This is a genomic window from Leisingera sp. ABD4_442 (genome assembly GCF_056160905.1).
The window spans coordinates 1-55663 of the sequence record NZ_JBSWYB010000030.1 but is presented as its reverse complement, the minus strand read 5'-3'; the positions used below and the strand labels follow the sequence as shown (position 1 = coordinate 55663).

Annotated in this window: 54 protein-coding genes and 1 pseudogene (1 of these 55 cut by a window edge); 25 read left to right on the top strand and 30 right to left on the bottom strand. The window is 62.5% G+C overall.

Annotated features, from left to right (window positions below):
* Positions 1-653 (top strand): annotated as a pseudogene (locus ACXAHG_RS18160) (hypothetical protein); its annotated part reaches 1221 nt to the left of the window's first position; the annotation flags it as partial.
* 336 nt (positions 654-989) lie between these two features.
* On the opposite strand, the gene ACXAHG_RS18155 reads toward ACXAHG_RS18160, so the two are convergent.
* The 7 genes from ACXAHG_RS18155 to ACXAHG_RS18125 form a co-directional block, all read right to left on the bottom strand.
* On the bottom strand, positions 990-1679 hold the full coding sequence (locus ACXAHG_RS18155) for a hypothetical protein (RefSeq protein ID WP_475059555.1): 690 nt from the start codon (positions 1677-1679) through the stop codon (positions 990-992).
* A 5-nt stretch (positions 1680-1684) separates the two neighbouring features.
* Entirely contained in the window at positions 1685-2692 is a 1008-nt protein-coding gene (locus tag ACXAHG_RS18150) for a TRAP transporter substrate-binding protein (RefSeq protein WP_475059553.1), read from the bottom strand.
* A 754-nt stretch (positions 2693-3446) separates the two neighbouring features.
* Complete coding sequence (locus ACXAHG_RS18145) at positions 3447-4310, bottom strand: hypothetical protein (RefSeq protein WP_475059551.1); 864 nt, start codon at positions 4308-4310, stop codon at positions 3447-3449.
* Between the two features lie 169 nt (positions 4311-4479).
* The gene (locus ACXAHG_RS18140) at positions 4480-5502 is read right to left on the bottom strand and encodes a hypothetical protein (protein ID WP_475059549.1); all 1023 of its coding nucleotides are present in this window, start codon (positions 5500-5502) and stop codon (positions 4480-4482) included.
* Positions 5503-6508: 1006 nt separating this feature from the next.
* Complete coding sequence (locus ACXAHG_RS18135; RefSeq protein ID WP_475059546.1) at positions 6509-6904, bottom strand: hypothetical protein; 396 nt, start codon at positions 6902-6904, stop codon at positions 6509-6511.
* On the bottom strand, positions 6888-8012 hold the full coding sequence (locus ACXAHG_RS18130) for a hypothetical protein (protein WP_475059544.1): 1125 nt from the start codon (positions 8010-8012) through the stop codon (positions 6888-6890). The genes ACXAHG_RS18135 and ACXAHG_RS18130 overlap by 17 nt, the downstream gene beginning before the upstream one ends.
* A 316-nt stretch (positions 8013-8328) precedes the next feature.
* Positions 8329-8793 carry a DUF1203 domain-containing protein gene (locus tag ACXAHG_RS18125; RefSeq protein ID WP_475059542.1) on the bottom strand — a complete coding sequence of 155 codons (465 nt, stop codon included), beginning with the start codon at positions 8791-8793 and terminating at the stop codon, positions 8329-8331.
* Between the two features lie 228 nt (positions 8794-9021).
* Here ACXAHG_RS18125 and ACXAHG_RS18120 point away from each other — a divergent pair, with 228 nt between their 5' ends.
* From ACXAHG_RS18120 to ACXAHG_RS18080, 9 genes are all read left to right on the top strand, one after another.
* The gene (locus ACXAHG_RS18120) at positions 9022-11949 is read left to right on the top strand and encodes an error-prone DNA polymerase (RefSeq protein WP_475059540.1); all 2928 of its coding nucleotides are present in this window, start codon (positions 9022-9024) and stop codon (positions 11947-11949) included.
* 104 nt (positions 11950-12053) lie between these two features.
* Complete coding sequence (locus ACXAHG_RS18115; RefSeq protein WP_475039813.1) at positions 12054-12302, top strand: hypothetical protein; 249 nt, start codon at positions 12054-12056, stop codon at positions 12300-12302.
* Entirely contained in the window at positions 12299-12757 is a 459-nt protein-coding gene (locus tag ACXAHG_RS18110; protein WP_475039812.1) for a hypothetical protein, read from the top strand. Before ACXAHG_RS18115 ends, ACXAHG_RS18110 begins: the two co-directional genes overlap by 4 nt.
* Positions 12758-12857: 100 nt before the next feature.
* Complete coding sequence (gpmI, locus tag ACXAHG_RS18105; RefSeq protein WP_475059538.1) at positions 12858-14375, top strand: 2,3-bisphosphoglycerate-independent phosphoglycerate mutase; 1518 nt, start codon at positions 12858-12860, stop codon at positions 14373-14375.
* Entirely contained in the window at positions 14372-15502 is a 1131-nt protein-coding gene (locus ACXAHG_RS18100) for a murein hydrolase activator EnvC family protein (protein ID WP_475059536.1), read from the top strand. The genes gpmI and ACXAHG_RS18100 overlap by 4 nt, the downstream gene beginning before the upstream one ends.
* A gap of 7 nt (positions 15503-15509) precedes the next feature.
* Positions 15510-16841 carry a S41 family peptidase gene (locus ACXAHG_RS18095; protein ID WP_475059534.1) on the top strand — a complete coding sequence of 444 codons (1332 nt, stop codon included), beginning with the start codon at positions 15510-15512 and terminating at the stop codon, positions 16839-16841.
* 593 nt (positions 16842-17434) lie between these two features.
* Positions 17435-18076 (top strand): LysE family translocator, encoded by a 642-nt coding sequence (locus ACXAHG_RS18090; RefSeq protein ID WP_475039807.1) that lies wholly within the window; start codon positions 17435-17437, stop codon positions 18074-18076.
* Between the two features lie 82 nt (positions 18077-18158).
* Positions 18159-19223, top strand: a complete 1065-nt coding sequence (locus ACXAHG_RS18085; RefSeq protein ID WP_475059532.1) for a bifunctional transcriptional activator/DNA repair enzyme AdaA — start codon at positions 18159-18161, stop codon at positions 19221-19223.
* Entirely contained in the window at positions 19220-19963 is a 744-nt protein-coding gene (locus ACXAHG_RS18080) for an isocitrate lyase/PEP mutase family protein (protein ID WP_475059530.1), read from the top strand. The genes ACXAHG_RS18085 and ACXAHG_RS18080 overlap by 4 nt, the downstream gene beginning before the upstream one ends.
* A 51-nt stretch (positions 19964-20014) precedes the next feature.
* Here ACXAHG_RS18080 and ACXAHG_RS18075 read toward each other — a convergent pair whose 3' ends face one another.
* The 3 genes from ACXAHG_RS18075 to ACXAHG_RS18065 all read right to left on the bottom strand — a co-directional run bounded on the left by ACXAHG_RS18075 (position 20015) and on the right by ACXAHG_RS18065 (position 22049).
* On the bottom strand, positions 20015-20392 hold the full coding sequence (locus ACXAHG_RS18075; RefSeq protein ID WP_475039802.1) for a hypothetical protein: 378 nt from the start codon (positions 20390-20392) through the stop codon (positions 20015-20017).
* An 11-nt stretch (positions 20393-20403) separates the two neighbouring features.
* Positions 20404-21165, bottom strand: coding sequence for a DUF6478 family protein (locus tag ACXAHG_RS18070; RefSeq protein WP_475059527.1), 762 nt, complete (start codon positions 21163-21165; stop codon positions 20404-20406).
* Positions 21166-21251: 86 nt separating this feature from the next.
* Positions 21252-22049: a hypothetical protein gene (locus ACXAHG_RS18065; protein ID WP_475059525.1), complete on the bottom strand. Its 798-nt coding sequence runs from the start codon at positions 22047-22049 to the stop codon at positions 21252-21254.
* A 180-nt stretch (positions 22050-22229) separates the two neighbouring features.
* On the opposite strand from ACXAHG_RS18065, the gene ACXAHG_RS18060 reads away from it, so the two are divergent.
* The 3 genes from ACXAHG_RS18060 (at position 22230) to ACXAHG_RS18050 (ending at position 25515) form a co-directional block, all read left to right on the top strand.
* On the top strand, positions 22230-23120 hold the full coding sequence (locus ACXAHG_RS18060; RefSeq protein WP_475059523.1) for a lysostaphin resistance A-like protein: 891 nt from the start codon (positions 22230-22232) through the stop codon (positions 23118-23120).
* Positions 23121-23183: 63 nt separating this feature from the next.
* A complete protein-coding gene (gene accD, locus ACXAHG_RS18055) occupies positions 23184-24134 on the top strand; it encodes an acetyl-CoA carboxylase, carboxyltransferase subunit beta (RefSeq protein WP_475039794.1) in 951 nt (316 codons plus the stop codon).
* A 112-nt stretch (positions 24135-24246) separates the two neighbouring features.
* Entirely contained in the window at positions 24247-25515 is a 1269-nt protein-coding gene (locus ACXAHG_RS18050; protein WP_475059521.1) for a bifunctional folylpolyglutamate synthase/dihydrofolate synthase, read from the top strand.
* A gap of 166 nt (positions 25516-25681) precedes the next feature.
* Here the strand turns inward: ACXAHG_RS18050 and ACXAHG_RS18045 are convergent, their stop codons facing one another.
* From ACXAHG_RS18045 to ACXAHG_RS18035, 3 genes are all read right to left on the bottom strand, one after another.
* The gene (locus ACXAHG_RS18045; RefSeq protein ID WP_475059519.1) at positions 25682-26587 is read right to left on the bottom strand and encodes a bestrophin family protein; all 906 of its coding nucleotides are present in this window, start codon (positions 26585-26587) and stop codon (positions 25682-25684) included.
* Positions 26584-27660 (bottom strand): cell division protein ZapE, encoded by a 1077-nt coding sequence (gene zapE / locus ACXAHG_RS18040; protein WP_475059516.1) that lies wholly within the window; start codon positions 27658-27660, stop codon positions 26584-26586. The genes ACXAHG_RS18045 and zapE overlap by 4 nt, the downstream gene beginning before the upstream one ends.
* A gap of 148 nt (positions 27661-27808) precedes the next feature.
* Positions 27809-28372, bottom strand: coding sequence for a carboxymuconolactone decarboxylase family protein (locus ACXAHG_RS18035; protein WP_475059514.1), 564 nt, complete (start codon positions 28370-28372; stop codon positions 27809-27811).
* A 158-nt stretch (positions 28373-28530) separates the two neighbouring features.
* Between ACXAHG_RS18035 and ACXAHG_RS18030 the strand changes: the two genes are divergently transcribed.
* Complete coding sequence (locus ACXAHG_RS18030) at positions 28531-29133, top strand: TetR/AcrR family transcriptional regulator (protein WP_475059512.1); 603 nt, start codon at positions 28531-28533, stop codon at positions 29131-29133.
* A gap of 129 nt (positions 29134-29262) precedes the next feature.
* Positions 29263-30510, top strand: a complete 1248-nt coding sequence (locus ACXAHG_RS18025; RefSeq protein ID WP_475059510.1) for an MFS transporter — start codon at positions 29263-29265, stop codon at positions 30508-30510.
* Between the two features lie 102 nt (positions 30511-30612).
* On the opposite strand, the gene ACXAHG_RS18020 is transcribed toward ACXAHG_RS18025, so the two are convergent.
* The 8 genes from ACXAHG_RS18020 to fghA form a co-directional block, all read right to left on the bottom strand.
* The gene (locus ACXAHG_RS18020) at positions 30613-31542 is read right to left on the bottom strand and encodes an alpha/beta fold hydrolase (protein ID WP_475039782.1); all 930 of its coding nucleotides are present in this window, start codon (positions 31540-31542) and stop codon (positions 30613-30615) included.
* The gene (locus tag ACXAHG_RS18015; protein WP_475039781.1) at positions 31539-32456 is read right to left on the bottom strand and encodes an ornithine cyclodeaminase family protein; all 918 of its coding nucleotides are present in this window, start codon (positions 32454-32456) and stop codon (positions 31539-31541) included. The genes ACXAHG_RS18020 and ACXAHG_RS18015 overlap by 4 nt, the downstream gene beginning before the upstream one ends.
* Positions 32457-32486: 30 nt before the next feature.
* Positions 32487-33107 (bottom strand): HAD family hydrolase, encoded by a 621-nt coding sequence (locus tag ACXAHG_RS18010; protein ID WP_475059508.1) that lies wholly within the window; start codon positions 33105-33107, stop codon positions 32487-32489.
* A 5-nt stretch (positions 33108-33112) separates the two neighbouring features.
* Positions 33113-34075, bottom strand: a complete 963-nt coding sequence (locus tag ACXAHG_RS18005; RefSeq protein WP_475039777.1) for a DMT family transporter — start codon at positions 34073-34075, stop codon at positions 33113-33115.
* A 306-nt stretch (positions 34076-34381) separates the two neighbouring features.
* Positions 34382-35425: a calcium-binding protein gene (locus tag ACXAHG_RS18000; RefSeq protein WP_475059506.1), complete on the bottom strand. Its 1044-nt coding sequence runs from the start codon at positions 35423-35425 to the stop codon at positions 34382-34384.
* A 125-nt stretch (positions 35426-35550) separates the two neighbouring features.
* Positions 35551-36012 (bottom strand): YaiI/YqxD family protein, encoded by a 462-nt coding sequence (locus ACXAHG_RS17995; RefSeq protein ID WP_475039774.1) that lies wholly within the window; start codon positions 36010-36012, stop codon positions 35551-35553.
* Complete coding sequence (gene sthA, locus ACXAHG_RS17990; RefSeq protein ID WP_475059503.1) at positions 36009-37505, bottom strand: Si-specific NAD(P)(+) transhydrogenase; 1497 nt, start codon at positions 37503-37505, stop codon at positions 36009-36011. Before sthA ends, ACXAHG_RS17995 begins: the two co-directional genes overlap by 4 nt.
* Before the next feature lie 20 nt (positions 37506-37525).
* Positions 37526-38359 carry an S-formylglutathione hydrolase gene (fghA, locus tag ACXAHG_RS17985; RefSeq protein ID WP_475059501.1) on the bottom strand — a complete coding sequence of 278 codons (834 nt, stop codon included), beginning with the start codon at positions 38357-38359 and terminating at the stop codon, positions 37526-37528.
* A gap of 228 nt (positions 38360-38587) precedes the next feature.
* Between fghA and ACXAHG_RS17980 the strand changes: the two genes are divergently transcribed.
* Positions 38588-38929, top strand: a complete 342-nt coding sequence (locus ACXAHG_RS17980; protein WP_475059499.1) for a cupin domain-containing protein — start codon at positions 38588-38590, stop codon at positions 38927-38929.
* A 9-nt stretch (positions 38930-38938) separates the two neighbouring features.
* Here ACXAHG_RS17980 and ACXAHG_RS17975 read toward each other — a convergent pair whose 3' ends face one another.
* The 4 genes from ACXAHG_RS17975 to mbfA form a co-directional block, all read right to left on the bottom strand.
* Positions 38939-39874: an AEC family transporter gene (locus ACXAHG_RS17975; protein WP_475059496.1), complete on the bottom strand. Its 936-nt coding sequence runs from the start codon at positions 39872-39874 to the stop codon at positions 38939-38941.
* 136 nt (positions 39875-40010) lie between these two features.
* The gene (locus ACXAHG_RS17970; RefSeq protein WP_475039766.1) at positions 40011-40154 is read right to left on the bottom strand and encodes a hypothetical protein; all 144 of its coding nucleotides are present in this window, start codon (positions 40152-40154) and stop codon (positions 40011-40013) included.
* Positions 40155-40198: 44 nt separating this feature from the next.
* A complete protein-coding gene (locus tag ACXAHG_RS17965) occupies positions 40199-40714 on the bottom strand; it encodes a hypothetical protein (RefSeq protein ID WP_475039765.1) in 516 nt (171 codons plus the stop codon).
* A gap of 108 nt (positions 40715-40822) precedes the next feature.
* Positions 40823-41797 carry an iron exporter MbfA gene (gene mbfA, locus ACXAHG_RS17960; RefSeq protein ID WP_475039764.1) on the bottom strand — a complete coding sequence of 325 codons (975 nt, stop codon included), beginning with the start codon at positions 41795-41797 and terminating at the stop codon, positions 40823-40825.
* A gap of 137 nt (positions 41798-41934) precedes the next feature.
* Between mbfA and ACXAHG_RS17955 the strand changes: the two genes are divergently transcribed.
* Positions 41935-42552 carry a TetR/AcrR family transcriptional regulator gene (locus ACXAHG_RS17955; RefSeq protein WP_475039763.1) on the top strand — a complete coding sequence of 206 codons (618 nt, stop codon included), beginning with the start codon at positions 41935-41937 and terminating at the stop codon, positions 42550-42552.
* 69 nt (positions 42553-42621) lie between these two features.
* On the opposite strand, the gene ACXAHG_RS17950 is transcribed toward ACXAHG_RS17955, so the two are convergent.
* Positions 42622-43098, bottom strand: coding sequence for a c-type cytochrome (locus tag ACXAHG_RS17950; protein ID WP_475039761.1), 477 nt, complete (start codon positions 43096-43098; stop codon positions 42622-42624).
* A gap of 112 nt (positions 43099-43210) precedes the next feature.
* On the opposite strand from ACXAHG_RS17950, the gene ACXAHG_RS17945 reads away from it, so the two are divergent.
* The 3 genes from ACXAHG_RS17945 (at position 43211) to ACXAHG_RS17935 (ending at position 46132) form a co-directional block, all read left to right on the top strand.
* Entirely contained in the window at positions 43211-44905 is a 1695-nt protein-coding gene (locus tag ACXAHG_RS17945; protein WP_475039760.1) for a Y-family DNA polymerase, read from the top strand.
* A 77-nt stretch (positions 44906-44982) separates the two neighbouring features.
* The gene (locus tag ACXAHG_RS17940) at positions 44983-45672 is read left to right on the top strand and encodes an ArsR/SmtB family transcription factor (protein ID WP_475059494.1); all 690 of its coding nucleotides are present in this window, start codon (positions 44983-44985) and stop codon (positions 45670-45672) included.
* Positions 45673-45787: 115 nt separating this feature from the next.
* Entirely contained in the window at positions 45788-46132 is a 345-nt protein-coding gene (locus tag ACXAHG_RS17935) for a DUF2794 domain-containing protein (protein ID WP_039185371.1), read from the top strand.
* A 96-nt stretch (positions 46133-46228) separates the two neighbouring features.
* Here the strand turns inward: ACXAHG_RS17935 and ACXAHG_RS17930 are convergent, their stop codons facing one another.
* From ACXAHG_RS17930 to ACXAHG_RS17920, 3 genes are all read right to left on the bottom strand, one after another.
* The gene (locus ACXAHG_RS17930; protein WP_475059492.1) at positions 46229-47053 is read right to left on the bottom strand and encodes a C40 family peptidase; all 825 of its coding nucleotides are present in this window, start codon (positions 47051-47053) and stop codon (positions 46229-46231) included.
* Positions 47054-47057: 4 nt separating this feature from the next.
* Positions 47058-48440: a leucyl aminopeptidase family protein gene (locus ACXAHG_RS17925; protein ID WP_475059490.1), complete on the bottom strand. Its 1383-nt coding sequence runs from the start codon at positions 48438-48440 to the stop codon at positions 47058-47060.
* Between the two features lie 85 nt (positions 48441-48525).
* On the bottom strand, positions 48526-48885 hold the full coding sequence (locus ACXAHG_RS17920) for a hypothetical protein (protein WP_475045166.1): 360 nt from the start codon (positions 48883-48885) through the stop codon (positions 48526-48528).
* 176 nt (positions 48886-49061) lie between these two features.
* Between ACXAHG_RS17920 and ACXAHG_RS17915 the strand changes: the two genes are divergently transcribed.
* On the top strand, positions 49062-49712 hold the full coding sequence (locus ACXAHG_RS17915; RefSeq protein WP_475045165.1) for a carbonic anhydrase: 651 nt from the start codon (positions 49062-49064) through the stop codon (positions 49710-49712).
* A 2-nt stretch (positions 49713-49714) separates the two neighbouring features.
* Here ACXAHG_RS17915 and ACXAHG_RS17910 read toward each other — a convergent pair whose 3' ends face one another.
* A complete protein-coding gene (locus tag ACXAHG_RS17910; protein WP_475059487.1) occupies positions 49715-50878 on the bottom strand; it encodes a DUF3095 domain-containing protein in 1164 nt (387 codons plus the stop codon).
* Between the two features lie 112 nt (positions 50879-50990).
* Here ACXAHG_RS17910 and ACXAHG_RS17905 point away from each other — a divergent pair, with 112 nt between their 5' ends.
* From ACXAHG_RS17905 to ACXAHG_RS17890, 4 genes are all read left to right on the top strand, one after another.
* On the top strand, positions 50991-52163 hold the full coding sequence (locus ACXAHG_RS17905; RefSeq protein WP_475059484.1) for an MFS transporter: 1173 nt from the start codon (positions 50991-50993) through the stop codon (positions 52161-52163).
* Between the two features lie 82 nt (positions 52164-52245).
* The gene (locus tag ACXAHG_RS17900) at positions 52246-53268 is read left to right on the top strand and encodes an aspartate-semialdehyde dehydrogenase (RefSeq protein WP_039185381.1); all 1023 of its coding nucleotides are present in this window, start codon (positions 52246-52248) and stop codon (positions 53266-53268) included.
* A gap of 135 nt (positions 53269-53403) precedes the next feature.
* Positions 53404-53793, top strand: coding sequence for a hypothetical protein (locus ACXAHG_RS17895; RefSeq protein WP_475039751.1), 390 nt, complete (start codon positions 53404-53406; stop codon positions 53791-53793).
* Positions 53794-53881: 88 nt separating this feature from the next.
* Positions 53882-55531 carry a DUF4139 domain-containing protein gene (locus ACXAHG_RS17890; protein ID WP_475059482.1) on the top strand — a complete coding sequence of 550 codons (1650 nt, stop codon included), beginning with the start codon at positions 53882-53884 and terminating at the stop codon, positions 55529-55531.
* The last annotated feature ends 132 nt before the right edge of the window (positions 55532-55663 follow it).

The following is a 55663-nucleotide window of genomic DNA, read 5'->3' as shown; positions in this document are numbered from 1 at the left end:
CAGAATGGCAGGCAATTGCACTTTCCAGTGGAGGGGTCGCAGTAGCCTGGCACAAGAGGAACGGCGATCTTTATGTGCAGTCGTTTGACGAGGCTGGCAATGCGCTGACAGACGTTGTGACTATAGAAACATCAAATGGTGCGAACTTCATTTCCGATCTTGATCAGCTATCAAGCGGCCATTTGGTTGTGACTTGGGAAGAAAGTAAAGGAATTTACTCTCAAGTCCTCCTGTCTCCGCCAACGGTCCAAGACACTGTCCTCAGCACCGGGGATGATCTATTCATGGGTAGCGCGGCAGGGGAAACCATATTGGGGCTTGAAGGCGCTGACACCATTTATGGCGGAGGCGGTGACGACAGGCTCGACGGTGGCAACGGAGATGACATCCTCACCGGCGGCAGCGGGGAGGACACATTTGTGTTCGGCGCTTCGACCGGCACAGACACAGTCAATGGCTTTGAAGCCGGTGTGGACCTGATTGAAATCAGCTCTGCCGGACTGCCGGAGGGTACTAATTTCACGGATCTTGCACTTGCAGATACCGGTAATGACCTGCAAATCAGCTTCACAGACCCATCAGTTGCGACAGTCATTATGCTAACCGGCTTGAGCAGCATGGATGTAGCAGAAACAGACATCATCTTCATCTGACAAAGCTGTAACGGCTCCAGTAAATCCCTCCCGGCACTTGCCGGGAGAGGGTGTCTTGTTTGACGGACGGATTGGGGTCGCTACATCTGGCTCGTCTTGACCAGGAAGTTAAAGGGTGCCGGTTAGCGGCCCATCTCCTCCTGCCGAGTGCTGAACGTCGGCTTGGCGTGGTCTGCGTCGTACTGCACATGCGAAGAGCTGACGGGCAACCAAGGACTGCAATGGGCTCAACGGGCCGTCAGTGCTCGTAACGGCAGATGGCAGGAGGGAGCCCAAACTTATAGAGTTGTTATGGCTTGGCCAGCGAAGCACCCAAGATTGAAGAGCATCAAGATGCTAGTCACACGCAAACTCAAACCACACTCCGTTTGGGTCGGAAAAAAATCTGTCATCGTCTTCGACCGAAAAAACACACGTAGCCATCTCTTTGAGACCCTCATTCAAGAACTCAGCATAGATTGATGCTGTTACCCTTTTGTTTTCCTTAACCAAATCAGAAAAATTGGACCACTTTAGGCTTGAGCCGCTGTCATCACAGTTTTCTGACGCGTTGTTGGAAGCTTCCACATTTAGGGGGTGATAATGCGTGTCGTGTGCGACTACTTCGCCGCTTTTTACTTCTCGCGGGAGATTGGCCTCGCCTTTCGTGTCTTTGAAGGAAAAACTCCGCTCATCGCCTGCCCAAACACCAGTCTCCTTCCACTCCAAAATAATGGTGCATCCGCCAACCTTTATGTCGACATTTTCCCATACAAGCGCATCGGACTTGTTACCCCTGTTTAGGTTCAAATATCCATTTGATTTTGCGGCCTTTACCACCACATCTCCAGAGTCAAACTTGTGTTTAACTAGAACCAACCATCTATTGTCTATGTATTTGGTCTCGGGATTGGAGAAAAAGGCAAGAAAAACGCCGCCAACAGCTAAAACCGACAGAAAAAGAGACGGGAAAGTAAACAGATCAATTTCACGCTTTAGCTTCCAACCATTTTTTTTTGCCTCAACCCCTTCATCATCTGGTGTCATCTGACTTACTTCTTGCACTTAGGTTTTGGTCGAGGTGCAGTTCCAGAGCATTCGGGGCAAAAGGCAACGGCGGCTGCTAAGATGTCGGTATCGATGAACTGACCCCATTTCCGCGAAGCGTGCTCTTGGATTTTTTGATAGTCTCTATCTGCGAGTGTCGCTATTGCTAGACCATTGGCCTCGGCAATTTCCATACTAGAACTTTTTTTCGTGCAACCTCTCTTCTTGCGGTCGCTCCCACTAAGTGCTCCGGCATCGAGCACAATCTCTCGTGTCGCCTCATCCAAAGCATACAAAACATTTCTATTCATCAAGAGAAAATTGGCGTCATAGGAATGGTTGGTTGCGGTTACAGATAACTCAGAACCAGCCAAACCGTATACCCTGTCCGGCGCAAGGGTTGTCTCAAACGTTGAAAAATCTCCTTTGCTAAGCTCTTCTGAAAATGCGCTCCAAGCGGCTCTGGACACTGAAAAATCCATACTGTCCGCCATACCTTCAAGACCGCTAGCACCCATAACCCTGACGGTTGCACCAGCTAGGTCTTCCATTCGTTGAATTGGTTTTTCCGAGTAGAGTTGTGCGGCGTTTGCTGACCAGAAGGTAAGCGGAACCAGACCGTTGTCCAAAATAGGCTGCATAATTATAGAGCTTGACGAATCCATCATGAATTCGTGCACTGTATCGGGATCATTAAATAAGAAGGGGGCTTGAAATATTTTCATACCCCGACTGATCTTGGCCAGACGGTTTGCCGGAACAATTGAAATATCCAGCTGTCCCTGCTGTAGGGCAGCCAAGGCATGCGTCGATGAATACAGTGTCGATGCCGGAAAAAGTTGAACGCAAGTTGCTCCTCCTGTTCTTTCTTCTACGACACTCTTAAACATTTCTGCGCTTGCAATATCATCGGGATCATTTGTCGGTATGTTCAAATTTAAGTTGTTTTGGCAAGCCGCCGCCGAAAGTGAGCTGGCAAAAATCATGTAGAGAGAGCATGCGAAAATATTCATTTAATCCTCCTGCGCAGCACTAGACAACGCGGTAATTGCGAGCCTCCTCAAGTGTCTTACGTCACCGGAAGGCAACCTAAGTTTAGGTAGATCAGCGTTTCGGTCAAGGCAATTAACCTCAATGTCTCCTAGGTTTCCAGTTGGCTAAAGCACTAAGAATGCTCAAGAGCATTGCGCTTTAAAAATGGCTTAACTTCTTTACCCACCCTCCCTTGCTTGAACACGCTCACAAGATGGTCTTCTATACGTCTGCCTGGATAGAACGCAAAGACGGCGCATGGCTGCAAACATCCAACGGCCTTAGGCCTCATGCGCCAACGACAGTCGCGCAGATGTGGAAGCCGTAGCGTGGGGAGAACCGAACGGGTTTTCGGTAGAGGGGAAATTCTACCTCTAGTCGGCTATCGGAGGCGCGTCAGCGGCGGGCGCCTGGAACTCCCTCAGACCTTCTAAAATCGCCGCCGCTGGCGCTTCATCTGACGCGACGATAGCATCGATCAGACGTTGCGACTGTACTACCCAGCCCACGCAACCGGTCTTGCAATCCAGACGTGCCAACGCGGGTGCACTCGTAGCCCTGGTAAGGCTGAAGCCCTATTCTTTACAAAGGCATTACCAATCTTTTGTTCATATCGATATCTCTCCAACAAGCCTTCTACTTGGGAGTTGACGCCTCGAAAAACTCAGTGCGGCTCAGGGTCAGATCGCAATGAGTTGGAATGCTTCACTTGGCCGATTTAGATGCTAAGGCAATTTAATCAACGTATATTGCATCCTCTCCAGGAGGGGAAAAGATGGGTATTAAATTCAATTCCAGAAGGACGGATCTTGATAAAATTGACAAGATGGAGAGAGCAAGTAGGGATATGCCAATGGAGCGAATTGGGGTTTTGTCGATGGGTAATATGTATGTTGCAATCGAGTGAAGGTGATTTAGGCGATTTGCAAGTTTTGCTGTTAGGGATCCTAAGAATGCCCCCCAAACCATAGCTGAGTAGATCAGCGATGAGAACCAAGTGGCTACTACAGGTAGCCAGTATGCCGATGTTACGTCAAATAAAAAGCTGGTCGCGTGTGTGTGCCCGAAAATAAGTCCTATAGGAAGCAAGGCGCTTGCCTTTATCAGAGAAGGCAAGGCATTGAGGTAAGTGTGAAACCCAACGAGTAACAGTGGTAGAGTTGCGAGAAGTGTTGCAACAAAATAGTCAACAACTAGAATTCCGAAAATACAAACTGAACTTTTGAGTTGTGAGGCTAGTTTCATCGCCATACGCGTCCAAACTTGGGAGCAGTATCCGCACGCAATTATTATGGGTAGATGGGTTGACAGTAGATGCATATGGAACCTGCTGCCGGTCAACCACGCTACAGCCCAAGCGGAAAAAAAAGTTGTTAGTGCAGCGGATGCCATCAGTGACCTGAGCGAGATTAATTTAGAGCCAAAAATTTTGTTGAAAATTCCAAGGGAGATCTGTACCGCGAAGTTGTTTTTTGGGGCGCGGATATTTAAGAGCCAATCCTTCACATCGTCTCTAAAGGTTTCGGAGAAAAAATCATCTCCCTTCCACAGCGGGAACAAAACAATCGCTAAGGCTGATCCAATGCCTAGCTTGGTCAATAGTTCTTCAAAGGGCATCTCGACAACTCGATAGTCACGGAGCTAAAGGAAATGCAGACTAAAACGGGTATCTCGTCTGCACATTTTTGCAGGAAATCCTTGTTGCTTCCTGCAGTTAGGCTGTTGACCGCATGATATTCTGACAACCGAACTCAACCTATAATGGATCTCAAGAACTGGAAGTGGAGAGTGTTCTAAGTATTTTTCTGAATGTGTGCCACAAGAGGAGGATGCTGAACCCAATAAAGGTCAAAGCCGCAATGGTCAAAAGCATATCTTTCCATTTTACTTCGCTTTCAAGGAATTGTGTAACTTTGGGGGGGAGTATTTTGGAGAGCTTAGTTGCATTCGAGGTGGATTTTTCGTCAACCTCACTCATCTCAAATTGAAGTTCTTCGAGCCTCTGGTTTGCAAGGGTAGCAAATGAAACGACCTCTTTATTTGCGATTTCCAACTTTTCTTGTATTTCACCTTTGCTGGACACCACAAGGCTTTCCAATCCCTCCAACTCTGCTTGTATTGATTGGAGGTTGGCACGCGCAGCGTGTATTTCCTGCGCAAAAGAGTGATCTTGATCGCCTACCTTTTCCCGTACCGCCCTTAAGATCTCTTGAATTCTCAATGTGGCTAAGTTGGCTTCGTTCGTTGCGCTTCGCAGGGATTCTTCAAGAAGGTCTGCAAACTCTTTTTCCTGCGTCTTAATGGTGTTATCGAATCTCTCCAATTGTTGCGTGATTTCTTCGCGGCCATTTTTGACATCGATGGAGGTCAACAAAGATCCTCCGAATGTCACGACTGCAGCGATTATTGTAATTAAAAACATGGCCCGAAGCGGCCAGCTATCGATAAATTGCTCATGAAAGGTGCTCCGAACAATACGATCAAGCTGTTGCCCGCTTACCTGATCAGTGTTGAGTTTTAGGCGCATTTGAGCGATGTCAATTAGGTCTGATACCTGAGAAGTAATCTTGATTAGCCAAGGAGAGTCCTCGCTGAATGAAACTTGTGGGCCCTCTTTGTTTACCTCATCTCTAATGTCACTTAGTCGTAGCAAAAGCTTGGATTCGCTTGGCAAGGTGAGACGTAAAATGTCTTCTACCTCATCAATCCAAATGTCGAGATTTTTCCCGCGAGGATACCTGACTGTGTCAAGCGTGTACGAGATTTCCATTGCTCTTAGTAGATCAACCATTTCTGAACTCAGACTCCTAACACACATCGAGTCTCATTAAAGTACACTGTGTTCGTTCAACTCGAGATCAGATTAAAGTTTTCTGGCGAGCCAACCTCGGTCGACACAACCAAGACTACCACAAAATGTAACCTTAAAATAGTGCAGCTTTATTGACTTTTCACGGGGGAGGAATTTGACGACCCGTAATCAGATTGCGGAATGCTTCAGGCAAACTGCTTGTGTGAAGTTGACCTCAGTCTGCTTGTCTCTCGCGCGTCAAATGGGTTCGAAACAGAGTTTTCACTCTAAACGACCGAGCGAGTAGGGTTCATGCACCAAAGGATCCTTGACTTTTGATGTAGTTCAAACTGTGAAAATGGTAGTATCGGTGCGGCAAGGATAAGGGTGAAGATCGCAGCCTTGAGTTGCATGGTCGAAAGCCATCCAGAAAAGGAGCGCAACCCCTGGGGACACTTAAACCCCTAACTGGTTAATTCACGGGTTGCAACTCCATGTTACCATGAAGTTTATTCTAGGTAGCTCTGATGAAGAACTGATCAACTCGGGGCGGCTGACTTCAGCAAAGGAGACCTGCGGGCGCTTGCGGCGTGCGCCCGCAGGGATCATCGCCTAGATGATAAGGGGAGCGGGGTTTTTCTCACTCCCTTAATAGGTGAGTTTAATTGAGGTAGTGGTTATGCACCGTCAATAATCCACAAAAGGAGGGCTTTGGATCCTTCCGAAGAGCGGACATTCAATGACAACCTTTTCTTTCACAACAGGGCGGGCTTTGTAGCCGCTACCCAAGGTCCGCATAGGGCTCTAGAGGGCCGTCGGTGCTCACCGCAACGGGCGGCCGGATCGAGCCCAGTTTGACCGATGCTGCGCGCTGCACTGAGGTCTGCAATGCACCGAAAGCCCCATTTGGCGCTGTCCAAAAGGTAACCAGAATTACATTTGAATGACCCCGGTTACAAAGGTGCGGGTGAGCGCGCCATCGCCCGGAAACGACGAAGAAACGAAGTCACTCGGGATTAGTTAGTTTCTCCAAGATATCGTCGACCCATATCTGGACCTTATCCGCAGGGTAGTTCATGCCTGCCTGCCTTAAACGCAGGACAACCTTCTCGGCAATGGCAAGCTTCGCGTTGTGATCGAGAGCCAAGTTCGATACCTTGTCGGCGAACGTCACCATGCTCCAAACTGCCTTCGCGGTCACGAGAATTGCAACTAGAGATGAGTATAAGTCGTACCCGGAATAGGGGGCTACATCCGGCATATGTGAGGAATTATCGGCAACATAGGCCCGAAGGTCGCCATCAGCCTCGACGGCCCGGACGGCATCGTCAAGGACCGGTTGGGGTATCCATTCGTCGAGTTCTGCATCGACGGCCCGTAATATGTCACGATATGTCGTCATCTTCCTTCACCTCCTTAAGCCTCGACTGGATATACGCATCCAAGCGTATTTGCTTCACCGTGTAGAACGTCCCGACCATCATAAGAAGCAATAATCCAGTTCCGACGAGCCAACTTAGCGCCGCTGTTTGTTCTGGGGACGGCGCGCTGCTCCAAAACAGTATAAGAGACAGGGAAACTACCGCCAGAAGGAAATGGAAGGGCAAGCGCAGCGGCCAAGCTATCCTGTCGGGATCAATTGTTGTCTTTCCGTCCCGCCAATCCTGGATCGTCCTGACGAGATGATCCATAGCTTTTCGCCTCTCAATGGCGAGGTGCCGGTCCATCCGCCTCATTCTCGCGTTGCTTTCAAGAAAGGCGTCCCAGCGACGGATTTTCATTTGACCAATCCGAATGGCCTGCTCCGGATCTTCCCGGCATATCCAGCGCAAGGCCAGTCGGTCTGCAACCTGTTCGGAGGTCGTATTTCGGTAGACCCGCGTTGCATGGTACATGACAAAAAACGCGAGAACAGCGACAGGTGCCAAGAGGAACGAAGACACATCTTGGTGCAAGAAGACAACTAGAAGCCCCAGCGTTATTGGAACAAAAAGAAGCTCCGCGCGCTGCGCAACCCAGTATTCGGCGCCCAAAAAGGACGAGTGGGCAAGCTCATGATAGATCATGAATTTTTGTGCAGCAGGAAGAGTTTCAAAATCAACATCGGCATTTACCGTCTCTACATAAACATTCGATAGAGTGCTTATGTAACAATAGTGATTCATATCCACCGACCCCACCTTTTTAATTAGAAATAAGCTCCCGTTTCCATTGAAAGGAACGCTATATTGGGTGAATCCAAATTTATTGATGAGGTCGCCCCGAGAATAAGGCTTGATCTTTAGCCAAGGAGTGGGAGCACTTTCACGCATTCGCTGTGCAAGCACTTCCAGTGAGCCGACCGCACTAGATAGGTGAACGACCCGGAAAATCGTCGGCAATACCAAGAATATCATCACAAGCGCTAGGGCATAGAAAGCCACCTGATCAGACATAATAGCCAGCGCCAAAAAGGCCCACCTCGTATGGGCTGCGGAAGGCTCCAACAAAAACCCAAAAAGTTGCTTCACCAAGCTTAACCTCTGCGCTAGCCTTTCGTAGTGTCCATTCTTAACAATTAACCGCCCTATTTGTCAGTATCCACCTGTTCTGCACTCGTGGTGGAGCCAGTCCGCTTTGACCTGGGACCGATCATTGCTCGCCCCTCCGAACGGCAGCTCCGTCAGGCTCGGCTGACCTTCCCTGATAGAGCTTTCAATGGCCGCTTAGCACCGTTCGCGGACCAAAGCACACGCGAAGGTAGGCCTGGTGGTCAATGACTGCTGTGGGCTCAGTGCTGCCATTGGCTGACGGAGTGAGACGCCGCCGCCGCCCTCCGCTCTTTGGTCACCCCCGGTCAATCCGCGCCTGATAGCAGTTGTTGCGCGACGACCGTATATGGACGTAGGCAACCCGCTCATCCTCCAGGATCTTTCCGGCCTGCGCCATCATTTCCGGCTGCGGGATCACAATGCCGGTGCCATAGACGATGCGGTCCTCCGCGCAGTAGCCCTTGATCAGGTAGTCGGGCGAGCCGGTCAGCATCTCCGGCAATTCCCTCCCTTCATGCCGATCGCAATGGCTGGCGCACAGGAAGACCGGCCCGGTCTCGGCATAGGGCTGTGCCTCGGGGAAGGGGCGGTGGGCGAGGATCAGCATCTCTGCGCCTTCGGGGATGTATTTCAGGCAATGGCGGCAGGGGTTGCCGCCGCCGTCCGAGACGGCGCGCTCCGGGGGGCGGCCATAGGCGTCGGTGCCGCCGTCTTGCAGGGCGCGGACAACATCGGTGGGCAGGGCTGTGATCTTGGTCATGCTGAAACTCCTTTGCTGTCAGCACCCTGCCGGTCTGCGCGGCGGTAATCGACCCGGATCTTGCGCATCCCGCATTGGAGCGGGGGGCTCCCGCCCGCCGTGCAGGCATTGAAAATGCCTTTCGGCGGTTGGGCGTGGCGCCGCGCAGGCGCGCGGCGCGGGCGGCGTTTGCCGCAGGCCGTCCAGCAGGACTCCACATGAGAACAAAACGGGAATATCATGCGGGGCATGTTTGCCGAATTCGCCTGCCTTTCGAACTTTACCTTCCTCACCGGGGCCTCCCATCCGGAGGAATATGCGGCGCGCGCGCTGGAGCTGGGGCTTGGCGCTTTTGCCATCGCGGACGAAAACTCGGTCGCGGGCATCGTGCGTGCCCATGCCGAATGCCGCGATATCGCGCGGCGGGTGCGGGAGCGGCAGGCCTGGGACCGCACACACACCCCCATCGGCCCGCCGCGCCCCGCAGATATTCCGCAACCCGCCTCCTTCCCGGTTTATGAAACCGTGCGGCTGATCCCGGCCGCAAAGCTGATCTTCACCGATGCGCCGCAGGTGATCGTGCTGCCCGTCAACCGCACCGGCTGGGGCAGCCTGACCCGGCTGCTCTCAACCGGGCGGCTGAGGGCGGAAAAGGGCAGCTGCACCTTGCATCTCTCCGACCTCCTGGAGTTTGCGGAAGGTCTCCACCTGCTGCTGCTGCCGCAGGCGCAGCATTTGCCCGGCGGCGCGGATGGATGGGGGCCGCATATGGACGCGCTGACGCGCCGCTTTGGCGCCCGCATGCACCTGTTGATGGCCCCCGCCTATGACGGCGGCGACCGGCTGCGCTTTGCGCAGCTGGCAGAGCTTGCCACCTATCTGAACCTGCCACCGCTGGCCAGCGCCGCGCCCAGGATGCACCACGGCAGCCGCCGCCGTCTGGGCGATGTGCTGAGTGCCATCCGCCTGCGCTGCAAGGTGGAGGAGCTGGGCCGCGCCGCCATGGCCAACGCGGAGCAGCGCCTGCGCTCAGGGGCCGAAATGCACCGCCTGTTCCGCGGCCACGAGGCGGCGGTGGCCAATGCCGCCCGTCTGGCGGAGCAGCTGACCTTCTCTCTGGATGAACTGCGCTATGACTACCCGGACGAGGGGCGCGAGAGCGAAACCCCGCCGCAGCGGCTGCGGCGGCTGGCCGAGGAGGGCCTCAGCTGGCGCTACCCGGGCGGCGCGCCGGATAAGGTGCGCCAGCTGCTGGAGCATGAGCTGGCCCTGATCGCCAAGCTGAAATACGACCCCTATTTCCTCACCGTGCGCGACATCGTCGCCTTTGCCCGCTCCCGCGGGATCCTCTGCCAGGGCCGCGGCTCGGCGGCAAACTCGGTGGTCTGCTACTGCCTGGGCGTGACCTCCGTCAGCCCGGAACTGGGCACCATGGTGTTCGAACGTTTCGTCAGTGAAGCCCGCGACGAGCCGCCCGATATCGATGTCGATTTTGAACACGAGCGGCGCGAGGAGGTGATCCAGTGGATCTATGAACGCTACGGCCGCCACCGCGCGGGCCTCTGTGCCACGGTGATCCACTACCGCGGCAAGCGCGCCATCCGCGAGGTGGGCCGCGCCATGGGGCTGACAGAGGACACGATCTCGGCCATGTCCTCGCAGCTCTGGGGCTTCTTCAGCAGCAAGGGGGTGGAGGCGGAGCGGATGCGCGAGATCGGGCTGGACCCGGACAGCCGCCGCCTGCAGCTGACCCTGCAGCTGGTGGAGCAGATCATCGGCTTCCCGCGCCACCTCAGCCAGCATGTGGGCGGCTTCATCATCACCCAAGGGCGGCTCGATGAGCTGGTGCCCATTGAAAACGCCACCATGGAGGGGCGCACGGTGATCTGCTGGGACAAGGATGACATCGACACGCTGGGCATCCTCAAGGTCGATGTGCTGTCTCTGGGGATGCTCACCTGCATCCGCAAGGCGTTTGATCTGATGCAGCAGCACCACCAGCTGGACTACAGCCTGGCCACCCTGCCGCCGGAGGACCCGGCAGTCTACAACATGCTGTGCCGGGCCGACAGTGTGGGTGTGTTTCAGGTCGAAAGCCGGGCGCAGATGAACTTCTTGCCCCGGATGCGGCCGCGCAATTTCTATGACCTGGTGATCGAGGTCGCCATCGTCCGCCCCGGCCCGATCCAGGGCGACATGGTGCATCCCTATATCCGCCGCCGCAATGGCGAGGAGCCGGTGCATTTCCCCTCCGACGCGCTGGGCGAGGTGCTGGGCAAGACCCTTGGCGTGCCGCTGTTTCAGGAGCAGGCGATGCAGATCGCCATCGTCGGAGCGGGCTTCACGCCGGAGCAGGCCGACCGGCTGCGCCGGTCGCTCGCGACCTTCAAGAAACACGGCAACGTCAGCGAATTCCGCAGCCTGTTCCTGCGCGGCATGGCGAAGAACGGCTATGACGCGGAGTTCTCCGAACGCTGCTTTTCCCAGATCGAGGGCTTCGGCTCCTACGGCTTCCCCGAAAGCCATGCCGCCAGTTTCGCGCTGCTGGTCTATGCCTCGGCCTGGATCAAATGCCACCACCCGGGGATCTTTGCCTGCGCGCTCTTGAATGCGCAGCCGATGGGGTTCTACGCGCCTGCCCAGATCGTGCGTGATGCCCGCGAGCACGGGGTGGAGGTGCGCCCGGTCTGCATCAACAACTCCTACTGGGACAACGTGATGGAGCCGGACGGCCACGGCGGCCTGGCGCTGCGGCTGGGGTTCCGGCAGGTGAAGGGCCTGCGGGATGAGGACGCCGTCTGGCTGACTGCCGCCCGCGGCAACGGCTATCACGAGGTGGAGGACGTCTGGCGCAAGGCCGGCATCGCGCCGCCGGTGATCGAGCGGCTGGCCGAAGCCGATGCCTTTGCCGTCCTTGGCCTCAACCGGCGCGAGGCCTTGTGGGCCGCCAAGGCAATCACCGCCCGCAAACCGCTGCCGCTGTTTGCCCGCGAGCTGGACGGTGAGGCGATCCATGAGCCGGAGGCGGACCTGCCGCAGATGGGGCTGGGCGAGGAGGTGGTGGAGGATTACGTCGCCATGCGCCTGTCCCTGCGGGCGCATCCGGTGGCGCTGATCCGGCATCTGCTGACGCCGCAGAACATGGGCGGCGGCGTGCAGGGCGGGCCGGGGAATTGAGTATTTGGGGAAAGATGAAAGGGGCAGGGCGTGGCCATTTTTACCTTGGTACCTTGATACCAAAGTTGAAGCACTTTATATCAACCCTCTGAAAGGAGGGCGTGATGAAACCTGTGACCCGTGTTCAAACCGGCCTGCGCCTGGAGGTGCGGCTGCTGAAGACCATGAAAGCGCTGGCGGAGTACCTGGATATCCCGGTAGCGGAGCTGGTCGAGGGCATGGCGCTGCACGCCTTTGAGGGCAAGGCGCCGTTCTCGGAAGAAACCCTGAGCAAGATCGAAGCGCTGCGGGCGGTTTACGGGCTGGACCTGACCGCTGCCGACAGTCACAGCCTGACGGAGGATCCGCAATGAGCGAACGCACAGACTATGCCGTGATGGCCGCGGAACTGGCTGCGGGCACGCTGCAGCCGCAGGGCTTCAGCCACCGGGCGCATCTGGGGGTGGCCTATGAAATCCTCTGCCGCCACGAAGTGTTCGAGGGCATGGCCATCTATGCCCGCGGCCTGCGCCGGCTGACAGAGGCTGCCGGGGTGCCGGAGAAATTCAATGCCACGGTGACGCTGGCTTTCCTGAGCCTGGCGGCGGAGCGGATGGCAACGGGGGACTATACGGACACGGATGCCTTTCTGGATGGCAATGCCGATCTGCTGCAACCCGGAATTCTGGGGCGGTACTATCCGGCTGAGGCACTTGGCAGTGATCTGGCACGGCGGGTACCTGTGCTGATGCCCAGGCCGCCGGGGCGCCGGCCCGAAACTGAGTATTTGGGGAAAGATGAAGGAGCGTTGCCGGGTGCGCGCGCCTGATAACGCCAACTGTGGCAGGAATGCTGGTTCACCCCGGCGCGGCAAGGCGCTAGAAGGCTTGCGAACCTTGCCCAACCTGCCCAGCCCCGGAGCCCGACCCATGACCGCACCCAAACCCGTTGTCCTGTGCATTCTCGATGGCTGGGGCAGCGGCGAGCCGGGCGCCGCAAATGCGCCGTATCTGGCGCAGACGCCCACCCTGGATCAGATCGCAAAGACCTGCCCGATGGCCAAGCTGATCACCCATGGCCCGGATGTGGGCCTGCCGACCGGGCAGATGGGCAACTCTGAGGTGGGCCACACCAATATCGGCGCGGGCCGGGTGGTGGCGATGGACCTGGGGCAGATCGACCTGGCGATTGAGGACGGCAGCTTCTTTGAAAACGCGGCGCTGCAGGACTTCATTGCCCGCCTCAAGGAAACCGGCGGCGCAGCGCATCTCATGGGGCTGGTCTCGGATGGCGGTGTGCATGGCCATATCAGCCACATCCTGGCGGCGGTCAGGGCGATCACGGATGTCGGCGTGCCGGTCTGGCTGCATGCGATCACCGACGGTCGCGACGTGGCGCCGAAATCGGCCTTCCGCCACTTCCGCAGGCTGCAGGAAAAACTGCCCGAAGCCGCGCGCATCGCCACCGTCACCGGGCGCTATTTCGCGATGGACCGCGACAACCGCTGGGAGCGGGTCAGCGAGGCCTATGATGCGATGATCCATGCCAAGGGGCGTCCCGGCCAGACAGCCCATGGTGCGGTGGACCATGCCTATAACCAGTCTGAGACGGATGAGTTCATCGCCGCCACCGTGCTGGCGGGATATGAGGGCGTGCAGGATGGCGACGGTTTCTTCTGCCTCAATTTCCGCGCCGACCGTGCCCGCGAGATCCTGCGCGCCATCGGCGAGCCGGGCTTTGCAGAGTTCGATACCGGCGCACGCCCCCGGCTGGCGGGGCTTTTGGGCATGGTGGAATATTCCGGCAGCCACACGGAATACATGACCACTTGCTACCCCAAGGCCGAAATCGTCAATACGCTGGGCGCCTGGGTCGCCAAGCAGGGCAAGCGCCAGTTCCGCCTGGCCGAGACCGAGAAATACCCGCATGTGACCTTCTTCCTCAACGGCGGCAAGGAGGAGCCGGAGGAGGGCGAGGACCGCTACATGCCGAAGTCGCCCAATGTGGCGACCTATGATCTGCAGCCGGAGATGTCGGCGCCGGAGGTGACGGCGAAATTCGTCGAGGCGATTGAAGCGGGCTATGACCTGATTGTCACCAACTATGCCAACCCCGATATGGTCGGCCACACCGGCGATCTGCAGGCTGCGATCCGCGCCTGCGAGGCGGTGGACCAGGGGCTGGCCCAGGTGGTTCAGGCGCTGGAGAAGGCGGGCGGCGCGATGATCGTCACAGCCGACCACGGCAATTGCGAGGTGATGGTTGATCCGGAAACCGGCGGCGCCCACACGGCGCATACGCTCAACCTGGTGCCTGTGGCGCTGGTCGGCGGGCCGCAGGACGCGCAACTGCGGGACGGGCGGCTGGCCGATCTGGCGCCGACAATTCTGGAACTGATGGGTTTGGAAAAACCGGCTGAGATGACCGGGGAGAGCCTGTTGTCATGATCCGGTGCGCGGGCCTGATCCTGCTGGCGCTGCTGGCCGCGCCGCTGCAGGCGGCAGATCCGGCGGGGGCCGCGCGCGAGGCGGCCGCGCAGCTGGAGATGGCCTCTGTCAAGCTGCAGGAGGCCGGCAGCTCCCGCGACCGGGTGAAGGCGCTGACCGCCACCGTGCAGGCCTTTGAGGCAGGGCTGGCGGCGATGCGTGACGGCTTGCGCCGGGTGGCGCGGCGCGAAACGCAGCTGAGTGCGCAATTGGCGGCCCGGCAGGAGGAAGTCTCGGGCCTGCTGGGCATCATCCAGACCATTGAAACCTCGCCGCCGCCGGTTCTGATGGTGCATCCCTCCGGGCCTTTGGGCGCGGCGCGCTCGGCCATGATGCTGGCGGAGGTGACGCCGGCGCTGCAGGCCCGGGCGCAGACGCTGAAGGCGGATCTGGAAGAGGTGCAGTCCCTGCGGATGCTGCAGCAGAACGCGGCCCGGACGCTGGAAGAGGGGCTGGCCGGGGTGCAGGCCGCGCGGGTGCAGCTGTCCACCGCCATTGCCGACCGCACCACCCTGCCGAAACGCTTTACTGCCGATCCGGTGCGCACCGCGATCCTGATCTCCTCGACCGAGACACTGTCGGGTTTTGCCGATGGGCTGGCGGAGATTGCCGGCGGCGAGATTGCCGAGACCAGCGCCGACATCAGCGATCTGCGCGGCAGCCTGCCGCTGCCGGTCGAGGGGCTGGTGCTGCGCGGCTATGGCGAGCGCGATGCCGCAGGCATTGCCCGCCCCGGCCTGCTGATCGCCGCCCGTCCCCGGGCCTTGGTCACCGCGCCCGCTGCCGCCACCATCCGCTACCGCGGGCCGCTTTTGGATCTGGGCAATGTGGTGATTCTGGAGCCGCAGCCGGAAACCCTGTTTGTGCTGTCGGGCCTGGCCGAGGTGTTCGGCGAGGCGGGGCAGGTGATCCCCGAGGGTACCCCCGTTGGCCTGATGAGCGGAGAAAATCCGGAACCGGACGCAATTCTGTCACTTAGCGGTGAAGGGGGTGGAACTGACCGGACAGAAACGCTCTATATAGAAGTGAGAATGGACAACAGCCCGGTGGACCCGGAAACATGGTTCCGCACTGGAAAAGGTGGATGAAGGCTTGATGAAAAAATTTGCGATGGCCGCCCTGGGCGGCACGCTGGCAGGGATCGTTGCAACAACCTATGTGGCAGGCCCCTTGCTGGCCCAGGAAGGCACGCGCGAGGCAAACGTCTATGAGCAGCTGGACCTGTTCGGCGATATCTTCGAGCGCATCCGCGCGCAATATGTCGAGGAGGTCGACGAGAAGGAGCTGATCGAGGCGGCCATCGGCGGCATGCTGACTTCGCTGGACCCGCATTCCAGCTATCTGTCGCCCGATGACGCCAGCCGGATGCGGGTGCAGACCCGCGGCGAGTTCGGCGGCCTGGGGATCGAGGTCACCCAGGAAGAAGGTTTTGTCAAAGTTGTCTCCCCCATCGACGGCACCCCGGCGGATGAGGCCGGCATGGAAGCCGGCGATTTCATCACCCATGTGGACGGCGAAAGCGTGCTGGGCTTGTCGCTGGACGAGGCAGTCAACCTCATGCGCGGGCCGGTGGGCTCGGAAATCGTGATCACCGTGGTGCGCGAGGGCGAGGATGAGCCGTTTGACGTGTCGATCATCCGCGACACCATCAAGCTGACCGCGGTGCGCGGCCGCACCGAGGGCGACACCGTGGTGATGCGGATCACCACCTTCAACGACCAGACTACGCCGAACCTGGAATCCGGTCTGAAGAAACAGATCGAGGAAGCCGGCGGCATGGACAACGTCAACGGCATCGTGCTGGACCTGCGTAACAATCCGGGCGGGCTTTTGACCCAGGCGATCAAGGTGGCCGACAGCTTCCTGGAGTCGGGGGAGATCGTCTCGACCCGCGGCCGCAACCCGGAAGACGGCGAACGTTTCAATGCCACCCCGGGCGATCTGGCCGACGGCAAGCCGATTGTGGTGCTGATCAACGGCGGCTCGGCTTCGGCCTCCGAGATTGTGGCCGGTGCGCTGCAGGACCACCGCCGCGCCATCGTGGTGGGCACCAAGTCGTTCGGCAAGGGTTCGGTCCAGACTGTGATGCCGCTGAAGGGCGAGGGCGCCATGCGCCTGACCACCGCGCGCTATTACACGCCGTCGGGCCGGTCGATCCAGGCGCTGGGCGTCAGCCCCGACATCGTGGTGGAACAGCCCCGCCGCACCGCTGCAGCTGAGGAGGAGGAAGGCTCCACCCGCCGGTCGCGCTCCGAAGCCGACCTGCGCGGCAGCCTGAACAACGATTCGCTGAGCGAGGACGAGATCCGCCAGATCGAAGCCGACCGCGAGAAGGCCGAGAAAGCCGCCGAGCTGCGCGAGCAGGATTACCAGCTGGCCTATGCCATCGACATCCTGAAGGGCCTGGTGGCGCTGGGGCCGAAATAAGCGCAAGACTGGTTGCAGCATGTAAAGGGGCCGTCCGCTGGGGCGGCCTTTTTTGTCTGCGGTCTGCAGGCCGGGGCAGAGCGGAGGCGGTGCTGAAAGGGGGCGTTGCCCCCTCAGGCCCTGCGGCCTTCACCCCCAGAGTATTTTGGACCAGAAAGAAGCAGCGGCGGCAGGGCTTGGTGCGGGCAGCACCATGAGCCGCCGGGGGCGCCGGGCCCGGGCGGTTAGCTGTTGGCTGCTGCTGTCTATGCCGCGCGGTTCCCGTGAAGGGTGGCAGCGCTGCCGGGTGGAGGTGGACAGACCCCGCCGGGGGCCTGCTCGGACAGGATATCCTGGACGACCCCCTTTTTATCAGGGCCGGTCTCCGGGTGTTACGCAGGCAGCCTCACAGATGCCTGCGCCTCGTATCATGGCCCATGCGCGGGGCCATGGCGGGGAAACGCGATCTTTCGGGAGCATGGCATGGCGCGGTGAGGATTGCGTGAAGGGGGCGTACGGTGGGTACGCAACACCTGGGTGCGCGCCCGCTATCCGCTTGCCCGTGGCGGGCAGGCTGCTAGGGTCGCCGCGATTCGGAATTCAGGATGGCCGCCATGGATCTGCTCGCCCCGCTGATTGCCTATTCCATTGCCTTGTCGCTTGCCGCGGTCATTCCCGGACCGGGCGTGGCGGGGCTGGTCGGGCAATCGCTGGGCAGCGGGCTGAAGGTCTCGCTGGTGTTCCTGGCGGGCATTGCGCTGGGCGATGTGGTCTATCTGACTGTTGCCATCGCCGGGCTGGCCGCGGTTGCGCAGCTGTTCTCCGGCGCGCTGCTGGCGGTCAAGGTGCTGGGCGGGGCCTATCTGGTCTATCTGGCCTATAAGTTCTGGCGCAGCGAGGCGGGGCTGACGGCGGTTGCGGGGGCTGCGCAGCGCAGGTCGGCCAAGACCTTTCTGTCCGGGTTTGCGCTGACGCTGGGCAATCCCAAGACGATCATCTTCTACCTGGCGCTGCTGCCGGCCGTCATCGACCTGGAGGCGGTTGGCCTTGGCCAATGGGCGGCGCTGAGCGTTCTGACGGTGCTGGTGCTGTTTGCAACGCTAAGCCCCTATGCGCTGCTGGCTTCGGGCGCGCGGCAGCTGATGGCGCGGGGGGATGCGCTGCAGACCCTGAACCGTTTTGCAGCCGCGATCATCGGCAGCACCGGCGTCTTTATCCTGGGCCAGGCGGCAACGGCGGTTGCCCGGCGGGCATGAGGCCGGGGCAGATCAACGGGTTTTGAACATCAACGCCCGATCTTCGGCGCATAAGCGGGCCTTGCTGGTCTAAGCTCGCCGTATGATGTTTGACCTGCCTGATTCCCGGACCCTGTACCAAGCGCTGATCACCCGTGATGCGGCTTATGAGGGGCGCGCCTATGTGGGTGTCACCTCCACCGGTATTTTCTGCCGGCTGACCTGCCCGGCGCGCAACCCCAAGTTTGAGAACTGCCGGTTCTTTGCCACGCCGGGCGAGTGTATCGAGGCGGGCTTCCGGGCCTGCAAGCGCTGCAAGCCGCTGGCGGCGGCGGCCGGGGATGATCCGGTGGTGCAGGACCTGCTGGCGCGGCTGGAGGAACGGCCCGCCTACCGTTGGGGGGAGGATGATCTGGTGCGGCTGGGGCTGGAGCCATCGACCGTGCGGCGCGCCTTCAAGCGGCATTTCGGCATGACCTTTCTGGAGATGGCGCGGCAGCGGCGGTTGCGCGAGGGGTTCACCGCCCTAAAGGCCGGAGAGCCGGTGATTGCCGCGCAGATCGATGCCGGGTTTGAAAGCGCCAGCGCCTTCCGCGCGGCTTTTGCCAAGCTGGTGGGGATTGCTCCGGGCGCCTTCCGCAAGGATGCGCTTTTGCTGGCCGATTGGATCGACACGCCGCTGGGCGCGATGATTGCGATCAGCTGTGCCCACCAGCTGCATCTCTTGGAGTTTGCCGACCGCAAGGCGCTGCCGCGGGAGGTGGCCAAGCTGCAAAAGGCACAGCCCGGTGGGCTAGGCTTTGGGCGCCCGGCGCCGACGGAGCAGATCGCCGAAGAGCTGCGCCGGTTCTTTGCGGGCGAGGGCGCGGCGTTCGAGACCCCGCTGGCGCTGCACGGCACCGGGTTCGAGCGCGAGGTCTGGCGTTATCTGCTGACCATTCCGGCGGGGGAGACCCGCAGCTATTCGCAGATCGCGCGCGAGCTGGGACGGGCCTCCGCCACAAGGGCGGTGGCGCGGGCCAATGGCGCCAACCAGCTGGCCCTGGTGGTGCCTTGCCACCGGGTGCTGTCGGCGGATGGATCGCTGACCGGCTATGGCGGCGGCTTGTGGCGCAAGCAGCGGCTAATTGAGATTGAAACAGGCTACAAACAGAGGATTTCTGCATGACATATTCCGACCGCGCCCGCGCCTTTGCGGCGCTGCATCAGCCCGGCAACCCGGTGGTTTTGTATAACATCTGGGATGCGGGCAGCGCCAAGGCAATTGCCGGAGCGGGCGCCCAGGCGCTGGCAACCGGCAGCTATCCGGTGGCGGCGGCGCAGGGGTTTCCAGACGGTGAGCAGATCCCGCTGGAGTTTGTGCTGGGCAATGCCGAACGGATCATCGCGGCCACCGATCTGCCGGTGACGATTGACTTCGAGGGCGGCTATGCGCGCGAACCGGAGCAGCTGAGTGCCAATGTGAAGCGGCTGGCGGAGACCGGCGCGGTGGGGCTGAATTTCGAGGACCAGGTGGTCGGCGGTGAGGGGTTCTACAGCATTGAGGAACAGGCCCGCCGAGTGGCTGCGGTGCGGCGCGCGCATGCGGAGATCTTTGTGAACGCGCGCACCGATCTGTTTTTGAGGGAGAAAGACGCCTCCAAACACGCGGACCTGCTGGCGGAGGCGCTGGAGCGCGGGGCGGCCTATGCAGAGGCCGGGGCCAACGGGTTCTTCATTCCCGGCCTGACCGACCCGGATCTGATCGCCAAGGTCTGCGAGGCCAGTTCGCTGCCGGTCAACACGATGATGCGCGGCATCACGCTGGAGACGGCGCGGCAGGCTGGTGTGGCGCGCTGCAGCTATGGGCCGATCCCGCACGCCAGGCTGATGAAGGTTCTGGCGGAGCATTTCCAGGCGCTGGAATAGGCGGGTAAGAGCGCGGCGCGGGCGGTCAGGTTCTGCCCGCGCTGGCTGCGCTCAGGTCGTTTCCAGGCAGTGGCGGCGGAAGGCGCGTTTGAGCATGTCCAGCTCGGCGCGCAACAGCTCTACCTCGGCGCGCAGGTCATCCGCCACGGCCTCGCCCGCAATCAGGGTGAAATCACCCAGGCGGGTGCTGTCAGCCCCATCAAAAATCACAAAGGTCTGCACCCCGTCGGCCACTGCCTCAGCCGGAACCGGCACTGCAACCGTCCATTCGCCGCCCGCCTGGCCCTCGGTCAGTTTGACATCCTTGACCGGCTGGTCCTGGAACATCACGGTGATTTCCGGCCGGGCGCCGCTGGCAGGCGCATTGCTGATCTGGCCTTCCCAGATGCCGTTGCGGAAGCGGATTTTGGTCAGTGTCAGGTCGCTCATTCCGGGTCTCCTCAGATCGCCGCGCGGCGGTGGCGCGAGAAGGTCAGGTCGCGCAGGATCACCTGGTTCATATCCGGGGCCTCGAAAATCAGATCGAGCCAGATCTTCCCGATCCGCTTCTCGTTCATTTTGGAATAGGCCAGGTCGAACTCCACCACGATGTTCTTTTCCCCCTGCGGCAGCTCGCGCACGATCTGTTCGGTATTGGGGCCGTGCTGGATGTTGAGCCGGGCGAAGATTTCGATCGGTTTTTCCGATTCGATGATGCTGTCGATCCGCAACAGGTGCTGGCGGGTCATCCCCTCTGCGGCCTCTGGCGGCAGGTCGATCACCAGGGACAGGAAGGAGCCGTCGAACTGGAACACATCCATGCGCAGGCCAAAGGGGGCGAGATCCTCTTCGCGGGTGTTCCTGAGCTGGCGCAGGGTCAGTTCGGAATAGGCGCAGTCGTGGAACAGCTGCACCTCATCGCCGAGCCGGGCCTTGGGCGGGACCGAGGAGATGCCGCGTTCCGCCAGCGGGCCGCGCCACATTTCCGGGCGCCAGGACCAATCGGTGCCATGCGGGCGCGGAAAGAAGGAGGAACCGATCTGCGGCAGCGCCAGGCGGCCGTCGGCGGTGTGGATCAGCCGGTCCAGATGGGTGCGCAGCTGGCGGGCCTGGTTGCGCTGGCGGCGCAGCTCGGACAAGGGGGCGCGGGCCGACTCCTCAGCCGCTGCGCGCCAGCGGCGCAGGCTGCGCAGGTGCATCAGCCGGTCCATGATCCTGCCCATCGTGCTCTCTCTTGCCTGTTGTGCCCAGTTGCATGTTGCGCCCCGCCTTTGGCAGCGGGCGCCGGTGCCAGTGTAACCGCTGGCGGCTATTGAAATAAACCGGCAATCCGCTGGCCAAGCCCGCGTTTTTTGCGGGGTGCGGACTGCGGCGCCGGGTCTTGCGGCGCGGCGGCGGCGGAAACCGGCCGGGCCAGCGGCCGCAGCGAGTGTTTTGGCCCCTTGGGCAAGAGCGCGCCTGCCTCTTCCAGATCCGGCAGGGTGGAGGCCTCCAGCGTGCGGTGCGTGGCCTCGTTCAGAAGGGCCGCGCCGTGGCTGCCAAGCGCGCGGCTGTTTTCCGGTGCGTAAAGCGCCAGGGCGATCAGATGCCGGTCCAGCACAAAGGCGCCGCGCCAATGGACCGGGCTGGCACCTTCGGCAACGGCGCCGGGAAGTTCCAGCCGGACCAGCGGCAGCAGCTGGTCTTCGCGGGTTTCCAGCAGCTTGGCGGCGGGGAACATGGCGGCAATATCGGCGGCCTGGGGGGCGGCGGCGTTCAGTTTCGCCGGGCCGATGGAGGCGGTGATAACGGCAGCATTGCGCGCGCCCAGCCAGCCGCTGCGGTCCATCCGCTTGCAGGAGGCGATCAGGGCAAAGCCGCCCGCGCTGTCAGAGGTGCTGCTGCGGCGGTCGAAGCAATAGGTTTCAGGCGCGGCCAGCAGCACATCGCCGCCGGCAAAGGACATCACCTGGCCGCTGAGGCGCGGTGCCGGGCTGGTGCTGCGGGCAGCAAAGGACAGGCCGCCGGGGGCCGGGCTGCATCCTGCCAGGGCGACGGCGGCCAGGGCGGCTGCCGCCAGCGCGGCGCGCCGTCTGGGCGTCTTTTTGCCGCCTGATGGAAAAGGCAAAGGTTTTCCGTTGCTTGATCTGCTCACTGCCGTCCCTGCCGGTGTTGTTTTTTACCAGATCCATACCGCCAGGGGCAGCGTTGCGGCAAGTGTGAAGCGGGGAGGAAGGGGCCTGGGTTGCCATGGCGTTGCAGCAATGCATAACGTGGCGCATCCGCCGCGGCCCGGTCAGGAGGACAAATGCAGCACAGGCACAGCTACAGGGCGCATGAGGCGCTGGTGCGGTTTGCCCGCGCGCAGCCCGCATTGTGGCGGCTGCTGCTGGGTCTTTTGCTGGTGGCCTCGGTCAGCCTTGCGATGACGGCAGCGCTGCAGATGGCTGCGGCGGGGCTGTTTCCCGGCGCCTGGCTGCAGGGGCTGGCCGATGGCAGCAACCCGGGCGCAATGCTGCTGCTCTTGGGCAGTTTCGGATTTCTGACGCTGGGGGTGGCGATGGCGGCGCGGCTGTTCCACCAGCGCGGCTTTGCCACCGTGACCGGGCATCTGAAGCCGCTGGCCTGGCAGTTTGCGCGCGTCAGCCTGTACTTGATGGGGCTGACCCTGCTGATTCTGCTGCTGCCGCCCTACAGCATGGGGCCGCCGATGACCCCGAACCTGCCGTTCTGGACCTGGCTGGGGATCCTGCCGCTGGGCATTGCCGCGGTGCTGGTGCAGACCGGATCGGAGGAGATCCTGTTCCGCGGCTATATCCAGCAGGCGCTGGCGGCGCGGTTCCGCCATCCCGCGGTCTGGCTGCTGGTGCCCTCGGCGCTGTTTGCGCTGGGCCACTACCTGCCGGCCGAAGCCGGGCAGAACGCGCTGCTGATTGCCGCCTGGGCCGGGCTGTTCGGCCTGCTGATGGCGGATCTGACGGCGCGGGCCGGCACTTTGGGGCCGGCCATGGCAGTGCATTTCTTCAACAACGTCACCGCGCTCTTGCTGTTTGCCTCGCCCACCAGCCTGAACGGGCTGGCGCTCTTTCTGATTCCCTTTGATATGGCGGATGTTCAGGCCCTGCGCCCCTGGATGGCGGTCGACTTTGCGCTGATGGGTGTCAGCTGGCTGGCGGCGCGGCTTGCCATACGCCGCTGATTGCAATTGCGGCAAATGCGTCTTATCTGGGGGGCAAACCGCGCCCCCGGAGAGGCAAGCACTATGAACTGGATCACCAACTACGTCCGGCCCAAGATCAACTCGATCTTTTCGCGCCGCGAAGTGCCCGAGAACCTTTGGCAGAAATGCGATGAATGCGGCACCATGCTGTTTCACCGCGAGCTGAGCGACAATCAGAACGTCTGCACCAGCTGCGGCCATCACATGCATATCACCCCGCGCGACCGCTTTACCGCGATGTTTGACGGCGGTGTCTTTACTGAGGTCGCAGTGCCGGAGCCGCTGGCCGATCCTTTGAAGTTCAAGGATCAGAAGAAATACCCCGACCGGGTGAAGGCCGCGCAGAAGAAGACCGGCGAGAAAGACGCGATGCTGGTGGCCGCGGGCGAAATCGGCCGCACGCCGATCATCGCTGCCGCGCAGGACTTCTCCTATATGGGCGGCTCCATGGGCATGTATGTGGGCAATGCCATCATCGCCGCGGCGGAGGAAGCGGTGAAGCTGGGCCGCCCGCTGGTCCTGTTCTCGGCCGCCGGCGGCGCCCGGATGCAGGAAGGCATCCTGTCGCTGATGCAAATGCCGCGCACCACCGTTGCGGTGGAGATGCTGAAAGAGGCAGGCCTGCCCTATATCGTGGTGCTGACCCATCCGACCACCGGCGGGGTGACGGCCTCCTACGCGATGCTGGGCGATGTGCATATCGCTGAACCCAACGCGCTGATCTGCTTTGCCGGGCCGCGGGTGATTGAACAGACCATTCGCGAGAAGCTGCCGGAGGGCTTTCAGCGCGCCGAGTACCTGCTGGATCATGGCATGCTGGACCGGGTGACCCCGCGTACCGAGATGCGCCAAGAGCTGATCACCATCATCCGGATGCTGATGGGGCTGCCGCCGCAGGTGACGGGCGATTTGCCCGCACCGGAAGAGGAAGCGGCCGCCAAAGCCGCAAACGCGCCGGCGGATGGCGCAGTCAGCGAAGAAGCTGCCGAGTAATCCGGTTTAGATAGATACGCCTGGCCGAGAAGGCCGGTCAGCGCCCGTCCCTCCCAGGGCGGGCGCTGTTCTTTGCCACCTAAGACACTCTGACCTGACAGGACCCAGGCTGATGACCCAAACCTCCGACGCGATCCTCGCCCGCATGATGGCGCTGCACCCCAAGATCATCGACCTGACCCTGGACCGGGTCTGGCGGCTGCTGGCGGCCCTGGACAATCCGCAGGACAAGCTGCCGCCGGTGATCCATCTGGCAGGTACCAATGGCAAGGGCTCAACCCAGGCAATGATCCGCGCAGGGCTGGAGGGCATGGGCAAAAGCGTGCACGCCTATACCTCGCCGCATCTGGCGCGGTTTCATGAGCGTATCCGGCTGGCAGGGGAGCTGATCTCGGAGCCGCATCTGACAGAGGTTCTGGACGAGTGCTATGCCAAGAACGGCGGTGAGAACATCACCTATTTCGAGATCACCACGGTAGCCGGCCTCTTGGCGTTTTCGCGCACGCCTGCGGATTACACCCTGCTGGAGGTCGGCCTGGGCGGGCGGCTTGACGCGACCAACGTGATCACGCCCGAGGTGTCGGTGATCACCCCTATTTCGATCGACCATGAGCAGTTCCTGGGCAACACGCTGTCCAAGATCGCAGGCGAGAAGGCGGGCATCATCAAACGCGGCGTGCCGGTTGTGGTTGGCCCGCAGCCTGACGAGGCGATGGAAGTGATCGAGGCCACCGCCGCCCGCCTTGGCGCGCCGCTGATTGCCTATGGCCAGCACTGGCATGTTTGGGAAGAACGCGGCCGGCTGGTGTTCCAGGACGAGAACGGCTTGCTGGACCTGCCGCTGCCCGCATTGCTGGGCGCGCATCAGATCCAGAACGCCGGTGCGGCGCTGGCGGCGCTGCGCCATCTGGGTGCCGATGAGGCGGCCTGCGAGGCGGCGATGGCAAACGCCGAATGGCCCGCGCGGATGCAGAAGCTGAAGACCGGCCCGCTGATTGAGGCCGCGCCGCAAGCTGAGCTGTGGCTGGACGGCGGCCACAACGCCGCGGCGGGCATCGCGCTGGCCGACGTGCTGGCAAAACTGCCCGAGCGCCCCACCCATCTGATTTGCGGTATGCTGAACACCAAGGACGTGAGCGGATACATGGCACCCTTGGCGCCGCAGGTGGCGAGCCTGACCGCGATTTCGATTCCGGACGAGATCAACACGCTGAGCGCCGAAGAGACCGAGGCCGCGGCCAAGTCCGTGGGCATCGCGGCCGGCACGGCGGAGAGCACGATGGCGGCGCTGCAGGCAATTGTGGCCAAGGACCCGCAGGCCCGCGTGCTGATCTGCGGCTCGCTTTATCTGGCGGGCTATATCCTGCGCGAAAACGGTTGAGGCTTACGGCTGCGGCGGGGGAAGCGCTCCCGCCCGGCTTCGACCTGCCGGTCTCACCCAGCCCGGCGCCGGTGGCGCGGCGCGGCTGTTCCTCATCTTTCCGCAAGTACTCCGGGGGTGAGGCCGTGAGGCCGAGGGGGCAGAGCCCCCCTTTTTCCTTCCGCTCCTAGTCCAGTACGTAATCCACCGGCTCCAGCCTGGGCGGTGCCTCGCGCCCCAGCGCGTTGCAGACCGAGATTTCCATCACCCGGCACAGGGCGCTGAGCGGCACCGAGTTGGCCTGTTTGCGGAACGGGTGCTCCAGCTCATGCGTGACCTCAGCCAGGCCGAAGAACACATAGGCCACCACCGCCGCGACCAGCGGCTCGAACCAGCCGGCGCTGTCCAGGAGCGCAAAGGGCAAGAGCAGGCAGTAGAGATAGGTCGTGCGCCAGACCAGCAGCGAATAGACGAAGGGCAAGGGCGTGGTCAGCAGCCGCTCGTTCCCGGCCTGGGCTGCGGGGAAGGCGGCCAGCCGTTCGGCCAGGGCGCGCTGGCCGAAGCCGTCGATGCGGCCGTCCTCCGCCATCTCGCGCAGGCGGGTAGCGATGTCCCGCAGAGCGGCGTTGGGGCTGTTCTCCGCCTGCATCAGCTGCTCTGCGGCCTCCGGCCCGACCCAGTGCTCCACCGTCTCCCGTACCTCGTCACCGCGCAGCTGGGCGCGGTGCAGGTGGTGGAAGGCGAGGATGCGGGTCAGGATGAAGTCCTCGTCGGGGCCTTTGCCCGCGAAGATCCTGAGTTCCTGCGCCAGGCTGCGCACATCCGAGACCATGCGTCCCCAGATCCGCCGCGCCTCCCACCAGCGGTCATAGGCGGCGTTGTTGCGGAAGCTGAGGAACAGCGACAGCGACAGGCCGAAGACCCCCATCGCGGCGATGGAAATCTGCGGCATTGCAAGAACATAGCGGTCCAGTACCAGCACCAGAAGCGCCCAGAGCGCGGCGCCGATGATGTTGGGCAGAATGCGCGGCACCACCGACCCGTGCAGTATCAGGAAGATCTCCCGCCGCCGGGGCGTATCGCGGACGATCATGGGGTGTCGCTGCCCCAGTCCTTGTCCTGCATCTCGCGCAGGCGGGAGGCAGTGCGTTCAAACTCAAACGTGCCCTCGCCCTCCACATACAGCATTTCGGGCTGCGCCGCGGCGGAGCAGATCAGCCGGACCCTGGCCTCGTACAAAGCGTCTATCAGGGTGACAAACCGCTTGGCCTCGTTGAAGTTGTTGCGGGAAAGGCGCGGGATGTCTTCGAGCACCAGCACTTTCACCTCAGCGGCGATGGCGAGGTAGTCGCCCGGTCCCAGCATCTTGCCGCACAGGTCATAGAAGGTGGCGCGCGCCACGCCGTTGCGGAAGGCAGGCAAGGTGACCTCGCGGCCCTTCACCTCCAGCGTCAGAGGCTGCGCGGCGCCGCCGCCCGACAGATCCTGCCAGATCGCGCGGATCTGCGCCCGGGCCTCGCCGTCCACCGGGGCGAAATAGACCTGTGCGCCGGTCAGCCGGTCCTGCCGGTAGTCGGTGGCGCTGACCATTTCATGCACCGCCATATGCTCCTTGATCAGACCGATGAAGGGCAGGAACAGCTGGCGGTTGAGGCCGTTTTTGTACAGATCGTCCGGCACCCGGTTGGAAGTGGTGATCACGGTGACACCGGCGGCAAACAGCGCCTCGAACAAACGTCCGACGATCATCGCATCGGTGATGTCGGTGATCTGCATCTCGTCAAAGGCCAGAAGCCGCACGGACTCCGCCACCTCGGCGGCCACCGGGGCCAGCGCGTCCTCGACACCGTCCTGGCGGGCCTGATGCATCCTGGTGTGGATTTCCTGCATGAAGGCGTGGAAATGCACCCGTCGCGAGGGGATATCGCCGAGGCTGTCGACAAACAGGTCCATCAGCATCGACTTGCCGCGCCCGACCCCGCCCCAGAGGTAGAGCCCCTGGACCTGCTCAAACTCCGCCCGCCGGAAGAACCCGCGCTTCACCGGCGGCGCCTTGAGGCCTTCGGCAATGCGGTCGAAATGAGGAAGGACGGCTTCCTGGGCCGGGTCGGGCTTCAATTCGCCCGCGTCGATCTTTTGCCGGTACAGCGTGCTCAAATGGGTCATGGCAAAGGGATAGCGCGGGGCGCGGGGGATGGGAAGCTAAGGCGGTGAATAATGCCGTGGCAGGCCGGGCAGCAGTGGCCCGGCCTGTTGCATTCGCATTGCTTCAGAGATTGGCGGTGCTGGCAGAAAACCGGAACCGCTGCACTTGTTATTCGGCCGCCTGGGCGGGGTGCCATTCAAAGGGCTGGAACATCTTGTCCACCGGAGTGTGAGCCAGGTGGTTGGTGTAGTTCGACATCACTTTCTGGGCATATCCCAGAATGACTCCCAGCATGTTGCGGGTGCTGAAACCGGCCGCGAGAAAGGCTTGCATGTCCTGTTCAGAAACATGGCCGCGGTCCCGCACCAGTGTCAGGGTAAAGTCGCGCAGGGCCTCAAGGCGGGCGTTGGGCAGCGGTGTCTGGTCGCGCAGGGCGTTGCTGATGGCATCATCGACTTTCATGCTTTTGGCGATGGCAGTGTGGGCCGGCACACAGTAGCCGCAGCCGTTTTCAACGTTGATTGCCTGCCAGACAACGGTGAGCTCCTCGGCGGTGAAGCCTGAGTCCACGAATTGCGCATGCACGGCATGGTAGGATTTCAGAAGTTCCGGGGCTTCGGCCATGACGGCATAAAGGCCGGGAATGGCGCCATAGGCCTTCTTGGCGTTTTCCAGAAGTTCCCGGCTGGCTTCGGGGGCGGTGGTTTCGTCGTGCATTGTGAAAGTGGTCATCTTGGATCCCGTGGTTGGCAAAGTTGCGTCTTGTCCGGGCAATATGGGAAATTTGAGTGACTGCTCAATAAGGGAATTTGAGTGATCACTCAAATGTGGCATGCAGGGGTTTCATTAGCGGCAAGACAAAGCGGGAAATCTGGCGTATTCATCGGGTCATGCCACGCGCGCAGCCATATGACCGTGATGCCGCATTGGACGCGGCGCTGATCCTCTTCTGGCGAAAAGGGTATTACGCGACGTCGTTGAAAGACATCGAAGCAGCGTTGAATATGAAGCCGGGGAGCATCTATGCAGCCTTTAACAGCAAGGAAACGCTGTTTGGCCTGACACTGGAGCGGTATTTTGGCAAACAGCGCGCGGAGTTTGTCTCCACGCTGAAAGCGGCGGACTCACCGCTGCAGGGGCTGGCGGAATATCTGCGCCGCTTTGCCCGGCTGCCGCTGGATGATCCGCAGCGCAGCAGCTGCATGCTGGTCAAGACGCTTCTTGGCGCAACCGAGCAGGATGCCAGGCTGGGGGAGCTTGCAGGGCAGTACATCGATCAGATGATTGCCGAAATGACTGCAGCGTTTGAGCAGGCAAAGCAGATTGGAGAGTTGCCCGGGGATGCGGACGCCGCTCATTTGGCGCGCCGGTACCAGGCTGATCTGACTGCCTTGGGGTTTGAGGCCTCCCGGCGGATCAGCCGCGAGGAACTGGCGGTTTCAGCCGAGGAGCTGGCGCAGAGAATTGAGGCCATGCGCGTGAAGCAGGCCTAGGTTTCCCGGGATCTTGCGGACCGGCCGCGGTGTCTCGCATCAAATTTTCTTAATGATGCGCGCAAAAATCCTGATTTGACCGGGCGGTAGATTTCCCTGACAGTTCCGCAGCTTGTCAGGAGAGAGCTCATGGACCGTTCCGCGCCGCTGTTTACCCCCGTTCTGATCGTCGGCTGCATCATCATCATGGTGAGCTTTGCGGTGCGGGCCTCCTTCGGGGTCTTTCAGATCCCGATTGCCGAGGAGTTCGGCTGGCTGCGGTCGGAATTCTCGCTGGCGATTGCGATCCAGAACCTGGCCTGGGGCATCGGCCAGCCGATCTTTGGCGCCATTGCCGAGAAGATCGGCGACCGTAAGGCGATCATCATGGGGGCCATCGTCTATGCCGCCGGTCTGGTGCTGAGCGCATGGTCGACGACGCCGTTTGAGATGCAATCCTATGAATGGCTGGTGGGCTTTGGCATTGCCGGCACCGGGTTCGGCGTGGTGCTGGCGGTGGTCGGGCGGGCAAGCTCGGACGAGAACCGTTCGATGTCGCTGGCGATTGTCACCGCGGCTGGCTCTGCCGGGCAGATCTTTGGCGCACCCACGGCGGAGTGGCTGCTGGGCTTTCTGCCCTGGCAGACGATTTTCCTGCTGTTTGCCGGCGTGGTGCTGGCACTGATTGCGCTGCTGCCCTTGATGCGCGCGCCGGAGGCAGCCTCCAAGGCGGAGCTGGAAGAGAGCATGGGCGCGATCCTGGTGAAAGCGTTCAAGGATCCGTCTTACACGCTGATCTTCCTGGGCTTTTTCAGCTGCGGCTATCAGCTGGCCTTTGTCACCGCGCATTTCCCGGCCTTTGTGACTGAGATGTGCGGGCCGATCCTGCCGGGGGGCGCGCTGCATTCGATCGGCATCACCACCACCTCGGCGCTGGGGGCGGCAGCGATTTCGCTAATCGGGGCGGCCAATGTGGGCGGCACGTTGCTGGCGGGTTATCTGGGCAAGCGGTATTCCAAGAAATACCTGCTGGCGGCGATTTACACCGGGCGGACGATTGCGGCGGCGGCGTTCATCATGTTCCCGATCACGCCGCTGAGCGTCATCATTTTCTCGGTGGCCATGGGGTCCCTGTGGCTGGCAACGGTGCCGCTGACCTCTGGCCTGGTCGCGCATATCTACGGCCTTCGCTACATGGGCACGCTTTACGGCATCGTGTTCTTCAGCCACCAGCTGGGCAGTTTCCTGGGCGTGTGGCTGGGCGGGCGGATGTATGATGCCTATGGCGACTACACCCTGGTCTGGTGGATCGGCGTCGGTGTCGGGGCGTTCAGCGCGATTGTGCATTTGCCGGTGAAGGAGCGGCCGCTGGGACCGGCGGCAGCTGCGGCGGCGTAACACAGATGGCCGCGTTGTTGACGGGTGGCGGAACCGGGGCGCTGCCCCGGACCCCGGAGTATTTTCGGAAAGATGAAGCCCGATAGCGCCCGGCCGCGGCCGTCACATCAGCCCGCGGCGGTGGTTTGCCGCAATAATCTCCAGAACCTGTTCCGTGTGGGTATAGGGAAGGCCGTGGCCGGCGCCTGCGATCTCCTCCTGCCGGACGGAGCGGGCGCGCTCAGTCAGGCGGCCGGCTGATGTGGGCGGGATCACCGCGTCGTCCTGGCCCCAGATCGCCAGCGCAGGCACGCCTTTTTGGTGCAGGCTGCGCAGGTCTTCGGTGAAATCCCCGTTCAGAATGCCGCGCAGCGAGGCGAGCACGGCAGGGATAAAACCCTGAAAGCGGAGTTCCTGCTGCTGCAGGCCGGTGATGCCTGGGACCGAAGAGGGCAGGCTGCGTTCAGCCTCTGTGCTGCGGATGTGCAGGGATGGGTAGATCGCGTGCATCAGCCAGTCGCCGATCAGCGGCACGTGGCGGATGATCTGTGTCAGCCGTCCAGGGCTGGGGCTGAAGCCGGCCGGCGCCAGCAGGATCAGCTCGCGCAGGCGGCCGGGCTGGGCGGCGGCAAAGGCGGTGGCGATGGCGCCGCCCATGGAATAGCCGATCAGCGTGAAATCCTCGCCGATGTCCTGCTCTGCCAGCAGCTCCTCCAGCTGGGTCAGAAAGAAGGCGCGGTCCTGCGCCCCTGCCGGGCGGTCCGAGTAGCCGCGCCCGTAAAGGTCGTAGGTCAGCACCCGGTAGCCCATGGCGCCCAGCCCCTTGGCGATGCCGGTCCAGACAAAGGAGGGCGTGGTGAGGCCGTGCACGCAGACCGCCACGGGGCCGCGCAGGGGGCCGGTCCAGCGGTAGTGGGTCAGCCCGCCGGAGAGTTGCGCAAATTCTCCTGGCGCGTCCCGGCGGGCCTGGGCATTCATCACATTGCGCAGGCGCTCGCGCAGGAAGGGGGCGAGGGCGATGGCGAGGGCAGCAAGGAGCAGCAGCCAGATCATGTGCGGGCCTTCCATTTCTGCAGGATGTGGTGGCTGGTCATCAGGTCGAGATGAGCGCCGCCGCCGTTTTTGAACAGGGTGATCTGATCAGGGTCATAGGCTGGGAATTGGCTGAGGCGGTAGAAATCCGCTAGCACATCGCTGCGCTGGATGGTGCCCGCGGCGAGCGGGATCTTGAATTCGCCGATGTGGTCCAGGGTGGTATCGAAACTGTCGCTGTAGATCTGCGCGCGCCTGAGGGCCTCGTCGTCGGCCTCGCGCATGTCGGGGCGGTAGGCGCCGATCAGGTTGAGGTGCTGGCCGGGGCGCAGCCATGCACCCTGGATCACCGGGTTGGAGGACATGGTGCAGGTGATGATGATATCGGCGGTGCGCACCGCCGGTTCCAGATCCGGCGCGTGCAGGGTGCCGGGGTACTGGGTGCAGAGCTCCTCGGCCTTGGATCCGGTGCGGTTCCAGACCCGGATCTGCGCCTGCGGGAAACCGGCGCCGAAGGCCTCGATCAGGGATGCGCCGACGGTGCCTGCGCCAACGATCAGCACTTCTTGCGCTTGCGGATTGGCAAGCCGCAGCGCGCCCAGCAGGCTGTCGCCAGCGGTTTTCCACTTGGTCACCAGGTGGAAATCGACTAGCGCCTCAAGCGTGCCGTCCGCGTCGGAGTAGAGGCAGACGGAGCCGTTGATCATCGGTTTGCAGGCCTCCGGGTTGCGCGGGAAGACATTGGCGGTTTTCACCGCCAGGCCCATGCCGTCGATCCAGGCGGAGCGGCTCAGGAGCGTGTCGGACCCGCGGTAGAGGAAGGTGTCGCCGATCTCTGCCTTGGGCAGATCGTGGCTGGCGGCCAGCGCCTCTGTGAAGCTGACCCAATCGAGCAGCGCCTCACCCTCTTCAAAGCCTATGAACGGGATGGTCATGGGGGCGTTGTCCTCCTGTTGCGGGCCGTCTCAGGCGGCTTCCTGGTGTGTCAGCAGCCCCTCCTGCACCAGCCGTTCCGCGAAAGGCGCGGGGGCGGTGAACAGATGGGTCTGCCAGCCGCGCGCACCGGCGGCTTCGATGTTTTCGGGGCGGTCGTCGGTGAACAGCAGATGTTGCGGCGCCACCCCGGTTTCACGTTCGAGAATGGCATAGATTTCCGGTTCCGGCTTGATGCGTTTAAGATGCGCGGAGACAAATGTGCGGTCAAAGCTGCGTAAGGCGGGGTAGGCGGCGCAGGCGGTTTCGAACGTCTCGGCGCCGAAGTTGCTGAGGGCGAAAACGGGCGTGCCCTTGGCCTGCAACGCCTGCATCAGGCGGACGGAATGCGGGATTTCGCGCGGGACCATCTGCAGCCAGCAATCATGCCACCAGCGGATTTCCTCAGCCCATTCAGGGTGCTGGTCCGCCAGGGCATAGACACTGCCGCGGAAGGGGTGGCCGCGGTCGATGTTCAGGTTCATTTCCTCCAGCGGCACCTGTTCGAACAGCTGGCGGCGGCGTTGTTCGCCGATGCGGCTGTCGTAGAAGCGGTCCGGCTCCCATTCGATCAGCACACGGCCAATGTCGAAGACGACGGCGTCAATGGGCATGGGGGTTATCCTTCTGTTCGCGGGCGGGGCCGCGGGGCGGGGCGGTTACGGCGGGTTTCGCGCCAGACAGAGACCAGGCCGGAAGCAATGATCAGGGCGCTGCCGAGCCACACCTGCAGGTCCGGCCATTCGTTGAAGATCAGCACGCCCCAGAGGACCGACATCGGCATGGCGATATATTCAAAGGGGGCTGCCAGCGCGGCCTCGTTCATGCGGTAGGCCTGGCTGACCAGATAGCCGCCGGCGGAGCCTGCGATGCCGACGCCGATCAGGTAGGGCCAGTCCTGGGGCGCGGGCCAGATCCAAGCACGCAGGATGAAATCGAAGGCCGGGCTGTCGCCGGTGGCAAACCGCCCGTCGCCAAAGATCAGCCCGGCCAGGGCGCTGAGCACCAGAAAGCCCAGCATCGGGTAAAAGGCGAGGGTTGCCCCGGCCTCTGTCCCGCCTGCGCGGCGGGTCAGCACATGCAATGTGGCATAGCCGCAGGCGCCAAGGAGCGGCAGGATCGCGGCAGGCTGAAACGTGCCGGCGCCGGGGCGCATGATGATCAGCACGCCGAGGAACCCGGCCACCACCGCGCCCCAGCGCCAGGGGCCGGGACGTTCGCCCAGGAACAGCGCTGACAGGGTGGTGACGATGAGGGGTGTGGCAAAGGCGATTGCAACCGCCTCGGCCAGCGGCAGCAGGGTGAGGCCGGTGAAAAAGCAGATGTTGGCAAAGAACACCACCAGACAGCGCAGCAGGTGCAGTTTCGGCTGATGGGTGCGCAGCAGGTGATAGCCGCCCTCCAGCGGCATGATGATGGTGAGCATCACCGCCACTGCGATGACGGAGCGGAACAGCACCATTTCATAAAGCGGGTAGTCGCCCGACAGGAGCTTGAAGATCATGTCGATGACGGAGAAGGCAATGCCTGCCCCGGCGGCTGCGAACAGGCCGGGGACGCTGACCTTCATCTCTGCGCTCATGCCGTTGCCCTCCCGTCTCCTGCCCTTGATCAGTGGCGGATTTGATCTGGCCGGGCAATGGGCGGTGCCGGAAAAAGGCAATTTTTCCGGGCAGAATTCTTGGGAAAGGGCTGGGTTGCAGAAAACGGTAGAGCGGTACGCGACGTATGCGGAATGCTTCTGGAATAGGAGTTCAAGCGTTGGCCATAGTCACCACGCTTCGCTAAGGGAGGCTGCACGCCATTCCGCTCTTGATAAGCGCTATGGATTATGTCGATTTGCGACGATCAATTAAGTTTGAAATTAGGTGTGCAGCAAGCTCGTTAGTTAGAACAAGAAATTGTCTGAGCTTTGCAACTCCGAAATTGAGTTGTCCTCTAGCAGGATTGTGACGTTCGAAAAGGATATGAGGACGTCGCTTCCGCTCTGATTGAATTCCAGGTCAGAGATGGACTTTGCGCCCTTTCCAATTGCTATTTTATCTGCTCCTGATGAGAAGTCTTTAATTGTGTCGTTCCCATCCCCCTTTTTGAATACAAACAAGTCGGATTGTTTTCCTCCTGTTAATACGTCGTCTCCCTTTTGTCCAAAAATCTTGTCATTTCCGCTGCCACCAAAAATCTTATCATCGTCGAGGCCGCCATACAGTTTGTCACTACCATGTCCACCTTTTAAGGTGTCGTGCCCGTGCTCCCCGCGTATAGTATCTCGTCCTGATTTCCCTATTATGCGATCTTCTCCGTCACCACCAAGCATTATATCGTGACGTGTGATATTCGCTCTTTGATTTCCTACAAGGAAATTGTCCCCAAAGCTTCCCGTTGCCAGAGCCGCACGCCGATCATCAAACTCGATTATTTCAATCGAGTTGAGCTCGTCAGTTCCGTCTGCAGATATTATTGTGGGAGTGTCAATGTTTAGAAAAAACTTTGATTTCTTTATGGTGTCGTCAATAATTAAGGTGTCTAGACCTTGATCGCCGTTAACTGTATCATTCCCGGGCCCGGTGTTGATTGTATCATTCCCCTTGTTCAAATTCCATTGGAAGGAGGCAGGGGAATTTGAGGTGATTTGATCGTGCGAGTTGAAAATCACATCGAATACATTGTTCGACTCGTAGTCATTGTATGAAATGTCCAGTTGAGACAGATCTGCGCTGAACGAGTTTTCCTGGGAAAGAGTGATTCTTGTTAGCTGCCATTCGCTTGTGTCTAAGCTGGACAGGTCTCCGTAGAGCGAAAACTCGTTCCCGTCCGTATCTGTTATGACTAATTGTGAATGGCTGTAGGAGGTTATTTGCCCAGTAAACCAATTGCCTTCAAAAAAGTCTCGTTTTGTTCCGTTTGGGTCTGAAATTTTTACAATAGCCATATCTAAACGATCCTCACACTTAGGTTGTATTTATATACACTCATTTGTTTGTGTAAAGAGTGAAGTCGTGTGCCTTCCATCCCTTGGATATAGTGGTTTGAAACACAATCCCTTGGCCCGCTGCTTCAGTCTTGGATTGATTTTGCCACTCTGAGCTCGCGCTCTAGCGCATCCAGAAACCGCGAACGGTCGGCCTTGGTGAACCCCTTGCCGCCACCCTGCATGCCCAGCGGGTTGGCGGCGCGCAGGTCGGCCATCAGGTCGCGCATTGCCAGCTGCTGGCCGATGTTGGCTTGGGTGAAACGCTCGCCGTTATGGCGCAGGACGCGGGCGCCGGCCTCGATGCATTTGGCGGCCAGCGGGATGTCGCCCGTCACCACCACATCGCCCGGGCCGCAGCGGTCTGCGATCCACATGTCCGCCACATCGGCGCCCTCGGCCACGATCACGGTTTCCACCAGCGGGTTCTGCGAGGGGCGCAGGCCGCCGTTGGAGACCACGAACATGCGCAGCCCGTGGCGGGTGGCGACCCGCTCGGCCTCCTGCTTGACCGGGCAGGCGTCGGCGTCGATGTAGAGGGCGGTCACTCCGCCGCCTTCTTGTCTGCCGCGGGGGCTTCCTCCGCCTTGGGGGCGGGTTTGGCCTTGGCCTTGCGGGCGGGTTTCTTCACCTTGAACTCCTCCGGGATCGGCATCCGGTTGAAGGCGTCAAGGCCGGCGATCTTATAAGCCTCCGCCAGGGTCGGGTAGTTGAAGGTGTTCTGCACGAAGTAGTCCACCGTGCCCTTGAGGTTCAGCACCGCCTGGGCAATGTGAATGAGCTCGGTCGCGCCTTCCCCGACGATCTGCACGCCCAGCACCCGGCGGGTTTTGAGCGAGAACAGCATCTTGAGCATGCCGTGCTCCAGCCCCATGATGTGGCCGCGGGAGGTTTCGCGGAAGCGGGCGACGCCGACCTCATAAGGGATGCCGCGCTCTTTCAGCTCCTCCTCGGACATGCCGCAAGTGGACATTTCCGGCACCGAGTAGATGCCATAGGGGTACCAGGGGCTTTCCGGCAGGGTCGGGGTTTCCAGCGCGTGGCAGGCGGCGACGCGGCCCTGCTGCAGCGAGGTGGAGGCGAGCGACGGGTGGCCGATCACATCGCCCGCGGCATAGATATGCGGCACCGCGGTCTGGTAGGTCTTGCGGTCGACGCTGAGGCGGCCGCGGTGGTCGGTCTTGAGACCGGTAGCCTCGAGGTTCAGGGCAGAGGTGGCACCCATCCGGCCAGCGGCAAACAGCAGCATTTCGGCGCGCACGTGGCGGCCGTTGTCGAGCGTGACTTCGATATGCTCGCCCGCGTCTTCGATGCTTTCGACCGCGGAGCCGAGCCGCAGGTCAACGCCGTTTTCACGGATCTGGTGGGTGAACTCCTGGATCAGGGTCTTGTCGATGAAGTCGAGGAAGGTTTCGCGCGGCTCGATCAGGGTGACGCGCACGTCGAGGGCGGAGAACATGGTGGCATATTCCACCCCGATCACACCGGCGCCAATCACCACCAGCGAGCGCGGGATCTCTGCCATTTCCAAGAACTCGTCGCCGTCGACCACGGTGGTGCCGTTGAAGGGCACGTAGTCCGGGCGGTAGGTCTTGGTGCCGGTGGAGATCAGGAATTTCTCTGCTGTCAGGCGGGTGGTCTCGCCGGCCTCGGTTGCGACCTCGACCTCATTCGGGCCGATGAACTTGGCCAGGCCCAAGAGCGTGTCCACGTGGTTGCGGTTGAACTGGTGCTCCAGCACGTCGACCTCGTAATCGAGGGTCATGTGCAGGCGGGCCTTGAGGTCGTTGGCCTCAATCTGGTCTTTCACCCGGTAGGAGCGCCCATAGAACGAGCGCTCGCGCCAGCCGGAGAGGTTCAGCACGGTCTCGCGCAGGGTCTTCGACGGGATGGTGCCGGTGTGCACCGAGACCCCGCCGAGCCGGTCCTTGCGGTCGATCACCAGCACCCGGCGGTGCAGCTTGCCTGCCTGGATGGCAGCGGCGCGGCCCGAGGGGCCGGAACCGATGATGATCAGGTCATAATCAAATTCGTCACTCATGGCCGCGTCCTTTGTCGTTGTTAGTTCTGGTACAGCGCGTCGGCGTGGAAGGAGATATGCTCCTCCATGAAGGTCGACACGAAGAAGTAGCTGTGGTCATAGCCCGGCTGCATCCGCAGGGTGGCCTGCTGGCGGCGTTCGGCGACCGCGTGGGCCAGGGCCTCGGGCTTCAGCAGGTCGATGAACGGATCGCTGGTGCCGGTGTCGATCAGGATCGGGCCGTCGAAGCCTTTCTCACGCATCAGCAGGGTGGCGTCATGCTTGGCCCATGCCGCCTCATCCTCGCCCAGATAGGCGCTCAGCTGTTTGCGGCCCCAGTCCGATGCAGTGGGGTTGGAGATCGGCGCGAAGGCAGAAACCGATTTGTAGCGGCCCGGCAGGTTCATCGCCAGGGTCAGCGCGCCGTGGCCGCCCATGGAATGGCCGGTGATCGCCTGGCGGTCCAGGTCGATGGCAAATTTCTCACCCAGCAGTGCGGGCAGTTCTTCGGCCACGTAGTCCCACATGCGGAAATGCGGCGCCCAGGGGGCCTGGGTGGCATTGACGTAGAAACCGGCGCCCTGGCCCAAGTCATAGGCGTCATCATCGGCCACGCCTTCGCCGCGGGGGCTGGTGTCGGGGAAGACGATGGCGATGCCCTGCTCGGCGCACCAGGCCTGGGCGCCCGCCTTGGTCATGGCGTTTTCATGGGTGCAGGTGAGGCCCGAGAGATACCACAGAACCGGAACCGGGCCGTCACGCGCCTCTTCCGGCAGGAACAGGCCAAAGGTCATGTCGCCGCCGGTGGCGGTGCTGGCGTGTTTGTAGACGCCCTGGGTGCCGCCAAAGGCGCGGTTCTCGGAAACGGTTTCCATGGGTGAGGCTCCTCAAAATCTGTTAGCCCTACCGCTACCTGCTGAAGGCCTCAGGGTCCAGCGGATGGGCGGCAGCAATGCCAGTTTTTGCGGCAGAAGGATTGCGAAATCGCAAACATCGGGGGCTTTGGCCGCGCTGGGGCCGCCGCATTTGCGCAGGTGCGTGCTGGACAGCGGCAGTGAAAACCGGGACAGTCCGCCGCCAAGGTAAACGGGAGGCAAGGGGCCATGAGCGATTTTCTGAGACTGACACAGGAGGCTGTGGAGGCGGAGGTGGAGCGCCCGGCACCGGAGAAGGTGCTGGCAGGCGATCCGGTCTTCACCACCTGGAACGCCGAGGAGCGGGACGGTTTGTATTGCGGTATCTGGCAGGCGACGCCGGGCAAGTGGCGGATTTCCTATGACGAGTGGGAATACTGCCGGATCCTGGAGGGGCGGTCGGTGATTACCAGCGACGACGGCACCGTCTATCCGCTGGCGGCGGGCGACAGCTTCATCCTGCGGCCTGGCTTCAGCGGCACCTGGGAGGTGATCGAGACCACCCGCAAGGATTACGTGATCCGGCTGTAGGGCCGCAGGTCAAGAGACCCAGGCGATCACCGCCGGCACGGTGACGATTGACACCACGGTGGAGATGAAGATCGCGGCGGAGGCCCGGTGCGGGGCCACGCCGTAATGCTGCGCCAGCATGTAGACATTGCCCGCCACCGGCAGGGAGGCGGCAGCGATGGCGACAGCGGCAGAAAACGGCGCCGCCGGGATCAGCCACAGCACCGCGACAGCGACGCAGGCAGGGTGCAGCACCAGCTTGGCAAAGCTGAGCCAGCCCGCGACCTGCACCCGCTCTGCCGATTTGGAGGCCAGCGAGGCGCCGATGGCAAAGAGGGCGCCGGGGGTGGCGGCACCGCCGAGGATGGTGAGGAAGTCGTTTGCGGGGCCTGGTATTGGCAGAGCGGAGGCCGACCAGGCGAGGCCAGCGACGATGGACAGGATCATCGGGTTTTTCAACAGACCCAGCCCGACCAGTTTCAGGGTTGCCAGGCCCAGGTTTGATCCTTGCCCCTGGCCGCGGCCTGCGTTGATCAGAATGACGATAAGTGAGGAAAACACCACCAGATCGACGCTGAGCACCACCATCATCGGCGCCACCGAGGCGGGGCCGAACAGGATCGCCATCATCGGCAGGCCAAGGAAGCCCACATTGCCGATGGCTGCGCATTGCGCCTCCACCGCGGCGGTGGGCACGTCCAGCCCGCGGATCATGGCGACGGCTGTCACCAGCAGGTAGACCGCCATTGTGCCGGCCAGATAGCCAAGAATCAGCGCAGGGTCGAAGACCTCGGCAAAGGACAGGTTGGCGGCAAAGCCGAAGATCATCGCCGACAGCGGGAAGTAGAACACGAAGCGGGTGAGATAGGCCGTGGCTTCCTCGGTAAAAAACCGGCTGCGCCCGGCCCAGTAGCCAAGGCCGATGATTGCGAAAAAGGGCAGGGTGCGGAAGAAGATCTCGGCCATGGGGGATTGGTAACAAGAGCTGACCAATTGGCAAAGGCTGTTTGTGGTCGAGTTCGAGGTCTTGCATTGTGTTAACCCCAGAACGATAAAACCGCCCCAGTGGAGCGGTTTCGGATGTCATCGAATGCAGAGCTGGTCAGGCAGCTTTCTTGGCTTTTTGCTTGCGGCGCTGCTTCATGCCGAAAAATTCGCTTCGCTTGATTCCGTCACGCCCCATGGAGTGCACAGCTTTCCTTACTGCAAAGGAAATGGCCGCCGCCTTGCGTTCGATGTTAGTCATCACTGAAATCTCCCAAAGGTATTTGCGATGGTAGTATCACATATTTATGTGATTGAAAGGTAAACCCAAGAGCCTTTAAGGCAAACATTTTCGAAAGAGCTGTTGCCCTCCAAGGCTTGTACGAAGCGGTCTGCGAATTCGCGTTCAGCAGGGCTTCGAAGGTGAAATTTAGCATGTTTTGCAGGCATTTCACCCAATGCCAGCTCCACTGACCCGGTAAAGATCGAAACAAGAACATCTGCGTAATTATCCAGAGGGATATCGTCAGAAAAATCGTAACTTGGCGACAATGTGATGTGCCGGATACGGAGAACTTGACCGGTATATCCTGGCAAAAATGCGACATTTGCTTGACATGCGGCTAAGTGATTCGCGCCGTCTTTAAGAACGTAGACACCGGCATTCTTGAGTTGAGCACCTGTCGCCAGCTCTGCCAAAACGGGCAGCGAAGCGATTGCATAGTCGCTCAAGTTCTCCGAATACTCGGCGCATTGTGCCTCCCAATCTGTCATCAGTTCCTGCCAAGAACCATTTACTGCTGTTACACGCTCAAGCTTCATTCTTGTTTTCCGTCGCTGCCTTGGGTTTAGAGAGGCTACATGACTGGAGCCAACAAGGATTGTCAATCTGGAGTATTCAGGATCTCCGACGGCATACACGCATTGCTCCTAGCCGCTGCCGATCAGCGCGCCTGCACCCAGCACCAGGGCGCCGCCCAGAACCACCTGCATGGTGGCGCGCCAGAAGGGGGTTTCCATGAACTTGTTCTGGATCCAGGCGATGGCCCAAAGCTCCACAAAAACGATCAGCAGCGCCAGCGTGGTGGCAGTCCAGAATTCCGGGATCAGGTAGGGCAGGGCGTGGCCGAGGCCGCCCACCGTGGTCATGATGCCGGAGGCCAGCCCGCGTTTCAGCGGTGAGCCGCGGCCGGACAGTTCGCCGTCGTCGGAGGCGGCTTCCGTGAAGCCCATCGAAATGCCCGCCCCGACCGAGGCCGCCATGCCGACCAGGAAGGTGGTCCAGGTGTCCTGGGTGGCGAAGGCGGTGGCAAAGATCGGCGCCAGGGTGGAGACCGAGCCGTCCATCAGCCCAGCCAGCCCCGGCTGCACCCAGGTCAGCACGAACTGGCGGTGGGCGGCGCGGTCCTCATCGGCGCGGGTGCCGTCGTCCAGATGCGCCTCCTGCAGCTCGCCGGCGCGGGCCTGGTGGCCTGCCTCGGCGGCAGCCAGATCGCCCAGCAGCTTGCGGGTGGCGGCATCCTGCGTGCGGGCGGCGGCGGCGGTGTAAAACCGCTCGGCGTCGCGCTCCATCGCGCGGGCCTCGTCGCGGATGCGGTCGAGACTCAGGTTTTCCATCAGCCAGATGGGGCGGCGGGCATAGTAGCCCGCCACATGCTCGCGCCGGATCAGGGGGATCGCCGGGCCGAACCGGTCCTCATGCAGGGCAATCAGCTGGGCGCGGTGCTCGTCTTCCTCTGCCGCCATGCCGTCGAACATCGCGGCGGAGGCGGGATACTCGCTGCGCAGCCGCTCGGCATAGCCGCGGTAGATGCGCGCATCGTCCTCCTCGGAGGAGATCGCGAGGGCAAGAATTTCCTGGCCGGTCAAATCCGCAAACTGCTTGCGCTGGGTGAAAAAACGCATCTGCTGCCCCTAAGTTTAGAATTATTCTAAACATAACGGTTCCGCGAGGGAGCGCAAGATGATGCGGGTTCTGCTGTTGCAATAGAGCGGTGCAGGCTACATTAGGCTCAGACCCCTACGCAGCCAACGGAGCCCGCATGAACCAGCAAGCCAGCGTCCTGCGCACCGGCCGGAAATTCGACCAGGTCCTGGACGGCGCCCGTGAGGTCTTTCTGGCAGACGGGTTCGAAGGCGCCAGCGTCGACAAGATCGCCAAGTCGGCGGGGGTCTCCAAGGCGACGCTCTACAGCTATTTCCCCGACAAGCGGGTCTTGTTCATGGAGGTGGTGCGCTCTGCCTGTGTGCAGCAGGCGGATGCATCGCTGGACCTTGTGCCCGGCAGCTGCGGGCCGCGGGATGTGCTGCGGGCGGCGGCGGAGCGGGTGCATGGGGTGCTGCTGGGCGGTTTCAGCCTGCAGCTGTTCCGCATCTTTGTGGCCGAGGCCGACCGGTTCCCGGAGCTGGGGCCGATGTTCTATGAAAGCGGGCCGATGGTGCTGCACGGGGAGATCCGCGACTATATCGAGGCCGCGGCAGCGCGGGGCGAGCTGAAGATCGCAGACGCCGATCTCGCCGCCGCGCAGTTCATTGAGCTGTGCAAGGCGGATATCTTCCTGCGGTTCCTGTTCAAGATCGACGAGGAATTTTCCGAGGCCGAGCGCGAGCGGGTGATCAGCGGCGCGATTGACACTTTCATGGCGCGGTTCGGCGCCTGACGAGGTCCGGCCGGTCCGGCCGGCGCGGCCGGTTTGCAGGCCGCGCTGCGGGCGGGGCGCCTTTTCCAGTCAATGGGTGGTGAAGCTGTTTGGCGTCCGCCGGTAGCTCTCATGACAGCTGAGACAGCTTTGCATCAGGCTGGGCAGGGTGCGGCGCAGGGCGGGCAGCGAGCGGGCGTTTAGGTTCCGGGCGGCGGCTTCGGCAGCGTCCGCGCGGTCCTTGAAATCCTTCCAGGAGGTCCAGATCACGGGCCGGGCATGGGTGCGCGGATCCATCCGGTGTTTCTTGAAATGCTTGCGGATGCTGCCGGTGGATCTGATCAGCTGGCGCCGGGCTGCGCGAGCCTTGTCCCGGTCGAAATAGCTGCGCCCGGCCATCATGCCGGTGAGTACGTCCATTGCGGCCTTTTGCGAGGCCATCAGCGCCATCCGCTGGGTCACATGCTTGCTGGTGCTGTCCCGGGCGGTGACAGGTGCGGTGCTGCCAAGGGCGAGGCCGGTCAGCAGGGCTGCGAACAGGAGTATCTTGAGCCGCCGCAAGGTCATCCGGCGGCCCCGGTGCGGATTGACCGAATCAAGCAATAAGAACAAAATAAGAACATCTGCTGTTGTACCCCTGTGAACCGCCGCATCCCGGCCCTTGCTGCCTGACCTGCCCATGCCCCATCGCCGCATCTTATCGCTGTGGTTTCCGCGCCTTGGCGCCGAACGCATTCTGCGGGCGGAGCGCGGGAGCATTGCCGGGCCGCTGGCCGTTGCAGAGGAAGTGTCCAACACTCAGGTTATTTCCGCGTTAAACCTGGCCGCCTCGGCTGAGGGGCTGCAGGCCGGCCAGCCCTTGCGCGATGCCCATGCGATGTGCGCGGGCCTGGCGGTGCGGCCGCGCAACCGCGCGGCGGAGGCGGCGTTTCTGGCCGCACTCAGGCGCTGGGCGGGCAAGTTCAGCCCCTGGGTGGCGGAGGCGGGGGAGGACGGGCTGACCGTCGATCTGACCGGCTGCGCGCATCTGTTCGGCAGCGAGGCGGCGCTGATGGAGACGGCGGGGCAGGACTGCGCCGGAATGGGTCTGAGCGTGCGGATGGGGCTGGCGGACACCCTGGGCGCGGCCTGGGCATTGGCGCGCTATGCCGGCGAGGAGGCGGAGCCGGACCGGTCCGGCGATGCCATCGACCAGGAGGCGCGCGCGACCCGGGCGCGGGCGCAGAAGCGCAGCCCGCGCCAAAGTGTCAAGCGGCGCCACTGGACCCGGGGCGGCGCGGCGCCGCAGCTGCAGGCGGCGGTGCCGCAGCTGGGGCGGATTGCCGAAGCGGGGCAGGCCTATGGCGCGCTGGCGCCCTTGCCGGTGGCGGCCTTGCGGCTGGACAGCGCCACGGTGGCGCAGCTGAACCGGCTGGGGTTGCGGCGGATCGGCGATCTGCTGGGCCAGCCGCGGGCCAGTCTGGCGCGCCGCTTCGGCCAGGGGCTGGTGCTGCGGCTGGATCAGGCGATGGGCAGCGCGCCGGAGCCGGTCTCGCCCGCGCGCAGCCCGGACCATTTTGCGGTGCGGCTGACCCTGCCGGAGCCGATCGGGCTGATGGAGGACCTGCTGGCGGGCATCGGCCGGATGCTGCCGCGGCTGTGTGCCCGGCTGGAAGCGCGCGGCAAGGGCGCCCGCGTGCTGCGGCTGGAGGCGCACCGCTGCGATCAGGAAATGGAGGCGGTGACCCTGGGCCTGGCCCGTGCCAGCCGCGATCCCGCCCGCATCCGGCCGCTGTTGGAGATGAAGCTGGAGCAGATCGACGCGGGCTACGGCATCGACATGCTGCGGCTGGAGGTCTTGCAGGCGGAGGCCATTCACGCGCGCGCCCCGGCGGGCCACCTGCAGGCAGGCGCCGCGGCGCGGGCGCGGCAGGAGGCCCGGCAAGAGGATGATGCGGCGCTGGAGGATCTGATCGGCCGTATCGGCGCGCGGCTGGGGCTGGAGGCGATCACCCGCTATCACCCGGCAGAGAGCCATATCCCGGAAAAGACTTTCACCGTGCAGGCGGCGGCCTGGTCGGAGCCTGCTGCCAGAGATTGGCCGCGGCCGCCGCGGCTCCGGCCGCTGCTCATGTGGCGGCCTGAGCTGGTCCATGCGCCGGATGTGCCGCAGGTGCCGGAACAGTTCCGCTGGCGCGGCCGCGACTGGGCGCTGGCAGAGGCGGAAGGGCCGGAGCGGATTGCGCCCGAATGGTGGCTGGAGGACCCGGAGTGGCGCAGCGGGGTGCGCGATTACTGGGTGGTGGTGACGGATTGCGGGACGCGGCTGTGGCTGTTCTTTGCCCACGGCGGCGCGCTGTCGCCGGGCTGGTTCTGCCACGGGTCGTTTGCATGAGGGGCCGCAAAGATACTTCGGCGCGCGGCGAAGGGTTTTGCTTGGGTGTCCCTGCGCAAACCGCATAGGGTAAGGGGATGATCACACCGCGTTTCGACATTCTGGGCCAGGCCATTGCGGACGCCAGCCGCACGCAGATGCTGTGCGAGCTGATGGAGGGGCGCGCCTATACCAACAAGGAGCTGGCGGCAGCGGCGGGGGTAACGCCGCAGACCGCCTCCGCCCATTTGCGGCTGTTGCAGGATGCAGGCCTGGTGGTGGCGGAAAAACGCGGCCGCTGCGTCTATCACCGGCTGGCAGGCGCTGAGGTGGCGCACGCGCTGGAACAGCTGGCAGCGATTGCGCCTGCCGACAGCCTGCACCGCGCCCAGCAGCGCAAGGCGGGCGGGCTGGCGCAGCTGCGCAGCTGTTACGACCATCTGGCCGGGCCGCTGGCGGTGGCGATGACCCGCGCCTTTCTGGACCGCGGGATGCTGGTGGAGGAACAGGGCGCCTTTCGCGCGGAACCCGCCGGAGAATGGCTGAAACTTGGGGTGGTGCTGCCGGAAAAGACCGGCCGCCAGCCCTTCGCCCGGCCCTGCCTGGACTGGACCGAGCGCAAGCTGCATGTGGCGGGGCCGATGGGTCGGCAGATCCTGGAGCACGCGCTGGAGAGCGGCTGGGTCAAGCGGCACCGGCACAAGCGCGGACTCTTGCTGACCGCCCCCGGACGGGCGGCGCTGGAGCAGATTCTGGGGCTGCACTGCGGAGAGCTGGCGGCGGCTTGAACCGGGTGAAAACGCGCCAAAACAGGGCGTTTGCATCTGTGCGCATCCTGCACCACACGAAAATTCGAAGGGGATAAACCTTGATTTGCCGCGGGAATGGGGCAACCTTTTATATATGAGCTTTGATCAGGTGCAGCCTTTTCCCGGATCTCCCATCCCTCAGCAAGTCGCCTTTGACCGGCGGGAACTGTCGGTCATCATGACATTGTACGGCCGCATGGTCGCGGCTGGGGAGTGGCGCGATTACGGGATATCCTCCTTGCGTGATCTGGCAGTTTTTTCCGTTTTCCGGCGCACGGCAGAGCATCCGCTCTACCGGATCGAAAAGCGCCCAAAGCTGCGGCAGCGGCAGGGTCAGTATTCGGTGGTCGGCATGGACGGGCATATCCTGAAGCGCGGGGCGGATCTGAAGACCGTGCTGAGGGTGCTGGAGCGCAAGCTGATCCGCTCCGTGGAGTAGCCGCGAGGCTTGCGGCGGGGCGGGGACCGGAATTTTCACAAAATTCCGGTCAAAAATCTTTGTAAGATTTTTGCCGCCGGCGGCAGGCGGCAGGGCCTAGGCCAGCCGTTTGTGCGCGGTGACCGGGCCGTCGCCCTGAGCCGCGATACGCTCAATTGCTGCGCCGATGGGTTCAATGGCCACTGCCATGTCATGGGCGTTGGCGTGGATCAGGGTTCTGGCGTCCCGCACCAGTGCCACATGTCCCTTCCAGAACAAGAGGTCGCCGCGCTGGTAATCTGCGTCAGGGACAGGCTCGCCCAGTTCGGTCTCCTGCATATCGCTGTCGCCAGGGCAAGGGGTGCCGCAGGCCAGGAGCGCCGCCTGCACCAGGCCGGAGCAATCGATGCCAAAGCGGCTGTTGCCGCCCCAAAGGTAGGGGGTGCCGAGGAAGAGTTCTGCCACTGCCACCGGATCCGCTGCATGGGCGCCAAGGGGTGACAGGTGGCGGGCGGGGATGAAGCCGAGATTGGTGTCCGCGAACCGTTCGCCGGCGCCAAGAACCTGCACCCGGCTGCCGTGGCTGAGAGCATGGGTCTCGGGCGATTTGAAGTCCTCCGCGGAATAGGCGTGGGTTGCCGGGGCGCTGACCCAATGGGTGGCCTCAAATGGTGCGGTCAGGGCGGTGCTGGGCACATAGCCCACGTAGGAATCCTTGGCCGCCTGCACAAAGGCCCAGCCCTCGCGGTCCTCGTAGACCGTGACCGGCTCGCCGTAGACCAGCTGGCGGTCGCGGGGACCGTTTGGGGCGCGCAGGAGGTCTGCGACGGGGATGCCGATACGGGCGGCAGTGCCTTCGGGGCGGATCAGCCCTTCGGGTGCGTTTGTCAGATGCGCGGCAGCGATACGGTCGTTCACCGGAGTGCGGCGGAGGTCAGCCATGAGATCAGAGCTCCAGCATGTCCGGCAGCGCGGCAAACAGCGCGCGGGCGCCCTGCAGCGCTCCGCCCTTGGGGCGGGCGGGTGCTGCGCTGGGGGTCCAGCCGTAGATATCGAAATGCATGTAGCGGGCATCGCCGGCAAAGCGGCGCAGGAACAGGGCGGCGGTGATCGAACCGGCAAAGCCGCCCGAGGGTGCGTTGTCCAGATCGGCGATGCCGGGTTCGATCATGGCTTCGTAAGGCTCATGAAAGGGCATCCGCCAGACCGGGTCGGCGGTGCGGGCTGCGCTGACGGCCAGGGCCGCGGCGTCGTCCTCGTGATCGGTGTAGAAGGGCGACAGGTCCGGGCCGACGGCAACGCGCGCCGCGCCGGTGAGGGTGGCCATGGAGATCAGCATGTCCGGTGTGTCCTCTGCCGCCAGCGCCAGCGCGTCGGCCAGCACCAGCCGCCCCTCTGCGTCGGTGTTGTTGTTTTCCACCGTCAGCCCTTTGCGCGACATCAGCACGTCACCGGGGCGGAAGGCAGAACCGGAGACGGCGTTTTCCACCGCCGGGATCAGCACCCGGAGCTGCAGCTTCAGCCCGGCAGCCATGATCATGCGGGCGAGGCCCAGCACATTGGCGGCACCGCCCATGTCCTTTTTCATCAGCGCCATGCTGTTTCCGGGCTTGAGGTTCAGCCCGCCGGTGTCGAAACAGACGCCCTTGCCCACCAGGGTGAGCTTGGGGCCGGTGTCGCCCCAGCGCAGGCCGATGAGCCGCGGTGCGCGGGTCGAGGCGCGCCCCACCGTGTGGATCAGCGGGAAGTTCTGCGCCAAGAGGTCCTCGCCCAGGACCACAGAGGATTCGGCGCCGAACTCCTGCGCCATAGCCTCGGCGGCTGCCTGAAGCTCTGCCGGGCCCATGTCGGAGGCGGGCGTGTTGATCAGGTCGCGGGTGAGGCATTCGGCGGCGGCCAGTGATTCCACGGCCTCGGCATCCACGCCCTCGGGTGCCTGCAGGGCGGCGGTTTCGCCCGTGGCGTCCTTGTAGCGGCCGAAGCGATAGGCGGTCAGAAGCCAGCCGAGCGACTCGCTGGCGGCGTCCTTTGCCGGCAGGCCGGAGGCGATGCGGTAGGTGCCCGCAGGCAGTTTCTGCGCCGCTTCAGCCAGCACGAAGCGGCGGCGCGCGCGCTGGGCGGCGCTGCCGTAGCCCGCCAGGGCCATTGCGATCCCGCCATCAGCATCCGGCACTGTCAGGGCCTGGCCGCAAGCGCCGGTGAAACCCTGCGCCGATGCCCAGGCCTGAACGCGCTGCGGCTGGCTTGAGAGCCAGCTGTCGAAAGCATCGCTTGCGATGACATGCACAGGGCAGGCGTCAGGGCCGGGAGCGGCAAAAACTGGCGGCATCGAAAAAACTCCGGTTGCAATCATTTCTGATGCGCCAGAGTAGCCGCCGCCGCGCGGCCTGCAAGCCCTGCGGGCTGCACAAACGTCAGATCGTCATATCCTGCTGGTCCCAGACCGCGGTCAGCGAGCGTTCTCCCACCCGCATCAGCCGGAACAGGATGGCGGCCACGGCCGGCGCGTCATCAGAATCAATCGCCTCGGTCACGTCATTGGCAATGGCCGCCAGCGCGGTCATGCCGACCTGGTCGGCGATTGCGATCAGCGAACGGGCGCTTTTGCGCAGATTCATCATGTCGTTCTGGCGCCACAGACGCTCGCAATGCGTCAGGCGGACTGCCATTTCTTCAATTGCACGGCATACCACGTCCTCAGCACCGGCCTCGCCGAGCTGCTCATACAGCGCGGAAAGCTTGTCAGGATCCAGGCGCACCGTTTCCGAGTGCATTACTGTTAGTATATTGGCCACCACATTCACCCAAAGTCTATGTACCCCCACGGTACGAAAGCCAATGTGCCCCCCACAGGTTTGCAAAAGGTTTCCATGCTCTGTTCAAATCTCTCGAATTTACGGACAATGCAGGCTATCAAGCCCGCCAACACGCAAGCTGACAGGACATGACAATGGAATTTGCCAAACCTCTGCCCGGATACCTGGTGACCCGCTATCATGGGTGGAAGGCCACCTCTTATAAGGAAAACCAGGGCTGGTACCGCCGCCTGGCAACCGAAGGCCAGCGGCCGCGGGCAATGGTGATTTCCTGCTGCGACAGCCGGGTGCATGTGACCTCGATCTTCGGCGCCGACCAGGGCGAGTTCTTTATTCACCGCAATATCGCCAACCTGGTGCCGCCCTTTGCGCCCGATGGCGACCACCACGGCACCTCGGCGGCAGTGGAATATGCGGTCACCGCTCTGAAGGTGTCGCATCTGATCGTGCTGGGCCATTCGCAGTGCGGCGGCGTGCAGGGCTGCATCGACATGTGCAAGGGCCAGGCTCCGCAGCTGGAAGAGAAGACCAGCTTTGTCGGGCGCTGGATGGAGATCCTGAAGCCCAAGTTCAGCGGTGTTGAGGATATTGAGGATCCGGTTGAGCAGGCGCGCCAGTTCGAGCGCCAGGCGGTTGTTGCCTCGCTGGAGAATCTGATGACCTTCCCGTTCATCGAATCGGCAGTGAAGGCGGGTGAGCTGAGCCTGCACGGGCTGTGGACCGATATCGGCGAAGGCGGGCTGGAATGTTATGACCCGAAGGCGGGCAGCTTCGCCCCGGTCTGAGGTCAGGCCGTTTCTTTGCTGATCCCGAATGCAGCCGCCAGATTGGCGGCTGCTTGCGTATAGCCGCCTGCTGCACCATCGACAAAGTGGATGTGGTCGTCCTCGACCGGGGAGGGCACGATGCAAGTGACCATGGCTGCATCCTGTTCGTGCAGGCCGAAGCGGACAAGGCCCGCGTCCGCCGCTTGCTGCAGACGCTGGCGGATGCGGTCGCGGATTGCAGGCGTGCAGTCCAGCGTCATCTTGAGGCCGTCGTCGAATTTGCGGAAATCGGAATGCGTTCTGAGCATTGACAGGTAATGCACCGGATCGAAGCCGCCCACCGGGCGCCGGGTGAGGAAGATCAGCCCGGCCAGGGCACTGTGAAAAAACAGGTGGAGCTGCCGCAGGAAGACCGGAAGCCGCCCGTGCGAGGCCTTGGCCTCAAGCGTCAGCCCGGCGGGCGGAAACTGCAGCTTGGGGCCTGCTTCTGGGACCGGGTGGCCGCTGTCCTCCAGTTCGGCGGCCAGATCCAGCACCTCGGCGGCGAAGCGGGTAAAGTCCTGCGGGCTGGTGCCGGGGGCGGGCTGGGCGACCACCGACAGGATGATGCCGTGGCGAGCGGGGGTGTTGCTCCAGCGGCAGGAAAGGCCTGCGAGGTCGGGCGGATCTGCCTGCGGGTCGGGGGCGACTGCAAAGGCGCCCGCTTTCATCTGCGCCTCGGCCCAGGCCAGGCCGCCGCCGCTGAACATGGCGAAATCGGCGTGGTCCGACACCGCGTAGCGGGCGACCTGCACGTCCAGACCCTCATCCCGGATTACTGCTGCCGGCAGCACTGCGGCACGCAGGGAGATGCCGTATTCGGCTTCGGTCCAGGTCCGTAAGGATCCAAGAACGCGCTGAGCGGTATCGCGATGGCGGGGCGGCACCGCGAAAGAGGCGCCGTCGCCGCCGAAGACATAGGGAAAGGCCTCGCCTTCCAGCGCGTTTCGCATGGCGGCGATCACCGCGGCGCCGACCATGTTCACGGTCTTGTAGCGGCCTGCCTTCACCAGCCCGGTGGAATTCACGATATCAGTGCAGCAAAGCAGCCAGTCGCCGGGCAGCGGCGCAAAGACCGACGGGTCGGAGAGCGCGCCAAAGTCGCGGACCTTGGGGAGGCTGGCATAGAAAGTGTCTGTTGTCATGAGTTTCTGCCCCCTGGCGCGGTGCCGCGACCTTAAACAAATTGTTTGCCGGGGCCAAACATGCAAGCTGTGCGGCAGTCACGAAAAACTGTGCAGAGCTTGGGGGCGGAGAATGCAGGCTGGATTGATCTTATTGTGCCTGGCCTATGTGCTGAGCCAGTTCTTCCGCGCCTTCCTGGCGGTGCTGTCGGGGGTGCTGGGGCAGGATATCGGTGCGGCGCCGGATGATCTCGCCTTTGCCTCGGGCATGTGGTTTCTATCCTTTGCGGCCATGCAACTGCCGGTGGGCTGGGCGCTGGACCACGCCGGGCCGCGGCGGACGGCGGCCTTGCTGCTGCTCTTGGGCGGCGGCGGCGGGGCGGTGCTGTTTGCGGCTGCAACGGCGCCTTTGCATGTGAGCATTGCCATGTTCCTGATCGGTATTGGCTGCTCGCCGGTGCTGATGGCCTCATACTACATCTTTGCGCGCCAGTACCCGCCGGCGCGCTTTGCCACCCTGGCGGCGCTGATGCTGGGAGTTGGGTCTGCGGGCAATCTGGTGGCGTCTTACCCGACCGCGCTGGCGGTGGATTTGTTCGGCTGGCGCGGCACGCTAGCGGGGCTGGCGGTGGTGTCGGTTGCGGTGGCGGCGGGGATATTCCTGACTGTTTCAGACCCGGACAAGCCGGAAGGGGAGCACAAGGGTTCGGTACTGGATCTGCTGAAGATGCCGGTGATGTGGGCGATCTTCCCCTTGATGCTGGTGGCCTATGCGCCCTCCGGTGCGCTGCGGGGGCTGTGGATCGGGCCCTATCTGAATGATGTCTATGGTCTCAGCACCCAAGACGTGGGGCTGGCGACGCTGGCGATGGGGGCGGCGATGATTGCCGGCACTTTTGCCTATGGGCCGCTGGACCGGGTGCTGGGCACCCGTAAATGGCTGATTCTGGGCGGCAACCTTCTGGGCTGTGCGGCCCTGGGCGGGCTGGTGCTGGCCACGGGCGGGCCGGTCTGGATGCCGGTGGTGATGATGGCCGCGGTCGGCTTCTTCGGCGCCTCCTTTCCGGTGATCATGGCCCATGGCCGCGCCTTTGTACCGCCGCATTTGGCCGGGCGGGGGGTGACGCTGCTCAATCTCTTTGGCATCGGCGGGGTGGGAATCATGCAGTTCGCCACCGGCCGCCTTCACGCGGAAATGGCCGGAGCGGACCCATCCTTGCCCTATACGGGGATTTTCACGTTCTTTTTAGCCTGTCTGGCACTGGGATGCGCAATTTATCTGCTCAGCCGCGACAGCATGGACTGATACAGGCCTTTAAACTTGGCCGCGGAACCATTATCACTCCCGCGCCGGCCATGGGGCCGGGCAAGACTGGAGAAACAGACAAATGGGTTACCGCATCGTCGTCGTTGGCGCCACTGGCAACGTGGGCCGCGAAATGCTGAACATCCTGGCCGAGCGCCAGTTCCCCGTGGATGAGATCGCTGCGCTGGCAAGCCGCCGCTCTCTCGGCACCGAAGTCAGCTTTGGCGATAAGACACTCACTACCAAGGACCTGGACACCTTTGATTTCACCGGCTGGGATATGGCGCTGTTCGCCGTGGGCTCCGAGGCGACCAAAGTCTACGCCCCCAAGGCCGCGGCCGCGGGCTGCGTGGTGATCGATAACTCCTCGCTCTACCGTTATGACCCGGAGATCCCGCTGATCGTGCCGGAGTGCAATCCGGAAGCGATCCACGGTTACAAGAACAAGAACATCATCGCCAACCCCAACTGCTCCACCGCGCAGATGGTTGTAGCGCTGAAGCCGCTGCATGACCGTGCGAAGATCAAGCGCGTCGTGGTGTCGACCTATCAGTCGGTGTCGGGTGCGGGCAAAGACGGCATGGATGAGCTGTGGGAGCAGACCAAGGCGGTCTACAACCCCACCACCGACGTGCCGCCGAACAAGTTCCAGAAGCAGATCGCCTTTAACGTCATTCCGCAGATCGACGTCTTCATGGAAGACGGTTCGACCAAGGAAGAGTGGAAGATGGTTGTAGAGACCAAGAAGATCGTCGACCCGTCGATCAAGGTCACCGCAACCTGTGTCCGCGTGCCGGTTTTCGTCGGCCACTCCGAGGCCGTGAACATCGAGTTCGAGGAGTTCCTGGACGAGGACGAGGCCCGCGACATCCTGCGCGAGGCGCCGGGCATCATGGTGATCGACAAGCGTGAGCCGGGCGGCTACGTCTCGCCGGTGGAATGCGCGGGCGATTTTGCCACCTTCATCAGCCGCATCCGCCAGGATTCGACCATCGAAAACGGCCTGAACCTGTGGTGCGTCAGCGACAACCTGCGCAAGGGCGCGGCACTGAACGCGGTGCAGATTGCCGAGCTGCTGGGGCGTGAGGTTCTGAAGAAAGGCTAAGCCTTATATCCTTTTGGCGAGGGGGCTGCTTCGGAAGAGGCGGCCCCTTTTCTTTTGCACGGCTGCCGGGGCGGGCGGGGCTTCGCTACCTTGAAGGAGCAGAAGAAACCGCATCAGACAGAAGGACACAGGCCCATGAACGCTCTCCTGGATTTCAGCACCGCCACACCCGCAGAACCGCTGTTCCCGTCGTTCGGCCCGCTGCGGGCACGGCAGAGTCCTGCCCCGCGGCAGCCTGCCGCGGCCTGCCCCCCGCCCAGGCCAATGCTGAATTGCGTGTCCGCGGCGGAACTGGGCCGCCAGATGGAGATGGCCTTTGCAGCGGCCGGCGACTGGTTCAGTCTTTGCCGCGGCCTGCGCCGCAAGGGGATCTGCCTGCGCATGCGCAACGGCGATCTGTGGGTTTGCGATGCGGTCAGCCTGGCTGCGATCTCCTCCTGCGAGGATCTTGGGATCGACACGGATGAGCTGGAATTGCGCTTCGGTCCGTCGCAGCCGGAGCGGTGTTCTGCCCATGCGGCCTGAACCCGCTGGCCTGGGATTGTCCTGACGGCTAGGCTTGGCATCAGGCGGGCAGTTCCGGCCCGCCTTGTTTTTTGATTGAGAGATGCCAATGCGATTTTCCTTGATGGCTTATTTCCTGGCGGCAGCCTCAGCCGCCTCCGCAGAGACCATTCCCGTTAGCAGCCAAGTGTCAGAGGTGACGCTGTATCCGGGGCTGGCGGAAGTCACCCGCAGCGCTGCGCTGACCTTGCCGCAGGGCCGCCACCGGTTGATCCTGCAGAATGTGCCCAGAACGGCCGCACTGGAAACGCTGCAGGTCGAGATCGCCGGTGCCCGCCGTGTTGCCACCTTGCTGCGCGAAGATGACGTGCCGCCGCGCGATGCCGATGATCCCAGGGTGGAGGCGGCGCAGGCGCAGGTGCGCGCGGTGGAGGCGCGGATAGCCGCGGTGCGCGATGAGGCTGCACAGGCGCGCGCCGTCGTGCGGGCGGCGGAGGCTTCCATCGGCTTTCTGCAGCAGCTGGGCGGCAATGAGGGGCTGGCCCAGGCGGATGCGGCAGCGCTGAGTGAAATTGCCCGGATGATCGCCGAGGAGGCCGCGGGCGCCAGCCAGGCGGCGGTGGCGGCTGAGGCTGAGGCGCGGCGGATCGAGCTGCAGCTGGACGTCCTGGAGGAGGAACTGGCAGAGGCCCGGGCGGCGCTGGCTGCGATCGCGCTGGAGGATGAGGAGCGGCTGTTTATCGCGGTGGATATCGAGGCAGAGGAGGCGGGCGAGGGTGCCTTGAGCGTCAGCTACTATACCACGGGCGCGGGCAATATCGGCTGGCAGCCGTCTTATGAAATGCACCTCAGCACGGGGGATGCGGGTCAGGTGGTCGTGAAACGCGCGGTGACGCTGGTGCAGGACACCGGCGAGAACTGGCAGGATGTGGCTCTGACGCTGTCGACTGCGGTGCCCGGCGGGCAGGGCAGCCCGTCTGCGCTGTACCCCTGGCTGCGCCGGATCGAGGAACCCGCACCGCCGCGGGCGCTGAAGTCCATGGCGCAGGATGCGGCGGAGATGTCTGCGCTGGCGGAACCCATGGTGGAAGCGCCTGTCCTGCTTGAAGAAGCCCAAGGCAGCTGGGGTGCAGATCTGGAGGGCGCCGCTGCCACCCACCGCTTCGGCCTGCCGGTGTCGGTTGCCTCCGGCGCCGATCTGCTGCGGCTGGAAATGGACAGCCTGACGGTGGAGGCGGAGGTGCAGGCGGTGGCGGTGCCATCGCAGGATGAGACTGCTTACCGCGTCGCCACTTTCACCAACATCTTTGGCGAGCAGCTGCTGGCTTCGGACGAAGTGCCGCGGTTTGTCGATGGCAAGCTGGTCACGGTGGAGCCTTTTGCCGGGCTGGCGCCGGGGGCGGAGATGGATGCCGGGTTCGGCCCTATCGAAGGGCTGCAGCTCAGCCGCGATGTGCTGGGGCAGAGCGAAGGCGGGCAGGGGCTGATCTCGCGCAGCAACGCGCAGGTGCAGAAGGTGGAGATCACGGTGGAGAACCTGACCGCGCAGGACTGGGCGGTGCGGGTGCTGGACCGGGTGCCCTATTCGCAGCAGGACGATCTGGAAATCGCGTGGAGTGCGAAGCCGCGGCCTGCCGAGGAGAACGTGGAGAAACAGCGCGGCATCCTGGCCTGGGATCTGGAGCTGGCGGCGGGCGAGAGCGAGACCATCCAGCTGGACACCACGCTGAGCTGGCCCGAGGGCATGGTGCTGCGTTGATCCTGCCCGGCGTTAGCTATGCGCTTTGCAGTGCGGAGTGTGCTCCCGCCCGTCGTCAGGTATTGAAAATACCTTCCTCCCGTTGGGCGTGGGGGGGGGGGGGGGAGGGGGGGGAGGAAAAACAAAACAACA

Excerpts from the sequence above, each read along its gene's own strand:
- ACXAHG_RS18155 (WP_475059555.1), bottom strand. The coding sequence starts at position 1,679 with ATGACACCAGATGATGAAGGGGTTGAGGCAAAAAAAAATGGTTGGAAG.
- ACXAHG_RS18150 (WP_475059553.1), bottom strand. The coding sequence starts at position 2,692 with ATGAATATTTTCGCATGCTCTCTCTACATGATTTTTGCCAGCTCACTT.
- ACXAHG_RS18140 (WP_475059549.1), bottom strand. The coding sequence starts at position 5,502 with ATGGTTGATCTACTAAGAGCAATGGAAATCTCGTACACGCTTGACACA.
- ACXAHG_RS18135 (WP_475059546.1), bottom strand. The coding sequence starts at position 6,904 with ATGACGACATATCGTGACATATTACGGGCCGTCGATGCAGAACTCGAC.
- ACXAHG_RS18125 (WP_475059542.1), bottom strand. The coding sequence starts at position 8,793 with ATGACCAAGATCACAGCCCTGCCCACCGATGTTGTCCGCGCCCTGCAA.
- ACXAHG_RS18120 (WP_475059540.1), top strand. The coding sequence starts at position 9,022 with ATGTTTGCCGAATTCGCCTGCCTTTCGAACTTTACCTTCCTCACCGGG.
- ACXAHG_RS18115 (WP_475039813.1), top strand. The coding sequence starts at position 12,054 with ATGAAACCTGTGACCCGTGTTCAAACCGGCCTGCGCCTGGAGGTGCGG.
- ACXAHG_RS18110 (WP_475039812.1), top strand. The coding sequence starts at position 12,299 with ATGAGCGAACGCACAGACTATGCCGTGATGGCCGCGGAACTGGCTGCG.
- gpmI (WP_475059538.1), top strand. The coding sequence starts at position 12,858 with ATGACCGCACCCAAACCCGTTGTCCTGTGCATTCTCGATGGCTGGGGC.
- ACXAHG_RS18100 (WP_475059536.1), top strand. The coding sequence starts at position 14,372 with ATGATCCGGTGCGCGGGCCTGATCCTGCTGGCGCTGCTGGCCGCGCCG.
- ACXAHG_RS18095 (WP_475059534.1), top strand. The coding sequence starts at position 15,510 with ATGAAAAAATTTGCGATGGCCGCCCTGGGCGGCACGCTGGCAGGGATC.
- ACXAHG_RS18090 (WP_475039807.1), top strand. The coding sequence starts at position 17,435 with ATGGATCTGCTCGCCCCGCTGATTGCCTATTCCATTGCCTTGTCGCTT.
- ACXAHG_RS18085 (WP_475059532.1), top strand. The coding sequence starts at position 18,159 with ATGATGTTTGACCTGCCTGATTCCCGGACCCTGTACCAAGCGCTGATC.
- ACXAHG_RS18080 (WP_475059530.1), top strand. The coding sequence starts at position 19,220 with ATGACATATTCCGACCGCGCCCGCGCCTTTGCGGCGCTGCATCAGCCC.
- ACXAHG_RS18075 (WP_475039802.1), bottom strand. The coding sequence starts at position 20,392 with ATGAGCGACCTGACACTGACCAAAATCCGCTTCCGCAACGGCATCTGG.
- ACXAHG_RS18070 (WP_475059527.1), bottom strand. The coding sequence starts at position 21,165 with ATGGGCAGGATCATGGACCGGCTGATGCACCTGCGCAGCCTGCGCCGC.
- ACXAHG_RS18060 (WP_475059523.1), top strand. The coding sequence starts at position 22,230 with ATGCAGCACAGGCACAGCTACAGGGCGCATGAGGCGCTGGTGCGGTTT.
- accD (WP_475039794.1), top strand. The coding sequence starts at position 23,184 with ATGAACTGGATCACCAACTACGTCCGGCCCAAGATCAACTCGATCTTT.
- ACXAHG_RS18050 (WP_475059521.1), top strand. The coding sequence starts at position 24,247 with ATGACCCAAACCTCCGACGCGATCCTCGCCCGCATGATGGCGCTGCAC.
- ACXAHG_RS18045 (WP_475059519.1), bottom strand. The coding sequence starts at position 26,587 with ATGATCGTCCGCGATACGCCCCGGCGGCGGGAGATCTTCCTGATACTG.
- zapE (WP_475059516.1), bottom strand. The coding sequence starts at position 27,660 with ATGACCCATTTGAGCACGCTGTACCGGCAAAAGATCGACGCGGGCGAA.
- ACXAHG_RS18035 (WP_475059514.1), bottom strand. The coding sequence starts at position 28,372 with ATGACCACTTTCACAATGCACGACGAAACCACCGCCCCCGAAGCCAGC.
- ACXAHG_RS18030 (WP_475059512.1), top strand. The coding sequence starts at position 28,531 with ATGCCACGCGCGCAGCCATATGACCGTGATGCCGCATTGGACGCGGCG.
- ACXAHG_RS18025 (WP_475059510.1), top strand. The coding sequence starts at position 29,263 with ATGGACCGTTCCGCGCCGCTGTTTACCCCCGTTCTGATCGTCGGCTGC.
- ACXAHG_RS18020 (WP_475039782.1), bottom strand. The coding sequence starts at position 31,542 with ATGATCTGGCTGCTGCTCCTTGCTGCCCTCGCCATCGCCCTCGCCCCC.
- ACXAHG_RS18015 (WP_475039781.1), bottom strand. The coding sequence starts at position 32,456 with ATGACCATCCCGTTCATAGGCTTTGAAGAGGGTGAGGCGCTGCTCGAT.
- ACXAHG_RS18010 (WP_475059508.1), bottom strand. The coding sequence starts at position 33,107 with ATGCCCATTGACGCCGTCGTCTTCGACATTGGCCGTGTGCTGATCGAA.
- ACXAHG_RS18005 (WP_475039777.1), bottom strand. The coding sequence starts at position 34,075 with ATGAGCGCAGAGATGAAGGTCAGCGTCCCCGGCCTGTTCGCAGCCGCC.
- ACXAHG_RS18000 (WP_475059506.1), bottom strand. The coding sequence starts at position 35,425 with ATGGCTATTGTAAAAATTTCAGACCCAAACGGAACAAAACGAGACTTT.
- sthA (WP_475059503.1), bottom strand. The coding sequence starts at position 37,505 with ATGAGTGACGAATTTGATTATGACCTGATCATCATCGGTTCCGGCCCC.
- fghA (WP_475059501.1), bottom strand. The coding sequence starts at position 38,359 with ATGGAAACCGTTTCCGAGAACCGCGCCTTTGGCGGCACCCAGGGCGTC.
- ACXAHG_RS17980 (WP_475059499.1), top strand. The coding sequence starts at position 38,588 with ATGAGCGATTTTCTGAGACTGACACAGGAGGCTGTGGAGGCGGAGGTG.
- ACXAHG_RS17975 (WP_475059496.1), bottom strand. The coding sequence starts at position 39,874 with ATGGCCGAGATCTTCTTCCGCACCCTGCCCTTTTTCGCAATCATCGGC.
- ACXAHG_RS17970 (WP_475039766.1), bottom strand. The coding sequence starts at position 40,154 with ATGACTAACATCGAACGCAAGGCGGCGGCCATTTCCTTTGCAGTAAGG.
- ACXAHG_RS17965 (WP_475039765.1), bottom strand. The coding sequence starts at position 40,714 with ATGAAGCTTGAGCGTGTAACAGCAGTAAATGGTTCTTGGCAGGAACTG.
- mbfA (WP_475039764.1), bottom strand. The coding sequence starts at position 41,797 with ATGCGTTTTTTCACCCAGCGCAAGCAGTTTGCGGATTTGACCGGCCAG.
- ACXAHG_RS17955 (WP_475039763.1), top strand. The coding sequence starts at position 41,935 with ATGAACCAGCAAGCCAGCGTCCTGCGCACCGGCCGGAAATTCGACCAG.
- ACXAHG_RS17950 (WP_475039761.1), bottom strand. The coding sequence starts at position 43,098 with ATGACCTTGCGGCGGCTCAAGATACTCCTGTTCGCAGCCCTGCTGACC.
- ACXAHG_RS17945 (WP_475039760.1), top strand. The coding sequence starts at position 43,211 with ATGCCCCATCGCCGCATCTTATCGCTGTGGTTTCCGCGCCTTGGCGCC.
- ACXAHG_RS17940 (WP_475059494.1), top strand. The coding sequence starts at position 44,983 with ATGATCACACCGCGTTTCGACATTCTGGGCCAGGCCATTGCGGACGCC.
- ACXAHG_RS17935 (WP_039185371.1), top strand. The coding sequence starts at position 45,788 with ATGAGCTTTGATCAGGTGCAGCCTTTTCCCGGATCTCCCATCCCTCAG.
- ACXAHG_RS17930 (WP_475059492.1), bottom strand. The coding sequence starts at position 47,053 with ATGGCTGACCTCCGCCGCACTCCGGTGAACGACCGTATCGCTGCCGCG.
- ACXAHG_RS17925 (WP_475059490.1), bottom strand. The coding sequence starts at position 48,440 with ATGCCGCCAGTTTTTGCCGCTCCCGGCCCTGACGCCTGCCCTGTGCAT.
- ACXAHG_RS17920 (WP_475045166.1), bottom strand. The coding sequence starts at position 48,885 with ATGCACTCGGAAACGGTGCGCCTGGATCCTGACAAGCTTTCCGCGCTG.
- ACXAHG_RS17915 (WP_475045165.1), top strand. The coding sequence starts at position 49,062 with ATGGAATTTGCCAAACCTCTGCCCGGATACCTGGTGACCCGCTATCAT.
- ACXAHG_RS17910 (WP_475059487.1), bottom strand. The coding sequence starts at position 50,878 with ATGACAACAGACACTTTCTATGCCAGCCTCCCCAAGGTCCGCGACTTT.
- ACXAHG_RS17905 (WP_475059484.1), top strand. The coding sequence starts at position 50,991 with ATGCAGGCTGGATTGATCTTATTGTGCCTGGCCTATGTGCTGAGCCAG.
- ACXAHG_RS17900 (WP_039185381.1), top strand. The coding sequence starts at position 52,246 with ATGGGTTACCGCATCGTCGTCGTTGGCGCCACTGGCAACGTGGGCCGC.
- ACXAHG_RS17895 (WP_475039751.1), top strand. The coding sequence starts at position 53,404 with ATGAACGCTCTCCTGGATTTCAGCACCGCCACACCCGCAGAACCGCTG.
- ACXAHG_RS17890 (WP_475059482.1), top strand. The coding sequence starts at position 53,882 with ATGCGATTTTCCTTGATGGCTTATTTCCTGGCGGCAGCCTCAGCCGCC.